This is a genomic window from Pontibacter brevis (assembly GCF_054779655.1).
Genome location: NZ_BAAGXV010000017.1, coordinates 1 through 57,671, shown reverse-complemented (window position 1 = coordinate 57,671; position 57,671 = coordinate 1). Strand labels below are relative to the sequence as shown.

General features: G+C 49.6%; 41 protein-coding genes and 1 pseudogene (1 of these 42 running past the window's edge). 21 read left to right on the top strand and 21 right to left on the bottom strand.

What is annotated here, in order from left to right; all coding sequences use genetic code 11:
- From ACYVB1_RS04940 to nudC, 5 genes are all read left to right on the top strand, one after another.
- Positions 1-2,544, top strand: the 3' portion of a protein-coding gene (locus tag ACYVB1_RS04940; protein ID WP_460921172.1) for a VCBS repeat-containing protein. It extends 789 nt beyond the left edge of the window; 2,544 of the gene's 3,333 nt are visible here — the last part of the coding sequence; its start codon lies beyond the left edge, outside the window; the stop codon is at positions 2,542-2,544.
- A gap of 52 nt (positions 2,545-2,596) precedes the next feature.
- Entirely contained in the window at positions 2,597-6,067 is a 3,471-nt protein-coding gene (locus tag ACYVB1_RS04935) for a VCBS repeat-containing protein (protein WP_460921170.1), read from the top strand.
- 52 nt (positions 6,068-6,119) lie between these two features.
- Positions 6,120-7,481 (top strand): vanadium-dependent haloperoxidase, encoded by a 1,362-nt coding sequence (locus ACYVB1_RS04930; protein WP_460921168.1) that lies wholly within the window; start codon positions 6,120-6,122, stop codon positions 7,479-7,481.
- Positions 7,482-7,640: 159 nt separating this feature from the next.
- Positions 7,641-8,144: a cupin domain-containing protein gene (locus ACYVB1_RS04925; RefSeq protein ID WP_460921166.1), complete on the top strand. Its 504-nt coding sequence runs from the start codon at positions 7,641-7,643 to the stop codon at positions 8,142-8,144.
- 140 nt (positions 8,145-8,284) lie between these two features.
- Complete coding sequence (nudC, locus tag ACYVB1_RS04920; RefSeq protein WP_460921164.1) at positions 8,285-9,223, top strand: NAD(+) diphosphatase; 939 nt, start codon at positions 8,285-8,287, stop codon at positions 9,221-9,223.
- A 16-nt stretch (positions 9,224-9,239) separates the two neighbouring features.
- Here nudC and ACYVB1_RS04915 read toward each other — a convergent pair whose 3' ends face one another.
- The 5 genes from ACYVB1_RS04915 to ACYVB1_RS04895 all read right to left on the bottom strand — a co-directional run bounded on the left by ACYVB1_RS04915 (position 9,240) and on the right by ACYVB1_RS04895 (position 12,217).
- Positions 9,240-9,659: a c-type cytochrome gene (locus ACYVB1_RS04915; RefSeq protein WP_460921162.1), complete on the bottom strand. Its 420-nt coding sequence runs from the start codon at positions 9,657-9,659 to the stop codon at positions 9,240-9,242.
- Positions 9,646-10,335 carry an SCO family protein gene (locus ACYVB1_RS04910; RefSeq protein ID WP_460921160.1) on the bottom strand — a complete coding sequence of 230 codons (690 nt, stop codon included), beginning with the start codon at positions 10,333-10,335 and terminating at the stop codon, positions 9,646-9,648. The genes ACYVB1_RS04915 and ACYVB1_RS04910 overlap by 14 nt, the downstream gene beginning before the upstream one ends.
- A complete protein-coding gene (locus tag ACYVB1_RS04905; protein ID WP_460921159.1) occupies positions 10,319-10,753 on the bottom strand; it encodes a hypothetical protein in 435 nt (144 codons plus the stop codon). The genes ACYVB1_RS04910 and ACYVB1_RS04905 overlap by 17 nt, the downstream gene beginning before the upstream one ends.
- Before the next feature lie 346 nt (positions 10,754-11,099).
- A complete protein-coding gene (locus ACYVB1_RS04900; RefSeq protein WP_460921158.1) occupies positions 11,100-11,525 on the bottom strand; it encodes a DUF2267 domain-containing protein in 426 nt (141 codons plus the stop codon).
- 362 nt (positions 11,526-11,887) lie between these two features.
- On the bottom strand, positions 11,888-12,217 hold the full coding sequence (locus ACYVB1_RS04895) for a DMT family protein (protein ID WP_460921157.1): 330 nt from the start codon (positions 12,215-12,217) through the stop codon (positions 11,888-11,890).
- 165 nt (positions 12,218-12,382) lie between these two features.
- On the opposite strand from ACYVB1_RS04895, the gene ACYVB1_RS04890 reads away from it, so the two are divergent.
- Together ACYVB1_RS04890 and gyrB are read left to right on the top strand one after the other, a co-directional pair.
- The gene (locus tag ACYVB1_RS04890; RefSeq protein ID WP_460921156.1) at positions 12,383-13,021 is read left to right on the top strand and encodes an SIMPL domain-containing protein; all 639 of its coding nucleotides are present in this window, start codon (positions 12,383-12,385) and stop codon (positions 13,019-13,021) included.
- A gap of 284 nt (positions 13,022-13,305) precedes the next feature.
- Positions 13,306-15,264: a DNA topoisomerase (ATP-hydrolyzing) subunit B gene (gene gyrB / locus ACYVB1_RS04885; RefSeq protein WP_460921155.1), complete on the top strand. Its 1,959-nt coding sequence runs from the start codon at positions 13,306-13,308 to the stop codon at positions 15,262-15,264.
- Positions 15,265-15,370: 106 nt separating this feature from the next.
- On the opposite strand, the gene ACYVB1_RS04880 is transcribed toward gyrB, so the two are convergent.
- Positions 15,371-16,246 carry an AraC family transcriptional regulator gene (locus tag ACYVB1_RS04880; protein WP_460921154.1) on the bottom strand — a complete coding sequence of 292 codons (876 nt, stop codon included), beginning with the start codon at positions 16,244-16,246 and terminating at the stop codon, positions 15,371-15,373.
- Between the two features lie 443 nt (positions 16,247-16,689).
- A pseudogene (locus tag ACYVB1_RS04875) lies at positions 16,690-16,815 on the bottom strand (sortase B protein-sorting domain-containing protein); the annotation flags it as partial.
- 38 nt (positions 16,816-16,853) lie between these two features.
- On the opposite strand from ACYVB1_RS04875, the gene ACYVB1_RS04870 reads away from it, so the two are divergent.
- On the top strand, positions 16,854-17,012 hold the full coding sequence (locus ACYVB1_RS04870) for a hypothetical protein (RefSeq protein ID WP_460921153.1): 159 nt from the start codon (positions 16,854-16,856) through the stop codon (positions 17,010-17,012).
- A 75-nt stretch (positions 17,013-17,087) separates the two neighbouring features.
- The gene (locus tag ACYVB1_RS04865) at positions 17,088-18,497 is read left to right on the top strand and encodes a sialate O-acetylesterase (protein ID WP_460921152.1); all 1,410 of its coding nucleotides are present in this window, start codon (positions 17,088-17,090) and stop codon (positions 18,495-18,497) included.
- Positions 18,498-18,615: 118 nt separating this feature from the next.
- On the opposite strand, the gene ACYVB1_RS04860 is transcribed toward ACYVB1_RS04865, so the two are convergent.
- Entirely contained in the window at positions 18,616-19,647 is a 1,032-nt protein-coding gene (locus ACYVB1_RS04860; protein WP_460921151.1) for an SDR family oxidoreductase, read from the bottom strand.
- Between the two features lie 180 nt (positions 19,648-19,827).
- Between ACYVB1_RS04860 and ACYVB1_RS04855 the strand changes: the two genes are divergently transcribed.
- Entirely contained in the window at positions 19,828-20,307 is a 480-nt protein-coding gene (locus tag ACYVB1_RS04855) for a vitamin K epoxide reductase family protein (protein WP_460921150.1), read from the top strand.
- A gap of 175 nt (positions 20,308-20,482) precedes the next feature.
- Here ACYVB1_RS04855 and ACYVB1_RS04850 read toward each other — a convergent pair whose 3' ends face one another.
- Positions 20,483-21,136 (bottom strand): hypothetical protein, encoded by a 654-nt coding sequence (locus ACYVB1_RS04850; RefSeq protein WP_460921149.1) that lies wholly within the window; start codon positions 21,134-21,136, stop codon positions 20,483-20,485.
- A 350-nt stretch (positions 21,137-21,486) separates the two neighbouring features.
- Here ACYVB1_RS04850 and ACYVB1_RS04845 point away from each other — a divergent pair, with 350 nt between their 5' ends.
- Positions 21,487-21,708 (top strand): hypothetical protein, encoded by a 222-nt coding sequence (locus tag ACYVB1_RS04845; protein ID WP_460921148.1) that lies wholly within the window; start codon positions 21,487-21,489, stop codon positions 21,706-21,708.
- 59 nt (positions 21,709-21,767) lie between these two features.
- Here the strand turns inward: ACYVB1_RS04845 and ACYVB1_RS04840 are convergent, their stop codons facing one another.
- Positions 21,768-21,932: a hypothetical protein gene (locus ACYVB1_RS04840; protein ID WP_460921147.1), complete on the bottom strand. Its 165-nt coding sequence runs from the start codon at positions 21,930-21,932 to the stop codon at positions 21,768-21,770.
- Positions 21,933-22,409: 477 nt separating this feature from the next.
- Between ACYVB1_RS04840 and proC the strand changes: the two genes are divergently transcribed.
- From proC to ppk1, 4 genes are all read left to right on the top strand, one after another.
- Positions 22,410-23,234, top strand: coding sequence for a pyrroline-5-carboxylate reductase (proC, locus tag ACYVB1_RS04835; protein WP_460921146.1), 825 nt, complete (start codon positions 22,410-22,412; stop codon positions 23,232-23,234).
- Between the two features lie 340 nt (positions 23,235-23,574).
- Positions 23,575-24,666, top strand: a complete 1,092-nt coding sequence (proB, locus tag ACYVB1_RS04830) for a glutamate 5-kinase (protein ID WP_460921145.1) — start codon at positions 23,575-23,577, stop codon at positions 24,664-24,666.
- 3 nt (positions 24,667-24,669) lie between these two features.
- On the top strand, positions 24,670-25,917 hold the full coding sequence (locus ACYVB1_RS04825) for a glutamate-5-semialdehyde dehydrogenase (RefSeq protein ID WP_460921144.1): 1,248 nt from the start codon (positions 24,670-24,672) through the stop codon (positions 25,915-25,917).
- A gap of 375 nt (positions 25,918-26,292) precedes the next feature.
- Positions 26,293-28,395 (top strand): polyphosphate kinase 1, encoded by a 2,103-nt coding sequence (gene ppk1, locus ACYVB1_RS04820; RefSeq protein WP_460921143.1) that lies wholly within the window; start codon positions 26,293-26,295, stop codon positions 28,393-28,395.
- Between the two features lie 109 nt (positions 28,396-28,504).
- Here the strand turns inward: ppk1 and ACYVB1_RS04815 are convergent, their stop codons facing one another.
- Together ACYVB1_RS04815 and ACYVB1_RS04810 are read right to left on the bottom strand one after the other, a co-directional pair.
- Positions 28,505-29,404, bottom strand: a complete 900-nt coding sequence (locus tag ACYVB1_RS04815) for a Ppx/GppA phosphatase family protein (protein WP_460921142.1) — start codon at positions 29,402-29,404, stop codon at positions 28,505-28,507.
- 147 nt (positions 29,405-29,551) lie between these two features.
- Positions 29,552-30,922: a peptidoglycan DD-metalloendopeptidase family protein gene (locus ACYVB1_RS04810; protein WP_460921141.1), complete on the bottom strand. Its 1,371-nt coding sequence runs from the start codon at positions 30,920-30,922 to the stop codon at positions 29,552-29,554.
- Positions 30,923-31,088: 166 nt separating this feature from the next.
- Between ACYVB1_RS04810 and ACYVB1_RS04805 the strand changes: the two genes are divergently transcribed.
- On the top strand, positions 31,089-31,943 hold the full coding sequence (locus ACYVB1_RS04805; protein ID WP_460921140.1) for a murein L,D-transpeptidase catalytic domain family protein: 855 nt from the start codon (positions 31,089-31,091) through the stop codon (positions 31,941-31,943).
- On the opposite strand, the gene ACYVB1_RS04800 is transcribed toward ACYVB1_RS04805, so the two are convergent.
- From ACYVB1_RS04800 to treZ, 5 genes are all read right to left on the bottom strand, one after another.
- Positions 31,924-32,484: a thioredoxin family protein gene (locus ACYVB1_RS04800; protein WP_460921139.1), complete on the bottom strand. Its 561-nt coding sequence runs from the start codon at positions 32,482-32,484 to the stop codon at positions 31,924-31,926. The genes ACYVB1_RS04805 and ACYVB1_RS04800 overlap by 20 nt on opposite strands.
- 111 nt (positions 32,485-32,595) lie before the next feature.
- Positions 32,596-34,116: a 4-alpha-glucanotransferase gene (gene malQ / locus ACYVB1_RS04795; RefSeq protein WP_460921137.1), complete on the bottom strand. Its 1,521-nt coding sequence runs from the start codon at positions 34,114-34,116 to the stop codon at positions 32,596-32,598.
- Positions 34,113-36,821 (bottom strand): malto-oligosyltrehalose synthase, encoded by a 2,709-nt coding sequence (gene treY, locus ACYVB1_RS04790; RefSeq protein WP_460921135.1) that lies wholly within the window; start codon positions 36,819-36,821, stop codon positions 34,113-34,115. Before treY ends, malQ begins: the two co-directional genes overlap by 4 nt.
- Positions 36,775-39,246: a DUF3536 domain-containing protein gene (locus ACYVB1_RS04785; RefSeq protein WP_460921133.1), complete on the bottom strand. Its 2,472-nt coding sequence runs from the start codon at positions 39,244-39,246 to the stop codon at positions 36,775-36,777. The genes treY and ACYVB1_RS04785 overlap by 47 nt, the downstream gene beginning before the upstream one ends.
- Entirely contained in the window at positions 39,246-41,090 is a 1,845-nt protein-coding gene (treZ, locus tag ACYVB1_RS04780; RefSeq protein WP_460921131.1) for a malto-oligosyltrehalose trehalohydrolase, read from the bottom strand. Before treZ ends, ACYVB1_RS04785 begins: the two co-directional genes overlap by 1 nt.
- Positions 41,091-41,315: 225 nt before the next feature.
- Here treZ and ACYVB1_RS04775 point away from each other — a divergent pair, with 225 nt between their 5' ends.
- Genes ACYVB1_RS04775 through glgB form a run of 3 tightly spaced genes read left to right on the top strand, consistent with a single transcriptional unit; the run spans position 41,316 to position 49,162 of the window.
- Complete coding sequence (locus ACYVB1_RS04775; protein WP_460921129.1) at positions 41,316-43,295, top strand: alpha-1,4-glucan--maltose-1-phosphate maltosyltransferase; 1,980 nt, start codon at positions 41,316-41,318, stop codon at positions 43,293-43,295.
- 55 nt (positions 43,296-43,350) lie between these two features.
- Positions 43,351-46,680 carry a maltose alpha-D-glucosyltransferase gene (gene treS, locus ACYVB1_RS04770; RefSeq protein WP_460921127.1) on the top strand — a complete coding sequence of 1,110 codons (3,330 nt, stop codon included), beginning with the start codon at positions 43,351-43,353 and terminating at the stop codon, positions 46,678-46,680.
- Positions 46,673-49,162, top strand: coding sequence for a 1,4-alpha-glucan branching protein GlgB (gene glgB, locus ACYVB1_RS04765; protein ID WP_460921125.1), 2,490 nt, complete (start codon positions 46,673-46,675; stop codon positions 49,160-49,162). The genes treS and glgB overlap by 8 nt, the downstream gene beginning before the upstream one ends.
- A gap of 287 nt (positions 49,163-49,449) precedes the next feature.
- Here glgB and ACYVB1_RS04760 read toward each other — a convergent pair whose 3' ends face one another.
- Complete coding sequence (locus ACYVB1_RS04760) at positions 49,450-49,965, bottom strand: GNAT family N-acetyltransferase (RefSeq protein WP_460921123.1); 516 nt, start codon at positions 49,963-49,965, stop codon at positions 49,450-49,452.
- Between the two features lie 46 nt (positions 49,966-50,011).
- Positions 50,012-51,253 (bottom strand): MFS transporter, encoded by a 1,242-nt coding sequence (locus tag ACYVB1_RS04755; RefSeq protein WP_460921121.1) that lies wholly within the window; start codon positions 51,251-51,253, stop codon positions 50,012-50,014.
- 326 nt (positions 51,254-51,579) lie between these two features.
- On the opposite strand from ACYVB1_RS04755, the gene ACYVB1_RS04750 reads away from it, so the two are divergent.
- Complete coding sequence (locus ACYVB1_RS04750; protein ID WP_460921178.1) at positions 51,580-52,443, top strand: dienelactone hydrolase family protein; 864 nt, start codon at positions 51,580-51,582, stop codon at positions 52,441-52,443.
- 39 nt (positions 52,444-52,482) lie between these two features.
- Here ACYVB1_RS04750 and ACYVB1_RS04745 read toward each other — a convergent pair whose 3' ends face one another.
- Both ACYVB1_RS04745 and ACYVB1_RS04740 read right to left on the bottom strand, forming a co-directional pair.
- Complete coding sequence (locus ACYVB1_RS04745) at positions 52,483-53,085, bottom strand: DUF2179 domain-containing protein (RefSeq protein ID WP_460921119.1); 603 nt, start codon at positions 53,083-53,085, stop codon at positions 52,483-52,485.
- Positions 53,086-53,132: 47 nt separating this feature from the next.
- Positions 53,133-54,221 (bottom strand): mechanosensitive ion channel family protein, encoded by a 1,089-nt coding sequence (locus tag ACYVB1_RS04740; RefSeq protein ID WP_460921117.1) that lies wholly within the window; start codon positions 54,219-54,221, stop codon positions 53,133-53,135.
- A 486-nt stretch (positions 54,222-54,707) separates the two neighbouring features.
- Here ACYVB1_RS04740 and ACYVB1_RS04735 point away from each other — a divergent pair, with 486 nt between their 5' ends.
- Positions 54,708-56,924: a bifunctional alpha,alpha-trehalose-phosphate synthase (UDP-forming)/trehalose-phosphatase gene (locus tag ACYVB1_RS04735; protein ID WP_460921115.1), complete on the top strand. Its 2,217-nt coding sequence runs from the start codon at positions 54,708-54,710 to the stop codon at positions 56,922-56,924.
- Positions 56,925-57,671 lie beyond the last annotated feature (747 nt).

Here is a 57,671-nt window from a genome sequence, read left to right as displayed (position 1 = left end):
TGGCCTGATATCTTTATCTCCAACGATTTCTACGAACGGGATTACCTGTACGTCAATAACCAGAACGGCACCTTCACTGAAGCCAGCAAAGCTTGGATGCCGCATGAAAGCCTTTCCTCTATGGGAGCTGATATCGCTGACCTCAACAACGACGGCAACCAGGATATCTTTGTAACTGACATGCTGCCGGGGAACGATGTAAGGCTGAAAAGAACCTCTGTCTTCGAAAACTACGACCTGCAGCAGCTCAAGCTCTCCCGCGACTTTCATCTCCAATACATGCAGAACATGCTGCACCTCAACAACGGCGACAGCACCTTCAGCGAAGTGGCGCGGCTTTCGGGCGTGCATGCCACGGACTGGAGTTGGGGCGCCTTGCTGTTTGACATGGACAATGATGGCCTGAAAGACATTTTCGTGGCCAACGGCATTTACCAGGACCTGACAGACCAGGATTTTGTGAACTTTCTGGGCAGTGAAGAAACCATGCGCGGGGCCATGGAAGGCGGCGGCTACAACTACAACAAGGAGCTCATCGCCAAAATGACCTCGACGCCTATTCCAAATTACGCTTTCCGGAACATGGGCAACCTGCAGTTCGCAAATCAGGCAGATGCCTGGGGGTTGGGCAAACCCGGCTTCTCGAACGGCGCCGCCTACGGCGACCTCGACAATGACGGCGACCTGGACCTGGTGGTGAATAACGTGAACATGCCGGTTTCCATTTATAAGAATAGAACTTCAGAAAAACTTCAGCATCACTTTCTGCGGGTAAAGCTGCAGGGTACTGGTAAAAACCTGAGTGGCATTGGTGCCAAAGTGTACGTGTACCAGCCCCAGAAAACGGTGTACCTGCAGCAGATGCCAAACCGTGGATTTGAGTCTTCAGTAGACCTGACGCTGGTGTTTGGCCTGGGCAAGGAAAGTGAGATTGATTCTGTAAAAGTTATCTGGCCTGATGATAAAATGCAGGTGTTGCAAAACGTAAAGCCTGACCAGGAAGTAACGCTGCAATACCAGCAGGCAGACAAGCTGCATAAACCGGAGGCTGCGAAACCTGCTAAGCGTTTCTATGATGCTACGCAGCAGGTAAAACTGGACTACACCCACCAGGAAAGCAATTTTGTGGACTATAACCGCGATGCCCTGCTCAAGCAAATGTTCTCGACACAAGGGCCGGCATTGACCGTGGGCGACGTAACCGGCGACGGGCTGGAGGATGTGTATGTAGGCGGAGCGTCTGGTGGGGCTAAAATGCTTTTTGTGCAGGGGAAAGACGGTTCTTTTAAAGAAAGTTCTTCAAAGGTTTTCGAGGAAGATGCCGCTTCAGAGGATGTAGCAGCCAGATTCTTTGATGCAGACAAAGATGGTGACCTCGACCTGATCGTGGTAACAGGCAGTAACGAGTTTACCGCCAACGCACCGCAGCTGCTGGACCGGCTTTACATCAACGACGGCAAAGGGAACTTCGTGAAAGAGGCGCGGCTGCCCAACATCAACACCAATGCCTCCAGTGTAGCCGTAGCGGACTTTGACCAGGACGGTGACTTAGATATGTTCATTGGCGGCCGCATGGTGCCAGGTGGCTATGGCTATGACGCGCCCAGCTACCTGTACATTAACGATGGCACCGGCAGCTTTAAAAACTATACCAAGCGCTACCTTCCCGCCAACGAACTGGGCATGATTACGGATGCAGTTTGGACTGATTTGAACGGCGACAAATTTCCGGAGCTGATTGTGGTGGGAGACTGGATGCCGGTGACCATCTACACGAATAAAAAAGGCCGGAGCCTGAGCGAGAAGTTTGAGGTGCCGAACTCCGCCGGATGGTGGAACACCATCAAGGCTGCCGACATAGACGGTGATGGCAATATGGACTTTGTGCTGGGGAATTTAGGCCGCAACAGCCGCATGGCCGCCAGCCAGCATAAGCCGGTGGAGCTTTATGTGCATGACTTTGAAAGCAACGGCACAGTAGAGCAAATCATCAACTGTTATACCGAAGACGGCAAAGCATACCCGATGGTGCTGAAGCAGGATTTGCAGCGACAGGTACCGAGCATCAAGAAGAAGTTCGTGAAATACACCGACTACGCCGGCAAGCAAGTACATGAAATCCTGCCGGAAGAAGAGCTGAGAACCGCTGTGGTAAAGAAGGTAGAGAACCCAAATTCCTCCCTCTTGCTTAACAAGGGCAACATGAAGTTTACGCTGGAAGCACTGCCGCTGGAGGTGCAGTTCTCCCCGATACATGGCATCGAGACCTTAGATTATAACCAGGACGGCCACCTGGACATTCTCCTGGCCGGAAATTTCTATGATGTGCTGCCGGAAATAGGGCAGTACGATGCCAATTATGGCTTGCTGCTGGAAGGGAAGGGGAAAGGGCAGTTTGAGGTAAAAAGACCGAAAGACACCGGCTTTTTCACGAAAGGGCAGGTCCGGAAGATGCAGCAGGTAACAGGAGCAAACGGCCAGACTTATTTGCTGCTCGCAAAAAACAACGAAAGGCTCCAGGTTTTCAGTCTCAGGAAAAAATAGAGGGAAAGCCTTCTGCCATCAAATTACGCTTACCATTTTGTTCAGCCGCTTTATGCTATACCTAACTACCCGACCAACCAAACAAAGCACCAGCCGATGGGCGGCAATGGGCGCATTTGTTTGTGCCTTTGCTACTTTAGTTTCTTTCTCCGGCTGCCAGAGCAAAGCGAATGTGACGGAGAACGCCCTTTTCGAACCTGTCGATTCTACACAGACGAACATCAGCTTTACAAACCAACTGCAGGATACTGAAAAGCTGAATATCCTCAGCTATCTCTATTTTTATAACGGTGCTGGTGTAGCCGCAGGTGACCTGAACAATGACGGCCTGCCGGACTTGTACTTCGTTTCGAACCAGGGGAAAAACAAGCTTTACCTGAACAAAGGCGATTTTAAGTTCGACGATGTGTCGGAAGCAGCGGGTGTAGAAGGCTATTCTGACTGGCAGACCGGCGTGACCATGGCCGACGTAAACGGCGACGGCTGGCTGGATATATACGTTTGCGCCGTGGGCGACTACAAAGGCCTGGAAGGTGCCAATGAGCTGTACATCAACAACGGGGTAGATGCAAACGGGCAGGTGTCTTTTACGGAGATGGCTGCTGACTATGGCCTCGACTTCACCGGCTTCTCCACCCAGGTGGCTTTCTTCGACTATGACCGGGACGGCGACCTGGACATGTACCTGCTCAATCATGCTGTACACACTTCGCGCAGCTACGACCGTGTAACAGCGCGTAACCTTCGCAACAACGTGGCAGGCGATGTGCTCTACGAGAACCAGCTGATTTCAGCTGAAGGTAACGCGCCGCAGGGGCAGGTGCTGAAGTTTAAAGATGTAAGCGATAAGGCGGGCATCTATGGTGCCGCCATGGGCTATGGCCTGGGAGTGGTAGTGTCGGACCTGAACAACGATGGCTGGGATGATATCTATGTGTCCAACGATTTTCATGAAGACGATTACTTTTACCTGAACAATGGCGATGGCACCTTTACGGAAAGCATGAAGGAACACTTCCGGCACCTGAGCAGGTTCTCGATGGGCTGCGATGCTGCGGATATGAACAACGACGGCTACCCGGATGTGATGACGCTTGACATGTACCCGGAAGATGAGGTGGTAGAGAAGACATCCATGGGAGAGGACCCGCTTGATATTTTCCTGTATAAACTGCAGTTCGGCTACTTTAACCAGTATAGCCGCAATTGCCTGCAGTTAAGTCACGCAGGCCGGAAGTTCTCCGATGTAGGACTCATGGCGGGTGTTGCGGCAACAGACTGGAGCTGGAGCACCCTGCTGGCTGATTATGATAACGACGGCATCAAAGACATCTTCATCTCAAACGGTATTGTTCGGCGACCCAATAACATGGATTATGTAAAATTCGCCTCCTCAGACTCTATGCTTCATGCCCCGCAGATCTCAAAGGTCCTGGATCAGAAAGGTGTGAACATGATGCCGGAAGGAAAGGTACACAACTACCTCTACAGAGGTAGTGACAGCCTGCAGTTTGATGATAAGTCGCTGAGTTGGGGTTTTGCTGAACCCACTATCTCCAATGGAGCTGTTTATGCCGACTTAGACAACGATGGAGACCTCGAGTTGATCACAAACAACATTAACCAACCGGCCGGCATCTACCGGAACAAAGGCGAAAAGCTGCTCCATAACAATTTCCTGAAAATAAAACTGAAAGGGGAACAGGGCAATACTTTTGGTTATGGAGCCAAAGTGCTTCTGAAGAGCAACGGAAAAGTGCAGGTGCAGCAGCTGATGCCTACGCGCGGCTTTATGTCTTCAGTGGAGCCTGTCCTGAACTTCGGTTTAGGTAAGCTTAGCACTGTGGACACACTGGTGGTGATATGGGGGAACCAGCAGGTGGAGCTGAAAACGAACATTAAAGCAAATACTACGCTGGTGCTGGAAGAAACCGCTGCACAGCTCCCGTCTGCTGCGTACTACAGCCTGTTTCAGAAGGCAGCACCCCTTTTTGAAGAGGTGACGGAGTCTTTCCAGGTGAACTTTAAACATAAGGAAAACAGCTACCTTGACTTTTACCGCGAAAGCCTGATACCATTCCTGACTTCCACAGAAGGCCCCAAAATAGCAGTAGCCGATGTAAACGGCGATGGCCTCGACGATTTCTACATCGGGGGAGCGAAGTGGCAGGCTGGGGCACTTTATGTACAGCAGCAGGATGGTAATTTTGCAGCTACCAACCAGTCGCTTTTCCAGGCAGACTCCACTTTTGAAGATGTGGATGCCGTTTTCTTTGACGCCAACAACGACAAGTACCCGGACCTGTATGTGGTAAGCGGTGGTAACGAGTTCTATGGCGAAATGAAGGAGCAGTTCGACCGCCTGTACCTGAACGATGGCAAAGGCGATTTCACGCGGAGCAACACCCTGCCTGCCATGTATGATAACAAAAGCAGTGTGCGCCCTTTTGATTTTGACAACGACGGCGACCTGGACTTATTTGTCGGAGGCCGGGTGCTCGGCTACCAGTACGGCAACTCCCCCAATTCTTACCTGCTCGTGAACGATGGCAAAGGCCGCTTCACAGACAAGACGGATGCTCTGGCTCCTGAGCTTCGCAAGGCTGGTATGATAACCGATGGCGTTTGGGCAGACTATGACAACGATGGAGCTACAGATCTGATTGTGGCGGGAGACTGGATGCCTCTGACAGTTTTCAGGAACAAGGGAAACAAGTTTGAGAAATTGGCTGAAAGCAACGGGCTGGAGCAGGCCGTGGGCTTCTGGCAAACAGTGAAAGCCGCAGACTTTGACAACGACGGAGACATTGATTTAATTGCCGGTAACCTGGGCACGAACACAAAGTTCAGGAAGAAGGGTAGCGGGGGCTTGCGCATGTATGTGAAGGACATAGATGCAAACGAAAGCTTGGACCACATCCTGGCCTATAGCCAGAATAACAGCTGGTATCCTGTCGCCACCAAAGATGAACTAGGCAAACAACTGCCACTCATCAACAGAAAGTTCACCGACTACAAAGGCTACGCTGGTAAAACGGTGAACGATGTTTTCGACAAGGATGAACTGGACGATGCACGCCTGCTGGAGGTTAATACATTTGAATCCGTGTACTGGGAGAACACCGGGAAAGGGCAATTCAAGAAGCACGTGCTGCCCCGCGAGGCGCAGGTTTCCAAACTATTTGCCTTTCATGTAGCAGATGTGAACCAGGACGGGCATCTGGATGTCATAGCAGGAGGAAACCTCTATGGCGTAAGCACCTACCAGGGCAGGTACGATGGCAGTTACGGTGTGCTGCTGCAGGGGAACGGAAAGGGCGGCTTTGCAGCACTTAGTTTAGCGGATGTCGGTTTTGTGATGGATGGCCAGGTAAGGGACATCAAAAAGCTGCGCACAGCTGACGGTGAACTGATGCTGGTTGCCCGCAATAACGAGCCAATACAGGTATTTAAGAAACAAATACAGGTTCCTGCTGCAGAACAGCTTGCTGTTCGCAGCACACCGCAAGGCTTAAGAGAATAATGAGTTGAGAGCGTCCGCACATCATATGTCTTTAAAGAACAGAATCAGAAACGTGAAGAAGCAACATCTACTTATCGCCGTGGTTTTTCTCTTTTTGGGAGGAATAAGCAGCTGTCAGCAGCAGACTGTTGACTACTCTAAGGCTGCAGCTGATCCGGCTTTCTTGCACCAGTCCCTTGGAAAGCTGACAGAAGTAATCACGCATGATATCTTTTCGCCGCCTGTTGCCAGCCGTATCTATGCGTACCCGCAAATTGCCGCATACGAGGTGTTGGTGCATGACTACTCGGAATACCAGTCCCTGGCAGGGCAGCTAAATGACTTCGAAGGGATACCGCAGCCTGCACCGGATTCTGCTTACTGCTTTCCGCTGGCCAGCCTGAATGCCTTCCTTACGGTAAGCCGCAGCCTCACCTTCTCTTCTGATATGTTTGATGCGTACGAAGAGCAGCTGTATGAGAAGTACAGGCAAATGGGGGTGCCGGAAGATGTGTTTTCCCGCTCTATCCGGTATGGGCAAGCCGCCGCAAAAAGCGTCATCGCCTACGCCGCTAAAGACGGGTACAAGGAAACCCGCGGTTTCCGCCATACTGTGTCGCAGGCACCAGGCCACTGGGTGCCCACGCCACCTGCCTATATGGATGCCATTGAGCCATTCTGGTTTAAAGTGCGCCCTTTCCTGCTCGACTCCTGCAGCCAGTTTGCCCCTGCCACTCCTGTAGCCTACAGCATCAGCAACCAAAGCGCGTTTTATCAGGAGGTGATGGAAGTGTATAACACCACTAAGAACCTGACAGAGGAGCAGGTGCAGGTGGCCAGCTTCTGGGATTGCAATCCTTTTGTGATGCATACCTCCGGCCATGTGATGTATGCTACAAAGAAAATCACCCCCGGCGGCCATTGGATGGGCATTACCGGTATCGCCACCCGCAAAGCAAACGCCGACATGATGGAGACGCTGGAAGCGTATACACGGGTGTCCTTGTCATTAGCAGACGGTTTCATCAGCTGCTGGGACGAAAAGTACCGCAGTGATCGCATCCGTCCTGAATCAGCCATCAACAACCTTATAGACGAGAACTGGGTGCCGCTTCTCCAGACTCCCCCTTTCCCGGAATACCCCAGCGGCCACAGTGTTATCTCGAATGCCGCAGCCGTTGTGCTCACAGATTTGTACGGCCCTTCTTTTGAGTATGTAGATTCGACAGAAGTAGCCTATGGGTTACCAGCCCGTTCGTTCAAGTCCTTTACCGCGGCCGCCGAGGAAGCCGCCATCAGCAGGCTTTACGGAGGCATTCACTTTATGCCCGCCATTGTAAATGGCTCAGAAGAAGGCAGGCAGGTAGGCAAGCATGTTGTGTCGAGGCTAAACACCCGCAAGCGTGCAGGCAAGGCAGTAGCTTTGAAAAAATAAAGGAATCAACCGGGTACCAGGTGCAGTCGATGTTGTTAAAATCTTGAAAGGGCTTAGGTAGAAAACCATAAATACATTTACTTTTACACTGCCTGTATGATTGGCGCGACGCAGAACCGCCACCAATCTTCAAAATAAACTATAACACGATATCTAAACATGCCTAACGAAAACGACAAGCAGCAGCTTTTTAAGGAACTGGAGCAACAACTAACAGAACAAGGGTTCTGGATCGACAAACAGGACCAGACCAGACCATGGGGCGGTTTTTTTGTGATAGATGAAAGCCAGGCGCAGCAATTTGCCGACACGTATTTCGAAGGCATGTCAGTGGACAAGCTGAAAATATCAGGAAAGCTGAGCCCGAAAATTCTGGTGGTGGCCCCGGAGAAGCGTTTATCGTGGCAGTACCATCACCGACGTGCCGAAATATGGAAAGCTGTGAAAGGCACCGTAGGCGTGGTGACCAGCGAGACAGATGAGGAGGGTGAGTTGAAGACCTTACAGCCAGGGGACTACATTACCCTGAAGCAGGGAGAACGCCACCGGTTGGTGGGGCTGCAGGAGTGGGGTGTGCTCGCCGAAATCTGGCAGCATACGGATGCGGAGAACCCGTCGAACGAAGATGATATCGTTCGTGTGCAGGATGACTTCGGGCGTTAATTGCCTGTAAAGCTTTCTTCTAAAGAATATGAAAGAGCCACTCTGAAATTCCAGGCTGGCTCTTTTAATTTGTTTCCGGTCTGAACGAACATGCAGCAACCCGCAGCTGTATATACCCATCAATACATTTTTTCTTTGCTATGAATTTCTTTTCCCACAACCCCCTGAACCGTTTCTCAGAAATGCGGCCCGATGAGGCGCACATGCAGCAGCTCTGGCAGCAGCAGGAGGTACGTGTACTGGTGGTGCATGACACTCTCAGTTTGATCAAGGAAACAGAGACAGGCAAGGAGGCGGCAATACTGCAACAACAGGAGGCAGAGGAGTTGGCAAAACTGGCGCAGGTGCAGGTGTACCTTGGCTCAGAAGATGAGGTGCCTTATTTTGCTTTAGGTTTTGAGGGGCAACAAGAGCAGTTAATGGAAGTACTGGGAGAAAACTACCTGCTGGCAGAACTGCGTGCCACGGCACATGAGTTACCGCATCCGGATGGTGCCCTGTTGGCATACGCCCGGGGCATGGTGCACTGGAACCTGCGGCATCGGTTCTGCCCTAACTGCGGCAGCGTAACGTACAGTGCACAGGCAGGGCATGTGCGGCAGTGTGCAAATGAATCCTGCAACAGGCATCACTTTCCACGCACAGATACAGCCATTATTGTGGTGATTTCAGAGGGAGATGCCTGTTTGCTGGGCAGGCAGGCGGCATGGCCGCAGGGAATGTTCGCCACCATTGCTGGCTTCCTGGAGCCCGGCGAAACACTGGAGCAGGCCGTGGCGCGTGAAGCACAGGAGGAGACAGGAGTGGAACTGGAAAACATTGCGTACCACTCGTCGCAGCCCTGGCCCTTTCCAAGTTCTATTATGGTGGGTTTTAGTGCAACAGCGCGCAACCGCAATTTAAACCTGGACAATGACGAATTGGAAGATGCCCGCTGGTTTACCCGGAGTGAGATAGCAGAGGGCCTGCAGGATGGTTCCTTGCGATTGCCGCCGCCTATCTCCATTGCCTACCGCCTCATCCGCGACTGGTATAACGGTGGATCTGATCAAAAGCTGGAAGAGTTAACAGGATATTAGCAGGGAGCAGTGATTTTCATTCATGCCGGTGCGGCGGGCAGGATTCTAACAGCGTGTCCACTTCCTGCAAAGTATACCGCTCGTTGTTGTTTCCGAAGTTGGTCTGGATGTAGTTGAGCAGGTTCGTAATTTTATCAGTGCGCATGGTTTCTATCCCAGGCATTGGTCGGTTGTATTCCTCCCCGTTTACTACCATGGGACCTTCAATGCCGTGGCGGATAAGGCAAGGCAGCTCTTCGCGGTGCTCCTGCAAATAGTCGGCTCCTGCAATAGGTGGTATCAGATTGCGGAGACCGCTGCCGTCTTCCATATGGCAGCTCTGGCAGTTCGCTTCATACAGGCGTTGTCCTTCGTTCTGCTTATTTGTGAAGCACTGTGTAAGGGTGGTGAGGGCTAAGGCACCTGTCACCACCGCTACCCATCTAGTTTTTCTCATGCTGTTTCCCGTTCAGCAGTAAAGGAATATCCTGTAGCAACTGGTCAACAGAAGCCTCTTCTGTGCCATCGTATACGCCGCGGATACGACGTTGCTCATCCACCAGTATAAAGTGGCCACCGTGGGTGAAACCGCCTCCGGCTTCGTCACCGTCTTCCTGCACTGCCACCAGGTATTTTGAGGCGATATCGTAGATGCTATCTTTTTCTCCTGTCAGGAAATGCCATTTACTGGATTGTACGCCCAGGCGGTCAGCATAGTCCTTAAGCACGGCAACTGTATCGTGCTGCGGATCGATGGAGTGGGAGAGCAGCACCACATTCGGGTTATCCCTATACTCCTCGTACACCCGCAGCATCTCGCTCTTCATTTTAGGGCAGATGGAAGGACAGGAGGTAAAGAAGAAGTCTGTAACATAAATCTTTCCTGCCACTGTTGCCTGCGTTACCCGCTGGCTGTCCTGGTTTATGAAAGCAAAATCCGGAATCTGGTGGTAAAGTGTGTCTACCACCAACTGGCCGTTTACTTCCCGCTCCACCGCTTCGCGCTCACCAAGAATGGGCAGCGTTTTTTCCTTGGCCCCGCTCTCGCTGCAGCTGTATAAGAAGCCGGTTGAAAGCGCCATGGCGACGGCAAGAACTGTTTTCCTGAGGGTGATTTTATTTCTGTTGCTCATATTGCTGGTATTTTTGGCGGGCAGCCGCTATGGTGCTGTCCATGATTGTTTGTACACGTTCTATTTTCTGTAGTTCCTGTTGCAGGTAACGCATTGCCTGCTCGTGCTGCAGGCTATCGGGTGCGCTGTAATTTCGCATCCAGACCATCATCACCTCGTCAGCCTGGTTTAGTTCATCTATCTGCTGCTGCAGTGCCTGCAAAGTGGCGGTATCGGCTTGCTGTGCTGCCAGGGTATCGCGGAGGCTTCGGAAATTACGGCGCAACTTATAGATGTCGCCCATTTTGGCCATGGCATCGTCGTGTATAGTCATCACATTCGCCTCCAGCTCCTCCTGTTGTGTTGCCTCCGTTTGGCCTGTATGGCACGCTGTAAGCAGCAGGATCGGCAGAATGATTTGTATAAGGTGCTTTTTCATGATTCGCTTCAGGTATAAAATGATTTACAGGGCAAAAAGGTTTAGTTTACTTGTTTGAAGCAGGCGTTTGTTTTCATTTACTACTGTTGCTTCTTATTTGCCTAAAGCGGTAAAAGATGCAGGTGCCTCCATTTTTGAAGAGCTGAGCTAATGGCTGCAAAGGTATGGCTGCATGCTGGCAAGAACAAGTTTAGAAGGCGGTGTTTCTGAGAGGAGAAGAAATTGGGGAAGCATTGCTTTACCTGCCCCTATTATGTGGATGTTTTTCAACCCTGTGCTTTCAAAACAAAAAGGCCTGGCCGGAGCCAGACCTCTCAAGAGTCTTTTCGTTTGTTTTGCTTAGTGTTTAGGCTGGTACTGTAATTTCTGAGTGCAGTGCCTGCGCTATCTGTTCGTACTGTCCTTCTGATATGTGGTCCCGAAGGAAAGACATCACATCATGGAAGGCATAGTAAGCGTGGTCCAGTGTCGGGAAATCTACTTCTCCGGCGCCTGAGTCTTTGCTTCGGATAAACTCCAGCCACTCATCCTCATGCCGGATGCGCACCGGTTCGTGAATGGTAAAGCCGTCGTAGTAGATTCCTTTCCATACAATTGGCAACTGCGCCGCAAAGTGAATGGCCTCACCGGTCGGAATACGGTCGCGGATGGCGTGCAGCACCGAGCGGAAAATTCTTGCTGCCTTTTGCTCGTCATCTATACCCAGGTAAGAGCATAATTCATGGAGCCATGTTTTCGAGTCTTTTAAATAATTTTCAAAGTTCATTGCCATAGTTTTACCTCCTTTTTTAGTGTTAAACATATATTAAAAATAACGAGAGCAACCTCAGAGGGTTTTCAGTGGCACCTCCAATCATAAATACGCAAGTCTGATATCCGGATGATAAACGCAGTATAAGCCAAAGCATGAAGTCTGACGAGCAGAACTTAAAAGCAGACCCTGCAGGACAGCGGGAGGTCGTTTGGATGGAAGCGCTATAGGAGAGCTTTTTAGGTTCGGAGAAGCCAACTGTTTACCATCCTCAACAGTTTACAAGTCACTTTCTTAGAGCTATGGGTGCGTAATAATGAAACGTAACGGAGCGCCGGGCCAGAACTCTGGAGAGGTACTCCAGAATAAGATTAGCTGTAGCCTCACCACTTCTTAAACACGAAGAATACAGCAGCCAGGATTAGGGCAAAACCCACTATGTAATTCCACTTCAGGTCTTCGCGCAGGTACAGTACAGAGAAGCCGATGAACACCACCAGCGTGATGACCTCCTGTATGGTCTTAAGTTGAAAGGCGGTAAACTGGCCGTAGCCGATACGGTTGGCAGGCACCTGGAAGCAATACTCAAAAAAGGCAATCAGCCAGCTGATGAGAATCACCTTCCAAAGCGATACCTCCTTAAACCGAAGGTGCCCATACCAGGCAAAGGTCATGAAGATGTTAGAGATAAGGAGCAGAATAATCGTTCGCATGGTACCAGGTTTATACCTGCAAATCTGGTGATTTTAAATACTAATATTCAAATGAAGGCAGGCATTTCCTCTCTTATATAAAACTTTCCCAATGCGGGCGGCGGCAGTTATGATCTGGTATGGTTCTAGGTATCCTGAAACTATATATGCATACACTATATAACTATGAAAAAAGTAAACATATGGGTGCTGGTGCTGCTGGCCGGCTTTGGCGCCCTAAGCAGCTGTCAGCATCGCGATGAGGCACAGGAGGATTACATCGAGGTAATCGGGGAGCATGAGCAGGCCATGTTTGATGCCGGTTACCGCCTCAACCTTTCTTACAACGGTCCCATGGACATGCGCAGCAAGTTTATGCAATGGGCCGACTCCCTGCAAAAACAAGTGCCGAGTATGGTGCTCACCAGCGAGAACATCTACCTCCATTATATGCCGGAGCAGATGGGGCAGGAGAAGATCCGGCCGGAGATGTACCAGACCAGTGTTTCCTACAATATTACGGTGGCAGACAGTGTCATGTACGGGCGCATTATGCAGGATGTGCTACGCCATAAATTCCCGTTCAGCGTGAATGTGTCGGGCACTGTGTTGGACCCAGCCAGGCGACAGCAGGTGCAGCAGGAACTGATGCAGAAAGCGCTGCAGAATGCCAAGGCAAAACTCGGCTTCCTGGGTAAGGGTGAAGGCAGCTACAGGATTGTAGGAGTAGAGGAACTGGATAACACAGTGCCTTATGGTCCGGAATATAACGACTTTAACCGCCGCATGGTAGCGCGCCTGAAGGTGAAGGCGCGGTTGCTGTAACGCTATCTGCCTGTAGCAGCATGCTGTAAGAGGTTTTTCTGTTTCTATACCAGCAAAAGGCAGCCTGCCGGATCGGGTTGCCCTTTTGTGTTTTTAAGGGATGCGCAGAAGCGGTAAAGGCACTATTCAGCAGCTTTTCTTGTTCGTATAGAAGCGTTTATATCCCTTAAAACAGGGAGGAGGAAACACAGTGCTTTTTAAGCTGCCTGTATGCCTCTTAAAAGTATAGTATAAACGAAATAAAAGTGGTAATTTTACCTATTCAATCTTTCTTATAACACAACATGAGTGACGTAGAAGATATAGCAAAAGCTAACAATTATTCAGCCAATAGCATTCAGGTATTGGAAGGTCTCGAAGCAGTTCGAAAGCGTCCGGCCATGTATATCGGCGATATCGGCATCAAGGGCCTCCACCACCTCGTTTGGGAGGTAGTAGACAACTCCATTGACGAAGCTCTTGCCGGTCATTGCGACGAAATATCTGTAACCATAAACGAAGACAATTCCATCACGGTGTCCGACAACGGGCGCGGTATCCCGACAGACTTCCATGCCAAAGAAGGTCGTTCGGCCCTGGAGGTGGTGATGACGGTGCTGCACGCAGGTGGTAAATTCGACAAAGACACCTACAAAGTATCCGGTGGTTTGCACGGGGTGGGTGTATCCTGTGTGAATGCACTTTCTACTGACCTGCACGTAACGGTGCACCGCGACGGAAAAATATATGAGCAGCACTACAACATTGGCGTGCCTGCGTTCCCGGTGCGTGAGATAGGTGAAACCGACAGAACAGGAACAACGGTTCGTTTTCAGCCGGACGCTTCTATTTTCACCACCACAGAGTACAAGTACGATACCATTGCCAGTCGCCTGCGCGAACTGTCTTTCCTGAACAAAGGCATCCGCATTAACCTGACGGACATGCGTGAGAAGAACGACCAGGGGGAGCCTTTATTTGTTTCCTTCCTTTCTGAGGGCGGTCTGAAAGAGTTTGTGGCTTACCTGGACGAGACACGTGAGACCCTGATTCCGGAGCCGATCCATGTGGAGAGCGAAAAGAATGGTGTGCCGGTGGAAATTGCACTGCAGTACAACACGTCTTACGCTGAGAACATTTTCTCTTATGTTAACAACATCAACACCATAGAGGGCGGTACGCACGTGGCTGGTTTCCGCCGCGCCCTTACCCGCACCCTGAAGGCATACGCCGATAAGTCGGGGATGCTGGACAAGGTGAAGATAGAAATTGCCGGTGACGACTTCCGCGAAGGTCTGACAGCCGTTATCTCTGTAAAGGTGCAGGAGCCACAATTTGAAGGCCAGACAAAGACCAAGCTTGGTAACTCAGAGGTTTCCGGTGCCGTGGATACGGCGGTAGGCGAAATGCTGACCCAGTATCTCGAAGAGAACCCGAAAGAGGCCCGCACGATTGTGCAGAAGGTGATACTGGCGGCGCAGGCTCGTTTTGCAGCGCGTAAAGCACGTGAGATGGTGCAGCGCAAGAGTGTGCTTTCCAGCACCAGCCTTCCTGGTAAACTGGCCGACTGCTCTGACAGCAACCCGGAGAACTGCGAAATATACCTGGTGGAGGGTGACTCAGCGGGTGGTTCTGCCAAGCAGGGCCGAAACCGTAAGTTCCAGGCTATTCTGCCACTGCGCGGTAAAATCCTGAACGTGGAGAAAGCGCAGGAGCACCGTATCTACGAAAACGAGGAAATCAAGAACATGATCACGGCCCTGGGTGTGAGCTTCGGTACAAAAGAAGACGACAAGGCCCTGAACATGGAGAAGCTTCGCTACCACAAGATCATTATCATGACGGATGCGGACGTGGACGGCTCTCACATCCGTACCCTGATCCTGACTTTCTTCTTCCGTTATATGAAGGAACTGATTGAGAACGGCTATATCTACATAGCGCTTCCGCCATTGTACCTCGTGAAGAAGGGCAAGGAGGAGCGTTACTGCTGGAGTGAGCAGGACCGTGTCCAGGCTATTCAGGAATTGGGTAAAGGCCGTGAGGAAAGCGTGGGTGTGCAGCGTTACAAAGGTCTTGGTGAGATGAACCCGGAGCAACTCTGGAACACTACCATGGACCCTGACCACCGCAGCCTGAAGCAGGTGTCTATTGAGTCTGCCGCTGAGGCTGACCACCTGTTCTCGATGCTGATGGGTGACGAAGTTGGTCCACGCCGGGACTTTATCGAACGCAACGCCAAGTATGCCCGTGTAGACGTGTAAACTTCAGGTAAAATATAAAATGGCAGGGGCTGCATCTTTTTTAGATGCAGCCCCTGCCATTTTATAGGGTTTAAGATATCGTATTCAAGGGTACTCAAGGTGTTGTTTAAATTATCACACAGGAGCTGGAGTAATTCTGTCGGAACTCTTTTGGTGTACTGCCTTTTTCCCTTTTAAACACCCGGTTAAAATAAGAGAGGTTGTTGAAGCCGCACTTATAGGAGATTTCCGAAATGGTCTCGGTGGTGTCAATCAACATGCGGGAGGCGTGGCCGAGCCGTATCTCGTTTAAGCTCTCCACAAAGGTTTTACCTGTACGTTTCTTTATAAAGCGGCTGAAGGATACCTCTGGCATATTTACCACTTTCGAGATATCAGCCAGTGTAATGTCCTTGTCATAATAGTTTTGCATGTACTCAAAGGCCTTCTCTATTCTTCTGCTGTAGTAGCTGAATTGCTCCGAGGTAAAGGTGCTGTTTGATAAGGTGCGCATGTTCCGCGAAATAGACAGGTCATGCAAAATGGAAATCAGCTCCAGCACAGAATCAAAGCCGCTCTTTTTAGCCAGTTGCTCCAGCCGCGGTTTGAACGCCTCCTTTGTTTCCTGCGAAAAGGAAATTCCCTTGGCCGAGCGCTCCAGCAACGTGCGGATAAAGCTTAGCTGGTTGCGTCTCAAGAACTTTTCGTCAAACAAGTCGCGGTGAAACTGGATCGTGATTTCGTTGATGTTCCCGCTCTGGCACTGGTGGGTAAACCAGCCGTGTGGCAGGTTACTGCCTACCAGAACCAATTCAAGGTCATCAATCACCTCTATACTGTCTCCAACCACGCGTTTGGCCCCGGCTGCATTTGAAATCAGGTTCAGTTCAAATTCTTCGTGGTAGTGTAGCGGGAATTTAAACTCCTTTTTGTTTCTGGAGAAAACAGTAAAGCAGTCGTTTTGGGTGAGTGGTGTTATCTCCCTGTAGGCAGCAGACTTCATAGTGTCGGGTAAAAATTTTACTGGCTTAAGCTGATTTTATGATACGATATATCCTGTTAAAACAGGGTAAAAAAAGTATTGGTGTCTTTGCTAGCATGTACAAGTTTCCTGCAGCCACAAATTAGTTTTGAAGACTATGTTGGTTTGGCGATGCAGCCACCTTTTTCTTCCTTATGGTTTCAATAAAAATGCATTAGATGGGTACAATGCATGATTCCTCCTTAGATTTATCTTGTTGAAGCGATCTATTTCTCTGCCTTACTTCTGGTGTAAAAGTTCAAGGTCCTTCTTCTGCAAAAGCCGGAATTAGGGCGTATGAATTAAATTAATCAAAGTTTTGATAAAATAGTATTACAAGTTGGAGAAAAATACATTTAGCTTTGTATAGCGGATTCAAGTTACTGAGTACTTACTTATATACAAGGATATTTTTTGATCTTTAGCTATGCAAGCTGATGTTTATGTTGTTCCGGCCTCAGGAATATCAGTGCACGGCTACTGTTATCAGGTCTCACTAAAAGTAACCCGGAAGCGAGGAAGAGGGCTGCATACAATGCTATTGCGCCATGGTCTGAAGGTTAATCAAACAACAAGTTATAAGTTACACATGCAGGGTGAGTGGTTCTGGGGAGTAAACGACGATTACAGCCTGATGAAAGCCGAAGATAAAATCGGCTTCTGGAAATGCCCTTACCACAACGCCCGTGTCTGCCAGGAAGTGGTACACCGCTGCGGTAGGTTAACAGGTGGGAGGGAGATAAGTTAATAGCGCAAAGAAGCTGGTTGTAATCATCAGCTTTTTTGCTTTCATTCAATGTAGCAAAAACAAGCACATTAATAGATGAAAAAGAACCGCATCATTTTTCAGATTATGCTGGCATTAAGTTTAAGTGTAGTGAATGCAGCATGGGCCGTAACTGTGCCGGCTATTTTTAGCGACCACATGGTATTGCAGCATAAGGCAGAAGTCATTATCTGGGGCTCGGGCAAGACTGGCGAAGAAATAACCGTTACGGGAAGCTGGGACAACAAGCCTGTAAAGGCAAAAGCCAGCAATCAGGCAAAGTGGTCAGTAAAGCTGAACACACCTGCCGCAGGAGGCCCCTACACCGTCACGATCAAAGGGTATAATACCATTGTAATAAACGATGTGCTGATTGGCGAGGTATGGCTTGCCTCCGGCCAATCGAACATGGAGTGGTCAGCCGCAGCGGGTATTGAGGGAGCTGAGCAGGAAGTGCCAAAGGCAAGTTACCCGGAGATACGCTTCTTCAGTGTGGCCCACCAGACGGCAGATGGACCACAGCTTGACCTGAAGGGCGAGTGGGTGGTGAGCGCCCCGGAAACCATGAAACACTTTAGCGCCGTTGCATACTTCTTCGGAAGGGAACTGCACCAGGAACTAAAAGTGCCGGTAGGGCTGATAAACAGCAGCTGGGGTGGCACTCCCGGGGAGGTGTGGGTGAGCCCTGAAACCATTGCAGCAAACCCGGTGCTGAAGGAAGCAGCGGCACAGCAAAAGGAAGTAGAGTGGGGGCCGGTGCAGCCTGGTAAGGCGTATAACGCCATGATTGCCCCCCTGATTCCGTACCGTATTGCTGGCGCGCTCTGGTACCAGGGAGAGTCCAACACAGGTACACCGGAGGCCTATGCTACTTTGCTGCCTGCGCTCATCAAGAACTGGCGCAGCGGGTGGGGCTGTGAATTTCCGTTCTACTTTGTACAGATTGCTCCATACAAAGACTATGGTCCCTATGCGGGAGCACTGTTAAGAGACTCGCAACGCAAGAGCCTGCGCACACCCAACACCGGTATGGTGGTGGTGAGCGACATCGGCAATAACGACGACATTCACCCCAGAAATAAAATTGACGTGGGCAAGCGCCTGGCTAACCTGGCGTTGAACAAAACTTACGGCAAAACAGAGCGTCCTGCTTCGGGGCCTTTATTTCGGGAAATGAAAGTGGAAGGCAAAAAAGTAAGGCTTTTCTTTGATTATGCAGAAAATGGACTAGTGAGCAAAGGCAAGACTTTACCGAACTTTGAGATTGCCGGCGAAGACCAACATTTTGTAAAAGCAGATGCCAGAATTGAAGGAAACACGGTAGTGGTGCAGGCGAAGTCAGTGAAGAAGCCTGTGGCAGTACGCTATGAGTGGAGCAATACCGTAGAGCCTAATCTATTTAACAAAGCAGGCCTGCCTGCTTCTTCCTTCAGAACAGACAACTGGCCGATGAAGCAGCAGCTTTAGTTGGTGGTTTGAAGTAACAGAGTAACAGCGCGCCATCTTTCTGTCAAAAACAAAAGAGCCATTCACATTCATGAATGGCTCTTTTGTTTAACCTATAGCAGTTGTTTCTTTATCGCTGCTAGTCTTCATCATTTCCCTTACCCCACTTCGAGGCCAGAAGTCCTCCAAGCACAACACCGCCTAAAGCCAGAGCCCCGCTTATGATTTTGTCGCGGTGAAGGCTGAGCCATACCTGCGGACTGGAATAGGTGGCTTGGTCGTCAAAGCTGCCGTGCGCGCCATGGTCTCCCGGTAGAGGCTCCCAAAGGTTGTGGTCCCGGTTCGGATCTTCTGGTTCGTCTGTTTGCTGCCCTTCAAACGCGTTATTAGCCAGCACATAATCTGCATACCAGGGAGCTATTTTGTTGCCAATGATTGCCTCCAGAGTAGAATAGCCTACGCGATATTCCCGGCGTTCATGCTCAGCGGCATATACAATAACTTCTGCAGCTACCTCTGGCTGATAGATGGTGCCCATTGGCCTTGGCTTATTGGGCAAACGGGATTTCACAAAGCCGAACTGTGTCGTGTTCATGGCAGGCAACTGCACCATCGTTATCTTCACATTGCTCTTATCATGCATCAGTTCGGTGCGCAGCGAATCGTAAAAGCCCTGTATGGCATGCTTTGAGGCGCAGTAAGCCGACTGTAGCGGGATGCCCCGGTACGCAAGCGCAGAGCCAACAAACACAATAGAACCACGGTCACGGGGCAGCATGCGCTTGAGTGCTGAGAGGGCACCATACACCTGGCCAAGGTAAGTCACCTCGGTCACACGCTTGTATTCATTCGCCTTCATTTTCTTGACCGGGCTGAACACGCTGTTCATGGCATTGTTTACCCACACAGCAATCTCTCCGAGTTCTTCCTCAATCTTAGCGGCTGCGTTTTCTACGGCGTCGGCGTCGGCTACGTCCACCTGTACATAAACAGCTTTACGGCCTAAGGCTGTTATTTCTTTTTTTGCGCCTTCCAATCCGTCCAGGCCGCGGGCAAGGAGGCCCACATCATATCCTTTTTTTGCTAACTCGCGGGCAATGGCCCGTCCAAGACCTGCTGAGGCCCCGGTCACCACCGCTACACCCTTGTAGTCACTGTTGTTTTCATTCATAGTTATGGCAGGTTAATTATCATTTTCTCTTGCTGATGGTACGCCTCCTTTCCTGACTTAGTTATAAGTAAAGCTGGGAAAGCGTACAGTATAGTGCGGTGTATATGTTTGGGATTCAATAGTTTGTTCAGGAACCATGGCAGGGCGGTCGCGTAGAGGAGATAGAATAAAACAGAAGCTATGAAACAAGAAAAAACTATTATTGATAAAATCAGGAAAGACACGTCAGAGGCAGCGGAGTACCGCCGCCAGATTGCGGCTTTGTCTGCTTTAGGCTTGGTGGACTTCAGCCTGATAACTCTTTTTCAACTGGGCTTTATCAGGAACATGCCAGACTTGCCCGGTGAAGTATTCGACACAGAGGAAATAAATTCTTCAAAGGAAGCTGTTTTGCTTGGTATGCCGGACGGGGTTATCAGTTTAGGTAGCTACGCAGCTACTATTATACTGGCAGCCGCTGCCACTCGCTTCAAGAAGCAGTCGCGCATACTGGATGTGGCGATGGGTGGCGTTGTTTTAGGACAGGCTGCAGGCGGTGCCTTTTACCTGTTCGACATGGCTTTTGTGAAAAAGAAAGTTTGTATCTACTGTGTGGCTGGTGCTGCCATCAACTTTGCTTCTCTGGTCCCACTCCGCAAGCTGTTTAAGCGCCGGGACTAGCTATTGGTGGTGCAATTGGATAAATATATGGTTGCTTTACGAAGCAGCAGTAAGTTAATGCAAAACATAAAAAAGCGTCTTTGGCGGTGCGGGAAAATCATTCCACACCGCCAAAGACGTTTTTTTATGCTCCTGAGAAAGAAGCAAGGCATAGGGGCCTGTGTTCAGAAGGTACCTAGTCTGTTGTTTCTGCCTCGTCCAAATGCACCAGGTAACGGGTCAGTTTATCCCATTGCAGGGCCTGCACGCCAGCCCAGCCACCTTCGGCTACCAGCGTGTTCAGTAAAGCACGGTCGCCGGCTTCCTCCCCGTGGTTATTAATCCCTTCATTCTTTCCTATTTCATATCCGTGCAGCACATTGCCAGCACGTGCCACCCTGAACGTGCTGCTGGCTTCCTTTATGAAAAAGTGCTCCACAACTTTTTCCCCGTTACCCATTTCCTGCGGCTTCTCACTTGGATGTACCGTAAACTCTGCCAGGTTTGGCTCTTCTCTTATGTCCGTTACTTTTACCCAGTTGTCGATGTTTGAAGCGGGCAGTATTATTTCTATATAATACCCTATTTCCGGTTTGCGGGCCGTAGTGCGGCGCCCGCGCTGGTCGTAAAGAAGAAACTCAGAGTTAAGGCCCGGCAGGTTTGACCACAGGTTCACATCAAAGAGTTTCTGTTTTGCCCGTTCAAACTCCTGTATGGCCGTGGCTTCATCCGGAAACTCTTTCTCGTTGGTGTATAACTTGTCTTTCGTGTCTTCGCCCTGCGCCACTTTCAATTCCTTGGCCACTTTACCTAACATGTCTTTTATTCCCATCTCGCAATATTCCTCCAAAAGCTTAAGTTCTAAACATTTTACTCAGAGGAAATACGGCGCTGAAGGTGAGATGTTTGTGCCTGACGATGCTTTTATAAACTATAAAGGTGAATTAGGCATAAGTTACAACAGGCGCCCGCGGTGGTGTATCAAGTAAGGGACAGGGGGTAACTGCCTTCAGGTGCCATTACAACACATTCAGAAGCCCTCAGGAAAGCTGCTGCTAGAAGTTTTCTTAAGACTCTTACAACAGCTTCAACTGCTTTGTTCTTGAGTTGCTTTACAGGCTAATTTGTTGATAATTAATCTAAAACAGATTGTGTTCGTTAAAAAAACAAAAGCATGTATAACCGAAAAACATGAATACTATGGAAGAAACAATCTTAAATTTTGGTATTATAGGCCTTGTTTTGGGGCTGGTAATACTTATTCTTTATCTATGGAGTATTATATGGTCTTATAAAGATGCGGAACGAAGAGGAAAGCCCGGTTGGTTAGTAGCCATTGTAGTGGCATTTCTGGCATGGCCTATCGGGCTGCTCTTATGGCTGCTCATACGCCCAAGCGAGACAACGCCATACAGGCATTAAATTTTATTACACTGAAATAAGATGGACACCTGCCTTTGCTGTTAGCCGAAGGGCAGGTGTTATTTTTTATAGGTAGATAGTTGCCCGGAATTGTGCTGGCTACACCAGCAGAGACGTGTGGGGGTAACAGGATTTTGCTTCACACTCACTGGCTCAAAGTAATCGTAGAGCAGCGCTAAAAGCAGCAGCCCCACTACTATCGGCACAAAAAAAGTTAGCCGCACGAATGCGTTGGATAGACAAGACAAAAACGGTGATTTTCTCAGCCGCCGCTCTAAGGTGTTTGTTTCTTGTAAAAAAATGCCTTATAAGTGGCTCGAATAAACCGCAACATGTAACGGTGTTATTGCCCCCTCTGTATGCATATAAAAGCATATTCACCTCCATTTGATTCATAACGGATATTTGTGATTTATAACTTTTTTTATTTGCTAAGTTTTTAGCTTAACAAAGGTAATATCACTGTGCTTTGAATTTTTTTACTGCTATTTTAAGGTATAGTTTTGTTTGTGAAAAATATGTTAATTATCAGCTAGTTGTGTTGAGTATTTGCTTGCCTTTTACTGTCGTGGAGTGGGGGTGATTTACAGGTTGGTTTTTTATTAATAAAATAGATTTTGTACTTTTGTGGTTCAGTTAATAATTTTTTGTGTAAGTGCTCTGAAAACAGGGCCATTAAATTTCAGGAAAAAAACAGAAGAATGTATAGTAGCAACGTAGCTATCCTCGGAGCAGGAAACCTCGGAATCGCAATCGCAGAAGGCCTTGTTAGCAATGGCCAGTTTAAACCGGAAAACGTCTTTGTAACCAGAAGAAACACCAAGTCTATACAGTTTCTGAAAGATAGAGGCCTTCAGGTAACAAGCAGCAACAGCGAAGCCGTGAAGCAGTGCCGTTGGATCATGCTGTGTGTGCAACCAGCACAACTCGAAAGTGTGCTCAACGACATTAAGCCACACCTTAACCTAGAACAGCATGTGTTGCTGAGTGTAATAACGGGTGTAACGATTGATAAAATTGTGCAGTCGGTAGGTGATTTCCCGATTGTGCGCAGCATGCCCAACACGGCCATTGCTGTGCAGCAATCCATGACCTGCCTTGCCTTTAATGAAAGAGCTTCGCAGGTGGAGCGTGAAGTAGTAGATATTTTCAACTGCCTCGGCGAAACCCTGATCATTGAAGAGGAACTGATGGCAGGAGCCACTGCGCTATGCTCCAGTGGCATTGCCTTCAACATGCGTTTTATACGAGCGGCTACGCAAGGTGGCATTCAGTTAGGCCTTGATGCCGAGGATGCGCAAAAGATTGCGGTGCAGGTAAGCAAAGGCGCCTCGACCTTGCTTGCCGTAAATGAGTCGCACCCGGAGCAGGAGATAGACAAAGTTACAACCCCGGAAGGCTGTACCATTGCAGGCCTGAACGAGATGGAGCACCAGGGGCTCAGTTCTGCGGTTATCAAAGGCTTGGTTACCTCTTTTGAAAGAATTCAGATCCTGAAAGAACAGAGAGAAAAAGAATCAGCGTAATATGCTACAAGCTGCTGCTTTTGTGCTTCGGTATACATACTGCAAGCCGGAAAGCAGCAGCTTTTTTCTTTTCAGGCCAGGCGTATCAGGTTGTATTTCCCCCGCCTTTACAAAGCACTTCTAATTACCGGAGCACAGGTTGCTCTTTCTACATGGTAGCAATTGCCAGTGAAGGAACTGGTGAAAGGAGTCCTGTTGCCATCCTGGCCTTTTCTTTTCAGGCTTCAGCAGCATAGTGTCCGGTTCCGTCAGGGGCATTGCAAAGCGTGAAACACAACAGAGGGAGGAGCATATCTCTACCCTGCTTCACAAACTTATTTTTAACAAGAAACACATATACATGGATCATCAAGCACAGCTTGTTGTTGTAAAAGTTGGCTCTAATGTTCTTACAAAAAGCGACGGCTCACCAAACCGGGAACGAATGGCTTCTCTTGTGAAGCAAATCGTTTTTCTGAAAGAACAGGGGCTGCAGGTGGTACTGGTTTCATCAGGGGCAGTGGCCTTTGCCAGAAAGCATATCACCTTCGAAGAAAAAACTGAATCAGTAGTCAGAAAGCAGATATTGGCCTCCGTAGGGCAGATAGACATCATACATGCCTACAAGGACCTGTTCCAGAAAGAGGGGCACAAAATTGCCCAGATTGTTGTCACCCCACAGGATTTTCGCTCCCGAAGGCATTACCTGAACATCAAGGACTGTCTCCTGGGCCTGCTCAACCACAACATCATCCCCATTATAAATGAGAATGATGCGGTGGCTGTAACGGAGCTGATGTTCACAGACAATGATGAACTTGCCAGCATGACGGCCGCTATGATAGACGCTGATACCCTGCTACTGCTGACAAACGTGGACGGTATTTACAAAGGGCACCCGGACGACCCGGAGTCGACACTTATTGAGCGGGTAAGCCGCAGAACATCAGGAGTAAGCCGCTATATTGCCACCACGAAATCCGCTTTCGGCAGGGGCGGCATGCAGAGCAAAATGAAGATGGCCAAAAAGGCAGCTTTTTTGGGGATACATGTTTACATTGCAAACGGTAACCGCGAAAATGTGCTGCACGAGTTTTATCATAAGAAGCTGAAGGCGACTTATTTTGAGCCGGACTCTTCCAAGCCTAACCCCAGGAAGTGGGTAGCGCACAGCGACAACTACACCAAAGGGGAAGTACACATTAATGATGGTGCGAAAGAAGCGTTATATTCTGATGAAGTAACAAGCTTGCTCCCCGTAGGCATTGAGCACGTAACCGGTGACTTCTCGAAAGGAGACATCATCCGGATCAGAGATGCAGAGGGGGAGAAGATTGGGCTCGGAAAAGCAGAGTATAGCTCTAAAAAAGCGGCTGAGCGAATAGGATTGAACAACCAGAAACCGCTTGTCCATTACAATTACTTGTATTTATTTAAATATCATAACGTCTAAAATATGGCATTGCAACAGGTTTTCGAAAGTGTAAAACAGGCAAGCAGAAAGTTAAACCTGCTTTCAGAGGAAAAGGTAGCACAAGTGCTGCAGGACCTTGCCGCAAAGGCTGTTGAAGCCACGGATACCATCCTGGCAGAAAACCAGAAGGACCTGCAGCGCATGGAGGCCAGCGACCCGAAGTTCGACCGGCTTAAGCTGACAGCGGAGCGTGTGGAGAGTATTGCTGCCGATATCCGGAACGTGGCCAACCTGCCTTCCCCGTTGGGGAAAGTGCTGGCCGAGCGGAAGCTGGAGAATGGACTGGAGTTAAAAAAAGTTTCGGTTCCTTTAGGCGTTATTGGAGTTATCTATGAAGCTCGTCCAAACGTGACATTCGATGTTTTCAGCCTGTGCCTGCGGTCCGGCAATGCGCTGCTTTTAAAAGGAGGCAGCGATGCAAAAGACTCCAACACGGCGATTGTGAACATCATACATAAGGTGCTGGAAAGCAATGGCGTCGACAAAAACATTGTGCAGCTCCTGCCGCCAGACCGTGAAGCGACACACGAGATGCTGCATGCCGTGGACTATGTAGACATTATTATTCCGCGCGGCAGCCAGGGACTTATCAACTATGTTCGTGAAAACTCAAAGGTTCCGGTAATTGAAACAGGAGCCGGCATCGTGCACACCTATTTTGATGAATTTGCCGACCTGGAAAAGGGCAAAGACATTGTGGTGAACGCCAAGACAAGAAGAGTCAGCGTGTGCAATGCCCTGGATTGCCTGGTGATAAACCAGAACCGGTTAAAAGACCTTATCGAAATAGGAAAAGGTTTAGCGCAGAAAGACGTGGAAGTATATGCGGATGCACCGGCGTACGAGGTGCTGAAGGGCAACTACCCGGAAGAGAAACTGCACAAGGCAACAGACGAACATTTTGGGACGGAGTTCCTCTCCCTAAAGATGTCTGTAAAAACGGTGGCTGATTTAGAGGAAGCCATTGAGCACATCAATACATACAGCTCGCAGCACAGCGAAGCCATCATCTCGGATAACGAAGAGCATGTGGACCACTTCCTGAAAGCAGTAGATGCCGCCGCTGTGTACGCCAACGCCTCCACCGCTTTTACCGACGGAGCCCAGTTTGGCTTGGGTGCTGAGATAGGCATCAGTACACAAAAACTGCATGCTCGTGGACCTATGGCCTTAGACGAACTCACCAGCTATAAGTGGATTGTAAAAGGAAACGGACAAGTAAGAGCCTAACCTTTACTAAATTCACAACAATATAGAAAGAGCCGACTGTTGTTTTATAGCAGCAGCCGGCTCTTTGGTTTTTAGGAGTTGAAGGCTAGGCTACACTGGGAGTAGAAGAAGTTCAGTTCTTCTGAGCCGGAGGTTTACTCATCAAACTCACAGGAATGTTCAAAATAATTGCCTGGTTAATGGCAGGTACTCATATTTACAGGAAGCCGCAGAGAGCCGGTTTTCCAATCCTTTGGAACAAAGGATATTATATTGGGTGCAAAAATTTTTGTTGACTTTTTATATACTTCAGCATCAAATTATAGTTATATTTTGTGGGAAGGAGGGAATTCCGCACTACAAGGCACTCTTTAACCCCTCGAAATTGATGGAAGCATGCTAATAAATAAGGTTTCTGACCAGATAAAGAAAAGTAAATACATTAGCCGTGACCTGAGCTGGTTGCGTTTTAATTACCGTGTACTGGACCAGGCGCGTGATACCAACAAAGGTTTCTTCGACAGGTTGAAATTTTTGGCTATCACGTCTTCAAATCTGGACGAGTTTTTTATGATTCGGGTAGGTAGTTTGTACAATTACCTCGACTATGGCAAAGAACGCACTGACTATTCCGGCCTGCGGGAACTCCCGTTCCGGAAGAAACTGCTGGATTATGCCCATCGCTTTGTAAACGACCAGTACCTGACTTTTAATAATGAACTGAAGCCACTGTTCGAAAAGCATGGCTGCGACATTCTGAAAGTAAGCGAACTGACAGAAATCGAGCAAAAGAAAGTAGACTCCTACTTTAAGAACACGATTTACCCGCTGCTCACGCCGATGGTATTCGACAATTACCATGGCTTTCCGCTGCTGATGAATCAACTGCTGACCTTTGGCGTGGTAACCCGCACCACCGATGAGCAAAAGGCGCAGGACCGGGTAACATTTGTGCAGATACCGCAAAACCTGGCGCGTTTCTACGAGATCAACCGCAAGGATCGGATCGTCTTTGTGCCAATAGAAGAGATCATCCGCTGGAAGATCAAAAAGCTGTTCCGCAACGTGGAGATTGTGTCTGTGAACCTGTTCCGCATCACGCGCAACGGCGACTTCACCCTGGAGGAGTCGGATGACCTGGAGGCAGACTTTGTGCAGGAAATCAAGGCGAAGCTCCGGACGCGCAAAAAAGGCCGGGTAGTACGCATTGAGGTGGAACGGAATCCTTCGCAGTACATGATGAAAATCCTCAAGGAACGCTGGACCATTGACAATGCGAACGTATTCACCATCAACTCCCTGATAGACCTGCGCGCGCTGTGGCAGATCATCAACCACCGCCATTTCAAGGACAAAGGCTTCAAGCAACCCTCAGCGGTACAACCCCTTAGCCTGCCCAGCGATGGCGTGGACATGTTTGAGTACCTGAAGGAGCATGATGTGCTGCTGCACCACCCCTACAACAGCATGGAGCCGGTGGTGAGCTTGCTGGAGCGTGCTGCTGAGGACCCTTCGGTGCTGGGAATCAAGCAAACGATCTACCGTTTGGCAGATCAGTCGCGGGTAACGGCCGCGTTGCTGAAAGCCGCCGAAAACGGCAAGCACGTATCCGTGCTTTTTGAGGTAAAAGCGCGGTTTGATGAGGAACGTAACTTGCGCGAGGGGGAGCGCCTGGAGAAGGCGGGGTGCTTTGTTATTTATGGTATCAGCAAGTATAAAACGCATACCAAAATGATGATGATCATCCGGAAAGAAGGGGAGAAGGTGACGCGGTACGTGCACATTGGCAGCGGCAATTACAATGAACAAACAGCGCGCCTTTACACGGATGTGAGCCTGCTGACTACGAATGAAGTTTATGCCCATGACGTGTCAGAGTTCTTTAATGTTATTACGGGTCACTCAAGGCCAAATGAATATAAGTACCTGATGACCTCGCCCAAAGGCATGCGGCATCAGCTGATTGAGCTCATCCGGAACGAGGCCCGTAACGCCAAAAAAGGGCTCAAGAGCGGCATCGTGATTAAGATAAACTCATTAGAAGACAAAGAGGTAATTGATGAGTTTTACAAAGCCTCCAAGGCGGGCGTGCCTATTAAACTGATTGTGCGTGGTATCTGCTGCCTCCGTCCTGGCCGTGAAGAGTTGAGTGAAAACATTACCGTAAAGTCTATTGTGGGCGAGTACCTGGAGCACTCGCGCCTGTATTACTTCCACAACAACGGCGACCCTAAAGTGTACAGCGGCAGTGCCGACATTATGGTGCGCAGCTTCGACCGCCGTATAGAGGCACTTTTCCTTATCACGAATGAGGAGTTAAAGAAAGAGGTTATTAATATCCTGTATTACAACATACAGGACAACCAGAACTCTTACATCATGCGGGAAGATGGCACTTACGTGAAAAAGCGCCTTGGCGCTAACGAAGAAGAGGTGGATATCCACAAACTATTCTTCAACAGGTATTGCCATGAGGTGCAGCAGGGAGAACTGGTGTAGTTACTTAACAGGTACCAATACCAATAATAAAGTCTGCTGCGGTTGTCTTCCTGAGAAGACAACCGCAGCAGACTTTTCCTTTTAAAAACACCTAACCTGTTTGATGGGATCAGGAGATCTTTTCGATAACGAAGCGCTCCGGGTGGTAACGTTCGTAGAGGGCATGCAGCATACCGTCCTTTAAACCAACAGTGGGTACAATCATTGTTTCTACCTTGGCCCATTTCATCGCCGACAGGTAAATTTCGGACGCCGGTACAATAACGTCAGCACGGTCAGGGTTTAGCAGCAGGTTTGTAATACGTTCCTGCATGGTCATGGAACTGATGCGCGCAGCAACCTCTTCGATCTGCTTCCGGAAGATTGCCTTGCCGGGCGTTTTACCTGCAATCTCAAATATTTTGTTGATGTTACCGCCTGTACCAATGGCGCGCGACAGGTGATATTTTTTAGCATTCGTTTCAATCCATTCCCGCATCGTGTTCCATAACACGCTGGAGTCCCGGCCGTGCATGTGGCGGATGGAACCCTGCTCAAACGATTGGGAAGCTTTCTTCTCACGGTTTACATAGATGTTGAATTCCGTGCTACCCCCACCAACATCGATGTGCAGGTAATTGCGCTCATCCAGAAAATTAAAGATAACCTTGTTGATAAGTTCAGCTTCTACTTCTCCTCCAATCACCTGTATTTCCATGCCTACCTCTTCCTTTACCCTTTTCAGTATCTCTGGTGCATTCATGGAAGAGCGCATGGCAGAGGTAGCGCAAATCATATAGTGATCCACATCGTGCACGTCCAACAGCAGCTGGAAGGCCTTCAGGAGCTTTATAAATTTCTCTATTTTAACATCACTGATATAACCGGAGTTAAATACATCCTCCCCGAAGCGGATGGCATATCGTAAGTACTCTACTTTTTTAAAAAATACATGACCGTTCTGGTTCAGCACACTCGATATCTGGCATCTCACTGCATTCGAACCAATGTCTATGGCTGCTAACTTCAAAAGCTTTTCTCTTTATGTTGTGTATAGGGTAAATATAAGCAGAAATATTTTTTCAGGCAGGTCTTGTGATGATCTCGCTGGCTCCCAAAGCAAATCAGCCGCTCCCAGCGAAGCAGCTACAGCAGGAGAAACAAATACCCGCCACGCTTAACGCGCATTTACTGTGCCTTCCGGATTGATCCACCCAAGCAGACCTTCGTCGTTCCGTACCAGCCGAAAACCGTTGTAATTGCCCAGCACGGCCACACTGCTTCCGGGCTTCAAGCTGTCTTTTGCAGCTGCCAGTGGATGTGCCTCATCCAGCAGGTCGATTTCGGTGGCTATCTTCTGGTATGTTACAGGCTTTGTGGCGGCTTCCACTAAACTACTTGCAATATAAGCTTCGGTTCCATTGGGTAAAGCGATACGGTACCATGTGCCTGTACCACCCGTTACCTGCAGAGGAGTATGCTGCGGCAGTGTGGCATACACAGTTGATTTAGTGCTTGGCTGCAGCCTGATATTAGCTGATTTTGCGGATACCCGACCCCAGTTACCTACCAAGGAGGCATCAACTTTTACTTCCGGAACAGATGTGGTAGGCTCATACAGGTAGGGAAACGGATTGGTGGCCCCGCGCCCGAAGCGGTAAATACCAAAGTGAAGGTGCGGACCTGTTGTGATGGCGTTGCCTGTGTTGCCGACAAAGCCCAGTGTATCGCCCGCCTGCACCCGCTGCCCTGCTGCTACTACCTGGCTGTCCAGGTGGGCATAGTACAGGCTCTGCCTGCGGGCCATGTCCGTCAGCCACACTACTTTGCCGCCTCTTGGCGTCACGTTCACGCGTGACACCACCCCATCTGTTGAAGCAACGGCCGGCGTGCCGCGCTTTGCAAAAATATCAACACCTTCGTGCAGCCGGGCGCCGCCGTCGCGTGGGTCTCCCCAGATGCTGGCAATGTTACGGCTGGTCTTGCCTTGTACCGGAAAAGCCAAGGTCGGTTCAGTTTGTATGGTAATGGTGTACTGCCCGCTTCGCAGCAGTTCTGGCTGCACACGCAGGATGTGCTGCTGGTCTTCATCTACCTCGTAACGCAGGGAGGCGCCGGTAGTATCTGCGGAGGCTACACGCCGTGGTTCTTCTGTGGGTATGGCGGGTGCCTCAAACAAGTCCATGAATACTTGCGCCTGTTCTCTCGCTCTCATCTCCAAGTTCACTACAATGCGTTCTCCCCGTTTCGCAGCTACCCGGTAACCAAGGGCTTTTGGCTTTTCCGCAGAAAAGTATCCTGTTTCTTTAAAAGGTAGTGTTATGGTAATGGAGTCTCTTAGGGCCTGCTGCCCCGCCTGCAGCCACTCCTGTCCTAAAGCTGTCTCATCCAACTTAGCGTCTTTGATTTTGGCTACATACTTCTCATAGGGTGTCTGTTCTTTACTGAACACACCGCGTAAAGTTTGCTTGCCGCTACAACCGGCAAGCAGTATTCCCACGAAAATGTACAATAAATAATGCTGTTTATATTTGTCTTTTAATCTCATGCCTCTCTTCAGAAATAGGTCCTGTTTCTATAACAGCTTGAGCTTCAAAAATGATGCCTCTAAAGCTATCTTTTTGATATTTTGGTGCTTACTGCTTTGTAAAGTCCTAATGTAAATTAACAAGGAGGGGCTGCGATTCGTATAAAGTAACTGAAACAAGCAAGTAATGGAGATGAAACTACCTTCCTGGAGATATACCCGACGCAAGCTGGTCCGAGGGCTGTTGCCGCTGTTTGCCCCCCTGGCGCTTACACCCCTGGCAACTCCAGTTAACAAAGGCTCTGCTATGGCTAACCCGGATCATAGAAAGATAAGGGACAGGATTACCAACTATAAACTGATGCGGTTTAACCAGCTTTCCTTTAACTTGTACAGCTATATGGGCCTACAGGAAACAGGGCTGCGCTTTGAAGTGTTCGATAAGGCGCTGACGGGTTACTACAACATGAAACGCAACCGTAAAGTCTCTGACAAACCCATCATCACGATCATTGATTTCACAAAATCATCAAACGAAAAAAGGCTTTGGGTAGTGGACGTGGAGAAGAAAGAGTTGCTCTTCAATACTTATGTATCACATGGCCGCAATTCGGGGGAGGAGTTTGCCGAGTACTTCTCCAATGAAAACGAGTCTTTTATGAGCAGCATCGGCTTTTATGTAACTGATAAGACTTACTATGGCAAGCATGGGCTTTCACTGAAGCTGGAGGGCCTGGATGCGGGATTTAACACCAACGCAAAAGACCGTTGTATTGTAATGCACGGAGCAGAATATGCCACAGAAGATTTCATAAAACAGGCGGGACGCCTGGGGCGTAGCTTGGGTTGCCCTGCCGTGCCAATGGAAGAGCACGATGAAATAATTAAAACAGTGATGGGTGGTACTGCACTTTATGCACATGCCGCGCACGATAGCTATACTTCACAGTACCTGGACCACAAGACAGCTATGGCTGAGTTGGTGCAGGAAAGTAAAAAAGAAATTCCAGGATCGGCCAGTACTAAGACTCCCGCCATTTAATGCTGCATCCTATACTTGGCTTCTGCTCCTGTGGCACAGGCTGTTTGGCCAGCAGCGCATCAAGTGCAGTCCGCAAATCGCGACCTGTAACAGGTTTCCCGTTATTGGGGCGGGAGTCGTCGAACTGCCCGTGGTAGGCAAGGCACATTTTGCCATCGTACACAAAAAATTCGGGCGTACATTCCGCCTCATACACACGTGCTACCTGTTGTGTCTGGTCGTACAGGTACGGAAAAGAAAAGTCATAATCCAGTGCCAGGGCCTTCATCTGCTGTGGCCCATCCTGCGGATAGGTCATCGCGTCGTTCGAACTGATGGCGACAAAGTTGACACCTTTGGCTTTATATTCAGCGGCCACCTCCACGAGCGTTTCTAATATATGCTGCACATACGGGCAGTGGTTGCTGATGAACATGATAACAGTAGCTTTGGGAGAGGCTACATCGGTTAAGGAAACCAGTGCGTCTGAAACAGTGTCAAGAAGTGCGAAGTTAGACGCTTTGGAGCCCAGTTCAAGCTGGGTATTGGAGTGTACTGCCATAGCTTATTTTGTTTTGCGGGTGAGCCCGTAGCAGCTGGCTACGGGCTATTATTTCTAAAATAGGTAATTTTACCGCAGATAGCAAATGCTTCCCAGCGAATGTTACTCCCACTAGTCAACACACCTGCCGTACAGCTTTGTCAGTTCTCTCAGGTGCCTGGCTTCTTTCTTTGAAAACTGATCTTTCTTAAGTCGCCATTCCCAGTTTCCCCTGGAGGTGGAGGGTTTGTTCATGATAGCCTCTTTCCCCAAACCAAGTACATCCTGCACCGGCAGCACAGCCAGTTGGGCCACGGAGGAAAGCGCCAAACGCCCCATCACTTCATGAACGTTGTTCTCCGAGAGTTCATGGAACGTATAGTCGCTGAGGCTTTTCCTGTCTCCTTTATTCGCCTCGTTATACCAGGCAACCACCGTACTGTTGTCGTGCGTACCGGTGTACACAATACTGTTACGCGTGTGGTTGTGCGGCATAAAGGATCCTTCAAACGCTTTCTCATCCGAGACAAAGGCAAAGAGCAGTACCAGCATTCCCGGTAGGTCAAACTGCTTCATCAGATCGCGTACCGGCTGGTCAATCTCACCCAGGTCTTCTGCAATGATAGGCATCTGCGGGTATTTTTTCTGGACAATGCCCAGGATTTCGGCACCGGGTGACTTCTTCCATTTTCCGTTCATGGCCGTTTCTTCCCCGGCGGGTACTTCCCAGTAAGCAGAGAAGGCACGGAAATGGTCAAGGCGCAGCAGCCCGAACAGGCGCAGGTTATGGTCGATGCGGCGAATCCACCAGTCGTAGTCATGCTTGGCAAGTTCTTTCCAGTCAAATACCGGCGTACCCCACAATTGCCCTGTCTCGCTGAAGAAATCTGGTGGCACTCCGGAAAGCCCGGTAGCGTTTCCTTCCTTGTCGAGCTTAAAGTACGCAGGGTTCTGCCACACATCAGCGCTGTCGTGGCTTACATAAAAGGGCATGTCGCCAAAAAAGCAGATGTCTTTTGAACTACAGTATTGCTTTAGCTTTTCCCATTGCCGGTAAAACAGGAACTGCATGAACTTCTCAAACTCTACCTCGTCTTCCAGTTCTTTGGCAAGATCCTTCATAGCCTGCTCATCACGCTTTTTAATTTCTTTTGGCCACTCTACCCAGCTTTTATCCTCGAAGCGTTTCTTAAAGGCAGCAAAGCGTGCAAAGTCCGGCAACCAGGCCTGGTGCTCTTTCTGAAAGGCTTTGTACTCTTTTTGCAATGCCTCGCCGGCCTGTTCCCGGAAATTGTCAAAAGCCTTTTGCCAGAGCCTCAGCTTTAACTTTATTACTTTCTGGTATTCTACCCGCTCTTCTTTGAATTCCTCGTCAGTGTTCAGGTCGCTTTTTTGCAGCAAGCCATCTTCTACCAGCAACTCCGGACTGATGAGCAGGGGATTGCCAGCAAAGGCAGAATGGCTGCTATAGGGGGAGTGGCCGTATCCGCCCTCCGTTGGGTTAAGTGGGAGTATCTGCCAGTACCGCTGGCCTGCTTCTTCCAGCAAGTCAGCAAAGTGATAGGCTTCCGGTCCTAAATCCCCTATACCAAAGCGGGAGGGGAGAGACGTAATGTGCAGCAAAAGTCCTGCACTTCGTTGTGATATGATCATATAGATTGTGCTGTTAAAAATGCTACTGGGAAAGTGTTGAACACCTCGGCTAAAGGCAGCGTGCCACCTGCCTGCAGGCTGGCCTGCCCAAGTACGTGCTGCCATTCTGAAGGTGCACCCTCAGGCAGTGCAATGGTGGTATCTTCCCAAACCTCTTCTCCAATTGGCAGTTCCTGCTCACTGATTAGGTTTACGAGCAGAAGCGGCACGGCTACAATACCCCATTGCCCTTCATGGTGGCGGGCAAATGCCAGGACATGGTGCTTGTGCGTGCCCTGCACCTTTAGTGGTATATAGTCCCCGAAGTCAAAAAGTGACTGCAGTTCGCGGCGCTTGTTAAGCACCTTGTACAGCAGGTACAGTTTCACCTTGCCGTCATCCGGGTGCTGCAGCAGTTGCTGGTGCAGTTCTTCAACTCCCTTCTGTTCCTGTTCTTTTATATCCGTCAGGAACTGCTGGCGTAGCTCGTAGTCTACAGGTCGGCGGTTATCGGGGTCTACCAGGCTCAGGTCCCATAGTTCGGTACTCTGGTAAATGTCTGGTACGCCGGGGCATGTTATTTTGAGCAGGGCCTGGCAGAGGGCATATATCCAGCCATAGTGCGACACTTTCAGGAAGAAAGGCCTGAAATTTTGCATAAATGCCTCGTCCTCCAGCAGCAGTTGCCGTACCAGGTCCTGCACAGCCTGCTCATAAGGCTCGTTTGGCTCAGACCAGTCAGTTTTTACCTTCGCTTCCCGCAGCGCCTTTTGCAGGTATTCCTGCACACGCTCCACAATGGATTCGTCTGCTTCTCCGTTGAGCGGGAGCACACCAATGAGGGTCTGGAAAAAGAAGTACAGGTCATTGATAGTAGGTTTGGTCGTGTACTTTCTGCTCAGTTCAATCCATTCCTGTACATGGTTTTCCCACTCGTCCGGAAGTTCGCTCAGCACATTCAGGCGGATGCGGGCACCTTCGCCGCGCTTTGTGTCGTGAGTGGCGGTGGCGTTAATGGAGTGCGGGTACACCCGCTGGCGGTACATCATCCTTTCATGAAACTCATCATCGTTCAGGTGGAAAATGTCCGGGCTGTTACCTACCTCGTTCAGTGAAATCAAGCGGTTATAGTTGTAGAAGGTAGTATCCTCCACACCCTTGGCAGCAAGCGGGCCTGTAAACTGCTGGCTTCGCATGACAAAATATAACTTATCATGCGTTGTCTGCTCTGTATCGCCAGGCTCCAGTGTAAAGAGCTTGTGCAAGTGATCTAGCTGCTCCTGCAGTTCAGGGGCTTGGGTCCTGGCCTCCTCAAAGGCCTTGTCTACCACTTCCATTTCGTCTTTAGACAGCGGCAGGCGATTGCCATAGATACAATATACCGGCCAGGCGCATAGCAGCACAGCCAGTGCTTCCCGCCACTGCTTTTCCGGGTCAAGCGGAATCAGGTGACGCTCCTGCAGCAGGCGCAACAGGTTTTTTAACTCCCCCTGCATCTGGTTTTTCAGGATAAACATTTTTTTGTCGTACACCAGCTGCTCGTAGTTTTTGGCAGCGCTTGGCACCAGGCGGCTGTAGATTTGGGTTAGCTTACGGCGGCCTGAGCCGGAGGTGTACAGGTTGCTGACCCATGCCAGGAAATCGTATCCGCTGTTACCTTCAATAGGCCACCGTTCCGGTAGCTGTTCCTCGCCCTCAAGTATTTTCTCTACTACAAGGTAGGCTTCAGGACCTGCCAGCTTGCGCAGGCGTTTCAGGTAAGTGGTTGGGTCGAAAAGGCCGTCTACGTGGTCTACCCGCAGGCCTTGCAAGAGCCCCTGGTCCACCAGTTGCTTGATGAACTGGTGGTACTGCTCAAACACCTCGGGGTGCTCCATACGCAGGCAGATCAGGTCGTTCACAGTAAAGAAGCGGCGGAAGTTGATGCGCTTTTCTGTTTCCTGCCAGTGGCACAAGATGAAGTGCTGCTGCTGTAGTACTTCCTGCAACCTGTCGTTGTCGCTGTTGATGCTTTCCACCATCTCCTCCAGTTTCTGGCGCAGCTGTGCATTACTGAAAAGCTTTTTTTTGAAGTTGCCCCAGGCGGCTGGAGAAATGCTTTCTTCTGACTCAAATAGCGCCAGGTCGTTGAGGAACTGCTGCACGATATTGCTCAGGTCCGGGCCTCCTGAAACCGGTTTTATCTCCTGCAGCAGCTTTTTGTAGCTGGACACGCTCAAAGGGTAGGCACTCTCGTAGTAGTTTACCGTCACGCCTTTTTCATCCAGCTTTAGTTGCAGTTGGTTTTGCTTTATTACTTCTTCTAAGGTGTCTCCCAGGAAAGGTACCATCACCTGGCCTGCAAAGTCCGGGTGATGAAAGTCAATGTCGAAGAATGTATAGAAATGAGACTGCGGGCCCTTCTCCAGTACATCCATCAGCCATACGTTGGAAGGGTGGTAGGCCATGTGGTTGGGTACAATGTCCTGCAACCAGCCCATGTTTTTTTCTTTCAGCTCCTCCGCAATCTGCTTTAACTCCTGCTTGGTGCCCACATCCGGGTTGATGTCATAAGGGGCGGTTACGTCGTAGCCGTGCTCACTGCCGGGACGGGAGCAGAAAAACGGTGCCGAATAAACAGTGCTGATACCCAACTCATGCAGGTATGGGATAATCTGCCTTAATTGCTTAAATGTGAATTTAGGCGATACTTGTAGCCTGTAAGTGGCTGCTGGAATGTATACCATGTTTTGTTTTCAGATTTAGGTTAGAACAGAGCACATCGAACTTCTCAATCCATAACGCGGCCTCTTTTTCGCCTCGTTCGCTGTGCTGCAAATACTCATTATACAGGGTTTGTTGCATCCGGAAAGCAATGTTTTGTGCTTGCCAGTAATCGGCTTCTAATTTTGAGTCTTCAAGTACTTCTAGCAAATCAATCAAAAGCTGCATTTTACGCAGGTCGTCAGGATGCTCCTGTACATGCTTCATCAGTAGCGTAGTACGCTGCGTTGCGGCAAAGTCCAGGGCCGTATAGCCGAGGTTCACACTCATGCGCTTTGCCTCTTCCAGGAGCCGCTTTATCTCTTTTGTGTTCGGCTCCTCTGACTCCAGCTCATGCTGTAGTTTTGTGTTTACGATATATTCTACAGTTGTTTGCAGTGGCCCCGGCAGTTTCATTCCAAGTGTTTTTATGGCTGAAATCAGAGGGTAGTTGTTGTCGTAAAGCTGCTGAAAATTGCTCTCCACATTTTCCATGGTGTTTTCCAGCACCTGATCCAGTATCTTCTTCTGATCATCTTTAAACAAGTGCCAGAATGAATAACTGTGCGATTCAAAGTGCTTGTCTAAGAGCATGATTACCTCACTCACGTTGCCGCGCCCGAACGCGATACGCAGTTCCCTGGTCAGGTTTGCATAATTCTCGATATTCATGAACTCGCGCACACCGCCAAACAGCTGGTGGTCGCCGAGGTGCAGTACACCGAACGTGATGACCTCTTCCTCCCAGGTAACCATTGAGCGGATGTTGGCTCGGCCCACCGCCAGCTTCTGCCGTCCGGCTTCCATCAGGTCGTAATCCAGCGACGTGGCCCGGTAGCTGTACAGCTCCAGTTTCTTGGTATGTTCAGCAAAAAGCGACGAAACAGCATAATGGGCACCTACACGCAGCAAGTCTATAATGGTGGGCTTAACTGATCGCAGGTAGGTTTTTGCGGCATTCTCCTCGCCTTTAATATTGCTCTTTGCCTGGCTCAGCAGCTTAATGAATTCCTTTTCGTAATTTTTTGAACTGAGATCCTGTGCTAGCTGAATGGCCCTGGCTGCATAGAAAATATCCTGCACCGTTTCTATTCCGGTTACTTCATCAAAAAACCACCCGCAGCTGGTGTACATAAGCAGGGTATGGTACTGCATCTCCAGTAGCTTCAGGAAGCGGATTTTCTCCCGCTTACCCAGTTCACGTGTGGTGTGGCTCTGAATAAAGGCCTCTACATTTGCTTCGGAGCGGTCCATGATCACTTGAATGTAACTGTTGCGGCAGGTCCAGGGTGCTGCCCCCAGCTTTTTCATCTCCTGCTCAAAAAGGGGGGTGAGTTGGTCCCGAAGCCAGTCAAAAGCTTTCCGTAGCGGGCCGCGCCAGGCCTGGTTCCACCCACCGTTGCCCCCGGTGTTGCAGCCACAGTTGCTTCGCCAGCGTTCTACGCCATGGGCGCAGCTCCAGGAAGAACCTTCTATTATTTCAGCCTCATACTGCGGCGGGAACTTCTCCAGGAACTCTCCATACACCGTTATCTTCGCCAGGTTCTCATCTTCAATATGGCCAAGAGCATAGGAGAGGGCCATCTCGCCAAAAAGGTGATGGTGCCCGTATGTTTCTCCGTCGGTAGCAATGTGCATCAGCTGTGGTTCCATGCTTCTGTCGTCGAGGGCACCCACCAGGCGGTTCGCCAGGTCTTCGCCCCGGTTAAGCAGCCGCTCAAAAGCTATGCCCTGCGACACCGGCGCATCATAAAAGAACAGCACGATCTCTTTACCGGAAGGCAACTTGCAGCTGTAAGGCCGGCGGGGATTGATTTTTGCCCCTTCGGCATTATGCCATTCTTTTTCCCCGAATTTGCGGAAGCGCCTGGCCTGGTATGGCGACAGGATGGTGAACTTAATGCCGTGTGCTGCCAATACCTCAAGGGTTTGGTTGTCAGCGGCTGTTTCTGCAAGCCACATGCCCTCCGGTTTCCGGCCAAACCGCCTCTGGAAGTCGTAAATACCCCAAATTACCTGTGTCTGCTTATCGCGTTCGTTGGCCAGTGGCATAATGATGTGGTTGTACACCTGTGCCAGGGCCGAGCCATGCCCGGAGAAGCGCTTCACGCTTTCCGCGTCAGCTTCCAGAATGGCCTTATACGTCTCCGGTTCTTTCTTCTGCATCCACTCCAGCAGCGTAGGGCCAAAGTTGAAGCTGATGTGGGCATAGTTGTTGATGATGTCCACGATTTTCCCCTTCTCATCCAGGATGCGGGAAGCAGAATTCCGGGCGTAGCATTCGTCATTTATCCGTTCGTTCCAGTCGTGGTACGGAGAAGCAGATTCCTGCAGTTCCACCTCATTCAGCCAGGGGTTTTCGCGTGGGGGCTGGTAAAAATGCCCGTGTATGCAGATGTAGCGGTCCATTATTTCTGTTGTTGAAGGATGAGTACAGATGCTGGCGGAAGCGTAACAGAAGCACCAGTTTCCAGCGTCTCGTTAATTTCTGACCCGCTTCCTCCCCAAGCCTCGTCGGTTGAGTTGAGGATCTGTTTCCAGCTTCCTCCGCCTGTTGCTTGAGTAATAACAGTTTCTTGAGGCTGGTTGCTTATGTTAAATAAGCAGTAGATGTACGGGTCTTGTCCTTTATGGATAAGGTGCAGCACCAGTTTATCTTCCTCCATGCTTACCTGCATTTTTGGCTTATCTGGTTTGGCCAGGGCAGGGGCGGTTTTTCGCAGTTGTATCAGTTGTTTATAATACTCCCGTAGCTGGTTTTGCTTCTCGTTAGAAGTATAGCTGCGCTGCAGCTTTGACTTGATGAAGGTTTCCTCGCTTTGCGGGTCTGGGGCTTCCCCTTTCGAGGCGAAGTAGGCAAACTCTTCTTTCCGGCCTTTGCGCACTGCCTCTACCAGGTCAGGGTCGGTGTGGCTTACAAAGTAAAGGAATGGGTTTTCCTCACCGTACTCTTCCCCCATAAACAGCATCGGCACATAAGGCGAAAGCAGCACCAGGCCCGCAACTGCCTTCAGCATTTCTGAAGATACCAGCTGGGTGAGGCGTTCGCCCAACATGCGGTTCCCCACCTGGTCATGGTTCTGGGAGCCTACCACAAACTGCTGCGCCGGGTTTGCTGTGGCATCGGTTCCAAGGGTTTTCTTTCGGTGCTCGGAGTAAAGGCCGTTGTACACGAACGTATGCTCCAGGGCCTTTTTCAGATGCTCCGGCTTGCCATAGTCTTCAAAGTATCCTTCCATTTCACCTGTCACCAGGGTATGGATGGCATGATGGTAATCGTCGAACCACTGCGCATCAATTCCATAGCCCCCTTTCTCAATGGGGTTAATGAGGCGCACGTCGCTCTGGTCACTTTCGGCGATGAGCAGGTATCTTCTTCCTTCCTGCTCTTCCAGTTGGTTTACATGTTCCCGCAGCTCCTGCAGGAAATGCTTTGCGCCTGTGTCATAAATAGCATGCACCGCATCCAGGCGCAGGGCATCTATATGGTAGTCGCGGAGCCACATCAGGGCATTCTGCAAAAAGAAATTGCGCACGTGGTCGGAGTGGGCATCATCAAAGTTAAGGGCATTTCCCCAGGGGGTATTGTACTTGTTGGTGAAGTACGGACCATAGTCGTTGAGGTAGTTTCCTTCCGGGCCCATGTGGTTGTACACCACATCCAGTACCACCGAAAGCTCCTGCTCGTGGCAGGCATTCACCAGTTTTTTCAAACCCTCCGGTCCGCCATAGGAGTTTTGCGCGGCAAAAGGATAAACACCATCGTAGCCCCAGTTGCGACCGCCCGGGAACTGGGCAACCGGCATTATCTCGATGGCGGTAATGCCTAAATCCTTCAGCTCCGGAAGTTTTTCGATGATGCTTTCAAATGTGCCTTCTTCTGTAAATGTGCCCACATGCAGTTCATAGATAATGAGCTTCTCCAAGGGCAGGCCTTTCCAGTTTTTGTCCTTCCAGTTAAAGCCGGTATGGTCCACCACGGCAGATGCCTCATGCACACCATCCGGCTGAAACTGCGAGGCGGGATCAGGCCTGTCTTTCTCTCCGTTTAAGGTGAATGTATAGCGCGTGCCGGGCCCTGCGTCCTCTGCCAAGGCAGTCCAGTAGCCGAAAGCCTCGCGCTGTAGTGTTATCTTTTTTTTGTCAGGATTATGAAGCGACACCTCTACCTGCTCTGCCTCCGGCGCCCACACCGTAAAGGTGGTTCCTTTGCCAGGGTTATACTCTGCTCCAATCTTTCTTAATATTGACATAGGAATTATGGTTTTTCACAGCACGTATTAACTTGCTTTACGTGCTTAAGGTTGTACCTTTTTAGTGAAAAAGCAGGTGCAGCAGGATAAGGTTTTTATTGCATTGACTATTGGTATTAGTGCAGTTACGGGTGATATTTGTAAATATAGAATATTGTCCGTAACCTATTAATCTGAGCACAGTAACTACAATTGACAAAATAGAACTACTACACAGAAGACTACATGGAACATCTTGCTGGAACCAAACGCATCGTAATTGAGAATGTAAAACCAGAAATAAACTGCGGAAGATTCCCCGCCAAAAGGGTAGTGGGAGAAGAAGTAACAGTGACAGCTGACATCTTCGGCGACGGCCACGATGAAGTGAAAGCGCAGCTCATATACCGCAATACAAGAGATACAGATTCAGAGAATTGGACTGCCGTTCCCATGGAGTTTCTGGGAAACGACCGCTGGCAGGTAACTTTCAAGCCCGATAGCATGGGGCGGTATGAGTATACCTTAGAAGGTTGGGTAGATCATTTTTACACCTGGCAGAAGGGCCTAAAGAAAAAGTTTGAGGCGGGCCAGGACATTGCAGTAGAGCTGCAGATTGGGGCAGAGATGATAGAAGCCACTGCTGCGCCTGCCGAGGAGCAGCTCCGGGATAAGCTGCACAGCATTGCGCACCAGCTACGCCACAACCCGAATCACGCTGATGCCGTGGCCCTGGCTACAGGCTCAGAGGTATCAGAACTGATGAGCACCACCGGTGAGCGCCAGAACGTAACCACCTATGATAAACGGCTGCAGTTGTACGTGGAACGGAAGAAAGCACTCTTCAGTGCCTGGTACGAGTTCTTCCCCCGATCAGCGTCTCCTCTGGCCGGGCAGCACGGTACTTTCAAAGACTGTGAGCGGCTGCTGCCACGCATTGCTGAAATGGGTTTTGATACCATTTACCTGCCGCCTATCCACCCTATCGGGCACGCTTTCAGAAAAGGCAAGAACAACAATCCATCCTCACAGCCCGGCGAGCCAGGTTCTCCGTGGGCTATTGGCGCTGCTGAAGGAGGTCATGATGCTATTCTGCCGGAACTGGGTACGCTGGATGATTTCCGGAGCTTTGTACAGCAGGCAAAAGAGCATGGAATAGAGATTGCGCTTGACTTTGCCATCCAGTGCTCCCCGGACCACCCGTATGTGAAAGAGCACCCGCAGTGGTTTAAATGGCGCCCGGACGGTACCGTGCAGTATGCAGAGAACCCTCCTAAGAAATACCAGGACGTGCTGCCTGTAAACTTTGAAACCGAAGACTGGCAGAACCTGTGGCAGGAACTAAGAAGAGTGTTGCAGCACTGGATTGATCAGGGCGTCATGGTTTTCAGGGTAGACAATCCGCATACAAAAGCCTTTGCTTTCTGGGAGTGGGTGATTGAAGACATCCATAAAGATCATCCGGAGGTTATTTTCCTGGCGGAAGCCTTTACCCGTCCCCGCGTAATGGAGCGCCTGGCAAAACTAGGTTTTACGCAGTCGTATACCTATTATACCTGGCGTAACTCAGCCGAGGAGTTGAAGGAGTATATGCGTGAACTGACAAAGACAGAAATGCGCGAGTACTTCAGACCGAACTTCTGGCCGAACACACCGGACATTAACCCGCCAGCGCTGCAGGAAGGTGGCGAAGCAGCTCATATCACACGTCTTGTAATGGCGGCTACCATGTCGTCGAACTACGGTTTGTATGGACCGGTATATGAGTTTAATATCGCCACGCCGGTACCAGGCAAAGAAGAGTACCTGGACTCTGAGAAGTATGAAATAAAGCACTGGGACTGGGGGAAGCTGACCAAAACCCGTGAAGTCATCACGATGATTAACAGGGCCCGGAAAGTGAACACCGCGCTGCAGACTACCTGGAACATTGCCTTCGGTAATAGCGACAACCCTGCTTTCCTGTGTTATGTGAAGTGGAGCAGCGACTTCAGCAATAAAATAGTGGTTGTGGTAAACCTCGACCCTTACAATACCCAGTCCGGATGGGTGCAGGTGCCCTTGGCAGAACTGAAAATGAACCCTGGGCAGTACGTGGTACACGACCTGCTGACGGAGCGCAAATATACCTGGAAAGACGAGTGGAATTATGTGGAGCTGCGTCCGCGCGAAATGCCGGTGCACGTATTCCGTATAGAAGAAACCAGTGCAGGCCACAACTTATAAAAAATAAACGGTTACCTTAAACCGACTTAAAAGAAGAACCCTTTTGACCACAATTATGGCTGACGAAAAAGAACTGTTAGACGACAACATCCATTGGTACAAAGATGCCATCATCTATGAACTGCATATTAAAGCTTTTAAAGATGGCAACGGCGATGGCATCGGTGACTTTAAAGGCTTGATGCAAAAGCTGGATTATCTGGAAGATTTAGGTGTAACGGCTATCTGGCTGCTGCCCTTTTATCCTTCACCTCTCCGCGACGACGGGTATGACATTGCAGATTATTTTAGCATCAATCCGTCCTACGGAAACATGCAGGACTTTAAGCTTTTCGTGAAAGAAGCGCACCGTCGCGGCTTAAAGGTCATCACAGAGCTTGTTATCAACCACACTTCTGATCAGCATCCGTGGTTTCAGCGGGCCCGTAAAGCCAAAAAGGGTTCAAAACACAGGGACTTCTACGTATGGACAGATGATAACACGCAATGGAAAGATGTTCGCATCATTTTCACTGATACAGAGCAAAGTAACTGGACCTGGGACCCGGTAGCAGAGCAGTACTACTGGCACCGCTTTTTCTCGCACCAGCCGGATTTAAATTACGATAACCCGGATGTGCAGAAAGAGGTGTTTAAAGTGCTAGACTACTGGCTCGACCTTGGGGTAGATGGCTTCCGCCTGGATGCAGTTCCTTACCTGTATGAGCGCGAAGGTACGAACGGAGAGAACCTGCCGGAAACGCACGAGTTCCTTAAAAAGCTGCGCGCGCACGTTGATAGTAAGTATGAGGGTAAGCTGCTGCTGGCGGAAGCGAACATGTGGCCGGAAGATTCAGCCGCTTATTTCGGCAACGGTGATGAGTGCCACATGAACTATCACTTCCCTATCATGCCGCGCCTGTTCATGTCGGTGAAGATGGAGGATCGCTACCCGATTATCGATATTTTTAACCAGACACCCGAGATACCTGAAAGTTGCCAGTGGGCCATGTTCCTGCGGAATCACGATGAGCTGACGCTGGAAATGGTAACCGACGAGGAGCGTGACTACATGTACAAGGTCTACACCAAAGACCCGATGGCACGCATCAACTTAGGTATCCGCCACCGCCTGGCCCCACTCCTGGGGAACGACCGCAACAAGATAGAGCTCATGAACGTGCTGCTCTTCTCCATGCGCGGAACCCCTGTGGTGTACTATGGCGATGAAATAGGCATGGGGGATAACTATTACCTAGGCGACCGCGACGGCGTGCGCACGCCGATGCAGTGGAACGAAGACCGCAACGCCGGCTTCTCCACAGCTAACCCGCAGCGCCTGTACCTGCCTGTCATCATCGACCCGGAATATAAGTATGAGTCGATAAACGTAGAGACGCAGAACCATAATGCCAATTCTCTGCTCTGGTGGATGCGCCGGATCATAAACATGCGCAAGCGCTACAAAGCTTTTGGCAGGGGTACCATCAAGTTTCTTTCTCCAAATAACTCTAAAGTGCTGGCTTTTGTGCGGGAGTATGAAAACGAGACCATCCTGGTTATCGCCAATCTGTCCCGCTTCCCTGAAGCGGTGGAACTGGACCTGCACGATTATAAAGGCCGAATACCGGTAGAGGTATTCAGCAAGAACAAATTCCCGAACATAAAAGAGGAAGACTACCTGTTCACGATAAGTGGCCACGGCTACTATTGGATGGAACTGCAGCCGCAGGAAGTTTTACAGGAATCAGACGGGCAGCAGCAGGCGGTGCAGATAGGTTCTCTGAAAGCAGCCTTAGATGCGAAAACACTTAAGACACTGGATGCTACCATACTGCCTCCATATGTATTAAAACGCCGCTGGTTTGGTGGCAAGGCACGTACCGTGCAGCGCATGCAGGTAATCAACAACATGCCGCTTCCGCTAGGCAAGGCAGGTGCCTCCATGCTCTTTATTGAAGTGAGCTACAACGAAGGACTGCCGGAGCTGTACCAGCTGCCTGTGGCCTTTGCCACCGGCGATGAGGAGCAGGAGCTACGCAATAATTACCCGAACGGTGTGATTGCCCGTGTCGCCATAGACGGCAAAGAAGGTATCCTGTACGATGCCCTCTATAGCGACGAATTCCGGCAGAACCTGCTGCAGATGATGGTGAAGAAAAAGAGAGTGCGGCAGGATGAGGCAGAGCTAGTTGGCTACAGCAACAAAAATGTGGCAACTGACCTGCGCAGTTCAACAGAGCCGCTCACGTCTAAAATCCTGGCGGCAGAGCAGAGCAATACGTCCATCATTATAGGCAACTCGCTCTTCCTGAAAGTTTACCGCAAGCTAGACAGAACCATGAACCCGGATGTGGAGGTGGTGCAGATGCTGACTGAGAAGGTGGGCTTTGCGAATACGCCACGCTTCCTGGGGGCAATAGAGCAGCACGAGGAAGGCAAGCAGCCGATGGTGCTGGTGATGCTGCAGGAACTGGTGCCAAACCAGGGCGATGCCTGGGATTACGTAGGGGATTCGTTGAAGCGCCTCTATGAGCGTATCCTGACGCAGAACGAGCGCCTGAAGCCAAAACAATCAGCCGGTTCTCTGGCCCGTCCGCTGGCCTTCTCTGAAATTCCGGAAGAAGTGCAGATGCAGATAGGCGGGGCCCATGTGGAGCGTGTGGAGCTATTGGGCCTGCGTACCGCAGAAATGCATCTGGCTTTGGGTAGCATAGACGATGAGAAGGACTTTGTGCCGGAGGAGTTCTCGCTGCACTACCAGCGCTCCCTGTACTCTTCCCTGACATCGCTTGTCCGCAGCAACTTCGACAGCTTGCAGAAGCACTTGCCGAACCTGCCGGACAACGTCCGGGGAGAGGCCGAAGAGGTGCTAAACATGCGCGAAGAGGTGTTGGAACGCCTGAAAATGATTTTCTCACGCAAAATAGATACGCTGAAAATCAGAACCCACGGCGACTACCACTTAGGGCAGGTACTGTTTACAGGTAAAGACTTCTACATCATCGACTTTGAGGGAGAGCCGGCACGTTCCTTTAGTGAGCGCCGCTTAAAGCGCTCGGCCCTGCGCGATGTGGCTGGTATGATACGCTCGTTCCACTACGCCGCTTACAGTGCCCTGTTCCAGCAGGAGGGACTGCGTCGTGAGGATGTGGATTACCTGGAGGCATGGGCTGAGCAGTGGTATCAATACGCCAGTGGCTTCTTTATGCACAACTACCTGAGTAAGACCATGGGCACAGGCATTGTGCCGGCTAAAGAAGAGGATTTCGAGATACTGATTCACACCTTTCTGTTAGAGAAGGCAATCTATGAACTCGGATATGAATTGAATAATCGTCCGGATTGGGTGCTCATCCCCATCAGAGGCATCAAATACATCATGAAAAAGTATAAGAATGGCTAAGAAAAAAGAAAGCACAACCACCGAGACCACGAATATAACACAAACCACCGGCCAGCAGGAAACTGGCCAGGAACAAAATAAGGCAACCTCTAGAAGAGGCCGTAAGCCAGCAGCTGATGCTGCTGGCGGAGGCCAGGAGGAAGCTCCTGCAACGCGAGGAAGAAAGAAGAAAACAGATGCCCCGGCGGCGGCTGAGATGGGTTCTCCCGTCACTGCTGCTACACCGGGAGAGGATGGAGCAAAGCCTGCAAAGCGTGGCCGACCCAGGAAATCAGAAACAGGAACCACTGCTGCTACAACTACAGGAGCAACCGATGCAACCAGTAAGAAAGGCAAGGCTAAAAAACCTGGTGTCTCGGTAGAGGGTTCAGAGGTAGTCGTGCCGGTTGCCAGCAACGGTACGGTGCAGGAAAACATTGTTGTTAAAACGAAGGGCACCGAAAAAGCTGCCACGGAAACAGAAACATCTGCTACATCAGCAGCTCTTGGGCAGGCTGACGTAGATCAGGGAAGCCAGAATTTTATGGAACAGCCACAACAGGAGCAAAGCAGTACTGACCAGCAGTCAGATGTGGGAGTACAACTTGCCAGCCGTCTTACAGAGTTTGATATTTACCTGTTTAAGGAGGGAAGGCATTTCTCTTTATATGACAAACTCGGCTCGCACCGCATGGAGCACGGTGGCCGCCAGGGTACTTACTTTGCTGTCTGGGCCCCGAATGCCGAGCAGGTATCTGTCATGGGCGATTTCAATGGCTGGAGCCGCGATAGTCACAGACTATACCTGCGCGGAGACGAGTCCGGTATATGGGAAGGCTTTGTGCCGGACGTGTCGGCGGGTGTGATGTACAAATACCACATCAAGTCGCGGTATAACCTGTACCATGTAGAGAAAAGCGATCCGTTTGCCTTCAGCCGTGAGCAGCCACCGCAAACAGCTTCTGTTGTAGCAGACCTGCAGTATGAGTGGCAGGACCAGCAGTGGCTGGACCGCCGCAGAAATATGGCGGACCAGGCGCAGCCTTACAGTGTGTATGAACTGCACCTGGGCTCCTGGCGTCGTAAACCGGAAGAAGATAACCGCCCGCTTACCTACCGGGAGCTGGCAGAGGAACTGCCGGCTTATGTAAAGCACATGGGCTTTACGCATGTGGAGCTCATGCCAATCATGTTCCACCCGTTTGCCGGTTCGTGGGGCTACCAGGTAACAGGTTATTTTGCGCCGGCCAGCACGTTCGGCTCACCGCAGGACCTGATGCACCTGATAGACGTGCTGCACCAGCACAACATTGGGGTAATTCTGGACTGGGTGCCTTCGCACTTCCCATCCGATGAGCACGGGCTTGCTTACTTTGACGGCACGCACCTGTTTGAACACTCTGATCCGCGACAGGGCTACCACCCAGACTGGAACAGCTATATCTTTAACTTTGGCCGCAACGAGGTACGCTCTTTCCTTATCAGTAATGCGCTGTTCTGGTTGGACAAGTACCATGCTGATGGCTTGCGTGTTGACGCCGTAGCCTCTATGCTGTACCTCGACTACAGCCGCAAAGAAGGTGAGTGGATACCGAACGAGCATGGAGGCCGTGAAAACCTGGAGGCGCTTTCGTTCCTGAAAGACTTCAACTATGCCGTTCGTGAGCGTTACCCGGATGTTAAAACCATCGCGGAGGAATCGACTGCATGGCCTGGTGTTACCGGGCAGGTGGAGCATGGCGGCCTCGGCTTCGATATGAAGTGGATGATGGGCTGGATGCACGATACCCTGGACTATTTCTCAAAAGACCCGATTTACCGCAGATACCACCAGGGCGAGATCACGTTCAGTATGATGTACGCCTTCTCTGAAAAGTTCATGATGCCACTTTCTCATGATGAGGTAGTGCATGGTAAAGGATCGCTTCTGCAGAAAATGCCGGGCGACGAATGGCAGCGATTTGCAAACCTGCGCACGCTGTATGCTTACATGTACGCGCACCCTGGAGCCAAGCTGTTGTTTATGGGGGCAGAGATAGCGCAGAGCAGCGAGTGGAACCACGACAGCAGCGTGGATTGGCATTTGCTGGAGTACGGCTATCACAGAGGTATTCAAGAGGAATTACGTGAGCTGAACGCCATTTACCAGCAGGAGCCTGCGCTGTACGCGCATAGCTTTGACCCTGCCGGCTTTGAGTGGGTTGATTATAATGATGCACACAACAGTGTCATGTCCTTCCTGCGCAAGAGCGATAACCCGGATGATACACTGCTGGTGGTATGTAACTTTACACCGGCCATGCATGAGCATTACCGTTTGGGTGTGCCGCATGCAGGTCAGTGGGTGCAGGTGTTTAACTCTGACGATAGTCGCTATGGGGGCAGCAACCAGCATAACGAAGGCCCTATCAGCACATATGATGAGCCGTTCCACGGCCGTGATTATTCACTTACACTGAAGTTGCCGCCACTTTCTGTGGTGTACTTTAAGCTTCAGCGTTAAGAAGCATCAGGACCTGATAAATAGAAAGGGGCAGCGTGATTTCACGCTGCCCCTTTCTATTTAGTCTTAGAAAGATATGTGTACATACTTTACAGTAGCAGTAAGCCGTTCTGGCTGGAGTTTATTTACTGAAAGGAACAGAAATTCTTACCCCTGTGGTGCAGCGGTAAAAATATAACCTCTCACCAAACCATAAAACCAAAAGCCAATACTTCATATTAGTACCGGCCATTTACACAAATTTACATGCTTTTGTGTAGTGGTCATGACTAAGATCAATATTTTCTTTAGTCTGCTTTGGCCACTACTTTCTCGTATGCTTTTCTTGGGCTGCCCTTGAAATACACCTCTCCACAATAGACATAGCCCATTTTTTCAAAGGTTTTCATCATAGCAATATTATCAAAATTAGTATCAGCTTTGATGCTATATATGTTTTGGCTGAGGGCATACGCTTCTATGAACTCAAAAATCTTTTTGGCGAGACCTTTTCCCAAATGCTTTTCGGAAACAGCTATCCGATGCACTACCACAAAATCATCATTCGTTAGCCACTTACCTTCAATCTTTGCATATTCAGGTTCGTCGTTCACCAGCACGGCGCTATAACCCACAATTGTTTCTCCTTCGGTCAAAACAAAGCCTACGCCCTTTTCAATGTCATTCTTTACTACTTCCGGGTTGGGGTAGCCGTCCTGCCATTGATTGCTGCCGTCCGCTTTCCTGCGGGCTATTGCTCCCTGCAGGATTTCCCAGATTTGAGATTGTTCCGTTAAATCAGCTTTTCTGAAACTGTATTCCATTGTAATGTTGTTGAAACTGTATTTTTATGTTTAAAGGAGCTTAGCCTTATACTGGCACATTAGCTGCAGCACTTTTAACCAGTGTTTCCTGGCTCAATTCATCCTGTTGCGGTATGGCTTTCCGAATCATAAAGCAGAGCATGATATTGACAAAAGCCAATGCACAAAAGGAGTAAAGAAACACCGACATGCTAAACTGCTGTATCAGAAAGCCGCCAATAAAAGGGGTTATTGCCTGTGCTATTAAGGGCATACGGGCAAGTTTCCCCATAACAACGGCATAACTTTCCTGCCCGAATATGGCTAAGGGTAAAGTGCCTCGCAAAATAGAACGCATTCCGTTGCCCATTCCAAACAGGATAACACCCAGAAAAGCAACTTTGGGGTCGAGAAAAAACAGGAAGATTCCTGCCAGTGTGGCAACAGCCGAAACAATAGCTGTTTTTACAGGTGCAGGGTTAGACAATACCATATCCAATACCCGGACGCCTGCCTGGCTTGGCCCCAGAAATGCAACAATACTTAACACAGTTGCCATTGCTATTTTTTTATCCAACAGAATATCTATAAGATGAATTATAACTCCTGTCGTAAGAATAGCGCCAATTGTAAAATAGAGGAGCATTAAATAAAAGATTTTGGATTGAAACACATCCTTCGAAACTGCTCCTTTCTGGCTTGGGTGTGGCTCTTTCGTAGCTTTACTTGCTGCCGAGGGGAAAGCAAAGCGGTGAATTGGTAGAATCGTTATGAGCAGTATAGCCGCATAAATAAAACAGGCAGTACGCCATCCATAGTTACTGAGTAAAAGCGATACAAGCGACCATGAGATGGTAGGTGCCAGACTGGCAATCAAGGTAACCTGGACTATTACCTTACTTGTGCTCTTGCCATATTTCTTTCCCAGCGAAGCAAACAGCGCGTCGTACAAGCCCATTCCCATGGCAACTCCAATAATCGCCCAACCCGACAAAAACATAAGGAAATGTTCTGACAAGCCAAGGATTACCAGGCCCAGGGCCATGACCACGCCCGCATATGGCAAAACAAGGTTTCGCTCGTTTGCCTGGATTATGTTCCCGATCTGAGGCAACAGCAGTCCCGAAATGAGTAGCGATAACGACAAGGAACCATACACCATCTGATAAGACCAGCCTGTGTCTTTCATGATCGGCTCAGCCAATACCGACAGAATAAAATAGGAGCCACCCCACAACAAGATTTGCCCAATACCCAGCGCCACATTTTTGTAAACAGACGGCTTTGGGATTTCTAAAGATATATCCACAGTTTTCATTTCTCCCGAAGCAAAGTTCAGAAGAATCTACAGATTCGTAAAACGTTATTTTTCGATATGAGCAATCATAAGGTTGTTTTACACCATAAATTCAGATAACGCAGGTCTTTACTGAAAGGAAAAGAAGCACTGAGCATTTCCAAAGCAGGTGAATTGCCTGCCAAATATGCGACACAAAATCTGAGAATGCTTAAAAGAAAAGTAATCCTTTTAGAACCACATAAATTAAGCACTGGAAGAACCAGGAAAGGAGGAATTGCTTAAATTGAGAATAAATTCTTTCGCAGACGAACATGGATGAAATAAAATAAGAAGACATCAAACAAGAAGTGTTTGACTTGTATGATGACTATGCGCACAACCGGGTCAACAGGCGCGAGTTTATACAGAAGTTATCGGCTTATGCAGTGGGAGGATTAACTGTAGCCTCGCTGATGAGTTTCCTTATGCCGGATTACAAGGGTTCCATACAGGTTAAGCCGGATGATCCGCGCATAAAGTCCGACTACGTTCAGTATCAGTCCCCAAAAGGTGGCGGAACGATCAAAGCCCTTTTATCCATGCCTGCGGATGCGAAACAGAAACTTGGAGGTATTGTAGTGGTGCATGAAAACCGTGGTTTGAACCCGCATATTGAAGATGTGGCAAGGAGAGCCGCCCTGGCAGGTTTTGTTTCACTTGCGCCCGATGCTTTAACGCCTTTAGGCGGCTATCCGGGCACCGACGATGAAGGCTGTGCGCTGCAAAGCAAGAGGGACCGGAACGAGATGTTGGAGGATTTTATTTCTGCCTACGAGTACCTGAAAAGTCACGAGGCCTGCAATGGTAAAGTCGGGGTAGTAGGCTTTTGCTTTGGTGGATGGATTGCCAATATGATGGCAGTACGCATTCCGGATCTGGCGGCAGCCGTTCCATTTTATGGTGGCCAGCCGGCTACCGGGGATGTGCCTAAGATACAGGCTCCACTACTTTTACATTATGCCGAACTGGATACCCGTGTAAATGAGGGCTGGCCTGCCTATGAAGCGGCTTTGAAAGAGCATAAAATAGACTGCACGGCTTATATGTACGCGAATGTAAATCATGGTTTCCATAACGATACAACTCCACGTTACGATAAAGCAGCAGCCGAGCTTGCCTGGAAACGCACCATTGACTTTTTCAACGAGAAACTGAAATAAAGAAGCAAGTTCAACCAAACCCATGGCACTTTACCAGTGTCACTTTCCTTTGCGCAAGGGGAAGAGCTTGCGGGAACTCTTGTGCTCATCTTTTGTGCTGCTTGCTGCCACGTTTGTCTCTGAAACAGAGCGTACATCTTCGATAGAATAGAAAGCCTGCGGATTGTAGTTGCGGATAATGTCAATGACGCTGTCCAGCCTTTTGCGTTTCACAATCATGAAAAGAAGGTTCACTTTGCCCCGTGTGCCACGCGCATCCACACTCGTGAGCCGATAGCCGTGCCCTTTGAGTTGCTCTATGAGTTGATCTGCAGGCTCTACCGTAATCACCCGCACCACCGCTTGCCCGAGAGCCAGCTTCTGCTCTATACGCAGACCTAAAAAGTTACCGGTAGCAAAGCCCCCTGCCCAAGCAAGGTAAGAGGCCACGTTGCTAAGGTTCTCCATCACCTGTGTAATGGCAATCAACCAGATCAGCACTTCCATGAACCCCAGCAGGGGAGCAATCACTTTATCGCCCTTCGAAACAAAGACAATCCGCAGGGTGCCCAGGGTCACATCGCATATACGCGCCAAAAAAATCAAAGCAGGTATGATGACCCACTCTACGATTCCGGGATCTATTCCTTCAAAATAATTCATTCCTTTGTCTGAGGGCGGAGGCAACACCCCATTTTCTATTTAGCATTTTAAGAAACCTCAGCGATTGTCGGCACTTTATCCCCGACAAACTCACTACGTGTTTTCGGCAAGGCGCCAGGATAATTCTGCTGAATAAACAGAACCAGTTTTTCACGTACAAGGCAGCGCAAATCCCAGGCTATGCCGGAACTAGTGGCGCTCATCAGGGCACGCAGTTCCAGTGTGCGTTCCTTTGAGTCTGTTACCTGCAGCCCCGCCACGCGTTTATCCCACAGATCGGTGCCTGCCAGTATTCTGTTCAACTCTTTCCGAACCTCCTCTACCGGTACCGTATAGTCTGTGTAGAGGTAAACGGTGGCAAGAATGTCGGAGCCGGTGCGGGTCCAGTTCTGGAAAGGCTTTTCTATAAAATAGTTGAGCGGCAGAATCAGCCGCCGGTTGTCCCAGAGGCGAAGCACCACATAGGTCATGGTAATTTCCTCTACCCGGCCAAACTCCCCCTCCAGCACCAGCACATCGTCCAGGCGGATAGGTTGAGTAAAAGCTAACTGCATGCCTGCCAGCAGGTTCGCGATAGACCGCTGCGCGGCCAAACCGACAACAATACCGGCCACACCCGCAGACGTGAGTAAACCAGTTCCTAACCGCCGGACAGCGTCAAAGCTCAGCAAAATAAATGAAGCTGCCATAAAAATGATGATAGTGACAGCTAGCTTTTTCACAAACGTAAGCTGTGTAAACAGTTTGCGCTCCCTGATATTGTCTGATTTGTCTATCGCATACTGGTGCCGCACCATATCGCCAGCCACATCTGTCAGTTTTACCAACACCCAGGAGAATACAATAATGTCCAGTATCTCTATGATGCGCCGCATGGTGTCAAGCTGGCTTTCGGCAAAGGGCAGCATTTGTATGGACATGGATACGAAGAGCAGCGGTATGAAAAATCCCAATGGCTGGCTTAAGCGCTCCGTTAGGGAACGGACCAGGTACGGGTTCTCTTGGCGGTTGTAAATCCGCAGCAGCTTGAAAATGATAAATTTCACTACTATGCCAAGCAGGATGGCCGCCGCTATGATGACTAATCCTATTGCAAAATCAGGAAGGCGGTATATATAGTCTGTGATCTTTTTCATAAAGTTTAATTATACATTCTGCACAATTCATTATACCCGCTCATGCCGCGTATTTCTACTTTACGGGCCTGCTCCCCATTTCATGCCTGCTCCTTTCAAGACAGAACTTTGTGTGAGCGGAAGAAAGTGCCTTACATGTAGTTGGATTCCTGTCATTGTGCTGTAGGGAGAGAATTCGGGCAAGGTTTTCAAAGAACCGAACAGCCTGGGCCGGGGCCAGCGGAGGTACGTATTGTTGAGTAGAATTACTACAGATTAGACTTTCAGGTTGTATTTTGTTAAATTAGGTCTAAAATACTTTGTTGGTGAAATGATTATAGCTATTTTTATATATTAGCTAAACGTAAATGATTTATTATGCGTATGGATAACTAGGTAATTGTATCCAACCTAAACTAAATTAATGCAAAAAGATAGGCTAAAGAGATTGTGGAGATACACCCAGCGTGCAATCTTAAAAACGGCCTGCATAAACATACCTGACAAATGGCAAAACTGATCATCGTATCGAACAGGCTTCCCGTAAAACTGCAAGAGAAAGAGGGTGAGTTAGTATACAAAACGAGTGAAGGCGGACTGGCTACAGGCCTTGGATCCATTTATAAACAAGGCGATAACCTTTGGATTGGATGGCCGGGTATGGTTATTGAGGAGCCTGAGAAGCAACAGCGCGTGGCCGATGATATCCGAAAGGAGAGCATGAGCCCCGTGTTTCTGACAGAGACAGAGATAAAAGAATTCTATGAAGGCTTCAGCAACGAAACGCTTTGGCCTACTTTCCATTATTTCAGTCAGTATGCTATCTATGAGCAGCAGCTTTGGGAAACCTATGTACAGGTGAACCAGAAGTTTTGTGAAGCGGTAGTGGCACAGGCCGGTCCGGAAGATACGATTTGGGTACACGACTACCAGCTTTTGCTATTGCCGTCTATGCTGCGTGAAAGACTTCCGAACAGTACCATCGGCTTCTTTCAGCATATTCCGTTCCCTTCTTACGAGGTGTTCCGCTTATTGCCATGGCGAAAAGAACTGCTGGAAGGTATGCTGGGCTCTGACCTGGTAGGTTTCCACACCTACGATGACATGCGCCACTTCCTCAGCTCCGTTAACCGCCTGGTAGGGTATGGCAGCATGCACGGCTGGATCAATACCAATTCCCGTTCTCTGCTGGTAGACTCTTTCCCGATGGGAATAGATTATGAAAAGTACAGCAGCACCGCTGCAACCGAAGAGGTGCAGAAGCGGGAGCAGATTTACCGGGGCAACCTGAATGCCGAGAAGGTAATTCTTTCTATCGACAGGCTGGATTACTCCAAAGGTATAGCGCAGCGCCTGAAGGCATTTGAGCTGTTCCTGGAGAAGCATCCGGAGTTTCATGCAAAGGTGACCCTGCTTATGCTCGTGGTGCCAAGCCGTGATGCCGTAGAGAAGTACAAAGAATTGAAAGAAGAAGTAGATGAGTTAGTGGGCCGCATTAACGGTAAGTACAGCCGCATCAGCTGGAACCCGATTCAGTACTTCTACCGCTCTTACCCGCTCGAGACACTGTCGGCTTTTTACCGTATGGCCGATGTGGCATTAGTAACCCCCATGCGCGATGGTATGAACCTGGTTTGTAAGGAGTACATCGCGAGTAAGTCTGACCAGAAAGGGGTGCTGATATTGAGCGAGATGGCAGGAGCCTCCAAAGAACTTTCCGATGCCCTGCTCATCAACCCGAATGACATTAACCAGATGGTAGAGGCGATTGCTACGGCACTCACCATGCCGGAGGAGCAGCAGATTGCCCATATGCGCAACATGCAGGAGTCGTTGCAACGTTATAATATCCACCATTGGGTGAGCATGTTCATGGACCGCTTGTCTTATGTAAAAATCAAACAGCTGTCGCTGGCAACTTCTTACCTCGACGATGCCACCATACAGGAGATGCACGATGCCTATGATTCAGCCAGTTCACGCCTGTTCTTCCTGGAGTATGACGGTGGTTTGGTAGATTACCGCAACCGTCCGCTGATGGCGAGGCCGGATGATGAGCTGATAGCCCTCCTGGAGCGCCTTAGCAGCAACCCGAAGAACCGCGTCGTGGTAGTCAGCAGCCGTGAAAAAGCAACCATGCAGGACTGGCTGGGCCACCTGAACATTGATATTATTGCGGAGCACGGCGTCTGGATAAAGCAAAGAGGAACGGGTTGGCAAACCATGCTCAGCCTACTGGATGACTGGAAGAAGGATATCCGCATGATCCTGGACCTGTACGTAGACCGTACGCCAGCCTCCTTTATAGAAGAGAAAGAGTACTCCCTTGTGTGGCACTACCGCCGTGTTGAAACCGGACTTGGCGAACTGCGCGCCCGGGAGCTCGTAAACCACCTGAACTTTATTGCCTCCAACAGTAACCTGCAGGTACTGGATGGCCAGATGGCTGTGGAAATAAAAGCGCAGGAAATCAACAAAGGAAAAGCATCCAGTTACTGGCTGAGCAAGTTCCCGCACAAGTTCGTATTAGCCGTTGGCGATGACTGGGGTGATGAGGATATCTTCAAAGCGATGCCTCGCGAAGCCTATACGGTGAAAGTAGGTAATTCTTATTCTGTGGCGAAATATCACGTGGACACCTGTGATGAAGCCCGACAAATTCTGGACAGACTGGTGCAGACAAGAAGGCAGGAACAGTCTCCTGGTGCCCTGATGACTGGTTGATTAATCAATCAGGGGAAAAGATAAAAGAAAGCCCGTTGTTACAGTACTGTAACAACGGGCTTTCTTTTATAATTGGCTTCTGTGCAGTACCTGATGTGATACTGCATTGTCTAAAGCCCCTTCTATTTTGCCTAAGCTGCCATAGCGAGGCTTATCCAGCGGCTCATTAATAACCTTTTCCATCTTTCCTTCCTGTGTTCTCAAGGCCGGGTGGCCTCGTCTTGGGGGTAGGGGCTCTCTTTAGCATCGCGCTGAGCATTTGAAGTTGCCCTCGCTCCGCTATGGGCTGCCTCACTACGTTCAGCACCACATCAAATACAAGGCGCTCAACCCAAAGACTGGAAACACATTCACTTCGTGCTAGCAAATTCCTAAAAAAAGTACAGTCTTGACTATGGAAAAAGTCCTCGCCAAATGAATTAGCAGGCTCCCCTCCTTGGATTAGCCAAAACGAGAGTTTTGAGCTAACGAGCGTAGCTCTGAGGGGTAGGGGTGGTTTGACCCGGTATAGCAAAAAATGCGGGAGGGACTATGGAAACTATTTTAGGTGATTTGGTATAAGCTATCGTGTAGCAGCTTAGTAGCTCGTAACTAATGGCTTGAGCTTGATCAAGGTATTCAAGTCCCAGCGGGACGACCTGTTACTAGGTCGTGTTGACAATTAATGAATGATTTTGTTTTACTGTTGTTTAAGTTTCAAAAAGCTTATGCGACGTTACGAAATCAGCGACTATGACTGGCAACGCC

Excerpts from the sequence above, each read along its gene's own strand:
- ACYVB1_RS04810 (WP_460921141.1), bottom strand. The coding sequence starts at position 30,922 with ATGAGATTAAAAGACAAATATAAACAGCATTATTTATTGTACATTTTC.
- ACYVB1_RS04775 (WP_460921129.1), top strand. The coding sequence starts at position 41,316 with ATGGAACATCTTGCTGGAACCAAACGCATCGTAATTGAGAATGTAAAA.
- glgB (WP_460921125.1), top strand. The coding sequence starts at position 46,673 with ATGGCTAAGAAAAAAGAAAGCACAACCACCGAGACCACGAATATAACA.
- ACYVB1_RS04870 (WP_460921153.1), top strand. The coding sequence starts at position 16,854 with ATGCAGGGTGAGTGGTTCTGGGGAGTAAACGACGATTACAGCCTGATG.
- ACYVB1_RS04905 (WP_460921159.1), bottom strand. The coding sequence starts at position 10,753 with ATGAAAAAGCACCTTATACAAATCATTCTGCCGATCCTGCTGCTTACA.
- ACYVB1_RS04910 (WP_460921160.1), bottom strand. The coding sequence starts at position 10,335 with ATGAGCAACAGAAATAAAATCACCCTCAGGAAAACAGTTCTTGCCGTC.
- ACYVB1_RS04845 (WP_460921148.1), top strand. The coding sequence starts at position 21,487 with ATGGAAGAAACAATCTTAAATTTTGGTATTATAGGCCTTGTTTTGGGG.
- treS (WP_460921127.1), top strand. The coding sequence starts at position 43,351 with ATGGCTGACGAAAAAGAACTGTTAGACGACAACATCCATTGGTACAAA.
- ACYVB1_RS04825 (WP_460921144.1), top strand. The coding sequence starts at position 24,670 with ATGGCATTGCAACAGGTTTTCGAAAGTGTAAAACAGGCAAGCAGAAAG.
- ACYVB1_RS04860 (WP_460921151.1), bottom strand. The coding sequence starts at position 19,647 with ATGAATGAAAACAACAGTGACTACAAGGGTGTAGCGGTGGTGACCGGG.
- ACYVB1_RS04895 (WP_460921157.1), bottom strand. The coding sequence starts at position 12,217 with ATGCGAACGATTATTCTGCTCCTTATCTCTAACATCTTCATGACCTTT.
- ACYVB1_RS04915 (WP_460921162.1), bottom strand. The coding sequence starts at position 9,659 with ATGAGAAAAACTAGATGGGTAGCGGTGGTGACAGGTGCCTTAGCCCTC.
- proB (WP_460921145.1), top strand. The coding sequence starts at position 23,575 with ATGGATCATCAAGCACAGCTTGTTGTTGTAAAAGTTGGCTCTAATGTT.
- treZ (WP_460921131.1), bottom strand. The coding sequence starts at position 41,090 with ATGTCAATATTAAGAAAGATTGGAGCAGAGTATAACCCTGGCAAAGGA.
- ACYVB1_RS04900 (WP_460921158.1), bottom strand. The coding sequence starts at position 11,525 with ATGGCAATGAACTTTGAAAATTATTTAAAAGACTCGAAAACATGGCTC.
- ACYVB1_RS04925 (WP_460921166.1), top strand. The coding sequence starts at position 7,641 with ATGCCTAACGAAAACGACAAGCAGCAGCTTTTTAAGGAACTGGAGCAA.
- ACYVB1_RS04935 (WP_460921170.1), top strand. The coding sequence starts at position 2,597 with ATGCTATACCTAACTACCCGACCAACCAAACAAAGCACCAGCCGATGG.
- ACYVB1_RS04880 (WP_460921154.1), bottom strand. The coding sequence starts at position 16,246 with ATGAAGTCTGCTGCCTACAGGGAGATAACACCACTCACCCAAAACGAC.
- ACYVB1_RS04855 (WP_460921150.1), top strand. The coding sequence starts at position 19,828 with ATGAAACAAGAAAAAACTATTATTGATAAAATCAGGAAAGACACGTCA.
- ACYVB1_RS04865 (WP_460921152.1), top strand. The coding sequence starts at position 17,088 with ATGAAAAAGAACCGCATCATTTTTCAGATTATGCTGGCATTAAGTTTA.
- ACYVB1_RS04745 (WP_460921119.1), bottom strand. The coding sequence starts at position 53,085 with ATGAATTATTTTGAAGGAATAGATCCCGGAATCGTAGAGTGGGTCATC.
- ACYVB1_RS04805 (WP_460921140.1), top strand. The coding sequence starts at position 31,089 with ATGGAGATGAAACTACCTTCCTGGAGATATACCCGACGCAAGCTGGTC.
- treY (WP_460921135.1), bottom strand. The coding sequence starts at position 36,821 with ATGGTATACATTCCAGCAGCCACTTACAGGCTACAAGTATCGCCTAAA.
- malQ (WP_460921137.1), bottom strand. The coding sequence starts at position 34,116 with ATGATCATATCACAACGAAGTGCAGGACTTTTGCTGCACATTACGTCT.
- ACYVB1_RS04785 (WP_460921133.1), bottom strand. The coding sequence starts at position 39,246 with ATGGACCGCTACATCTGCATACACGGGCATTTTTACCAGCCCCCACGC.
- proC (WP_460921146.1), top strand. The coding sequence starts at position 22,410 with ATGTATAGTAGCAACGTAGCTATCCTCGGAGCAGGAAACCTCGGAATC.
- ACYVB1_RS04890 (WP_460921156.1), top strand. The coding sequence starts at position 12,383 with ATGAAAAAAGTAAACATATGGGTGCTGGTGCTGCTGGCCGGCTTTGGC.
- gyrB (WP_460921155.1), top strand. The coding sequence starts at position 13,306 with ATGAGTGACGTAGAAGATATAGCAAAAGCTAACAATTATTCAGCCAAT.
- ACYVB1_RS04760 (WP_460921123.1), bottom strand. The coding sequence starts at position 49,965 with ATGGAATACAGTTTCAGAAAAGCTGATTTAACGGAACAATCTCAAATC.
- ACYVB1_RS04800 (WP_460921139.1), bottom strand. The coding sequence starts at position 32,484 with ATGGCAGTACACTCCAATACCCAGCTTGAACTGGGCTCCAAAGCGTCT.
- nudC (WP_460921164.1), top strand. The coding sequence starts at position 8,285 with ATGAATTTCTTTTCCCACAACCCCCTGAACCGTTTCTCAGAAATGCGG.
- ACYVB1_RS04740 (WP_460921117.1), bottom strand. The coding sequence starts at position 54,221 with ATGAAAAAGATCACAGACTATATATACCGCCTTCCTGATTTTGCAATA.
- ppk1 (WP_460921143.1), top strand. The coding sequence starts at position 26,293 with ATGCTAATAAATAAGGTTTCTGACCAGATAAAGAAAAGTAAATACATT.
- ACYVB1_RS04735 (WP_460921115.1), top strand. The coding sequence starts at position 54,708 with ATGGCAAAACTGATCATCGTATCGAACAGGCTTCCCGTAAAACTGCAA.